Origin of the sequence: Cellulomonas endophytica, from assembly GCF_004123805.1 — a bacterium.
GTDB lineage: Bacteria > Actinomycetota > Actinomycetes > Actinomycetales > Cellulomonadaceae > Cellulomonas > Cellulomonas endophytica.
This window is the reverse complement of sequence record NZ_RWJX01000020.1, coordinates 1-57,671: the sequence shown is the minus strand read 5'-3', so window position 1 is coordinate 57,671 and position 57,671 is coordinate 1. Positions and strand designations below refer to the sequence as shown.

General features: G+C 77.4%; 45 protein-coding genes and 1 tRNA gene (1 of these 46 running past the window's edge). 20 read left to right on the top strand and 26 right to left on the bottom strand.

Going from position 1 to position 57,671, the window contains the following annotated elements:
• The 8 genes from EJA20_RS08315 to EJA20_RS08280 form a co-directional block, all read right to left on the bottom strand.
• Nucleotides 1–285, bottom strand: partial view of a dihydroxyacetone kinase family protein gene (locus EJA20_RS08315; protein WP_129337685.1) — the beginning only. It extends 1,515 nt beyond the left edge of the window; only the first 285 of its 1,800 coding nucleotides appear in the window; it begins with the start codon at nucleotides 283–285; its stop codon lies off the left edge, out of view.
• A complete protein-coding gene (locus EJA20_RS08310) occupies nucleotides 282–1,181 on the bottom strand; it encodes an NAD(P)-dependent oxidoreductase (protein WP_129337684.1) in 900 nt (299 codons plus the stop codon). The genes EJA20_RS08315 and EJA20_RS08310 overlap by 4 nt, the downstream gene beginning before the upstream one ends.
• A complete protein-coding gene (locus EJA20_RS08305) occupies nucleotides 1,178–2,191 on the bottom strand; it encodes a sugar phosphate isomerase/epimerase family protein (RefSeq protein WP_240675220.1) in 1,014 nt (337 codons plus the stop codon). Before EJA20_RS08305 ends, EJA20_RS08310 begins: the two co-directional genes overlap by 4 nt.
• 107 nt (nucleotides 2,192–2,298) lie before the next feature.
• The gene (locus tag EJA20_RS08300) at nucleotides 2,299–4,257 is read right to left on the bottom strand and encodes a DUF1565 domain-containing protein (protein WP_129337683.1); all 1,959 of its coding nucleotides are present in this window, start codon (nucleotides 4,255–4,257) and stop codon (nucleotides 2,299–2,301) included.
• On the bottom strand, nucleotides 4,254–5,765 hold the full coding sequence (gene arfA, locus EJA20_RS08295; protein WP_129337682.1) for an arabinosylfuranosidase ArfA: 1,512 nt from the start codon (nucleotides 5,763–5,765) through the stop codon (nucleotides 4,254–4,256). The genes EJA20_RS08300 and arfA overlap by 4 nt, the downstream gene beginning before the upstream one ends.
• A gap of 195 nt (nucleotides 5,766–5,960) precedes the next feature.
• The gene (locus tag EJA20_RS08290; RefSeq protein ID WP_129337681.1) at nucleotides 5,961–7,301 is read right to left on the bottom strand and encodes an ABC transporter substrate-binding protein; all 1,341 of its coding nucleotides are present in this window, start codon (nucleotides 7,299–7,301) and stop codon (nucleotides 5,961–5,963) included.
• Nucleotides 7,302–7,332: 31 nt separating this feature from the next.
• On the bottom strand, nucleotides 7,333–8,268 hold the full coding sequence (locus tag EJA20_RS08285) for a carbohydrate ABC transporter permease (RefSeq protein WP_129337680.1): 936 nt from the start codon (nucleotides 8,266–8,268) through the stop codon (nucleotides 7,333–7,335).
• Nucleotides 8,265–9,194: a carbohydrate ABC transporter permease gene (locus EJA20_RS08280; RefSeq protein WP_240675219.1), complete on the bottom strand. Its 930-nt coding sequence runs from the start codon at nucleotides 9,192–9,194 to the stop codon at nucleotides 8,265–8,267. The genes EJA20_RS08285 and EJA20_RS08280 overlap by 4 nt, the downstream gene beginning before the upstream one ends.
• A gap of 569 nt (nucleotides 9,195–9,763) precedes the next feature.
• Between EJA20_RS08280 and EJA20_RS08275 the strand changes: the two genes are divergently transcribed.
• The 3 genes from EJA20_RS08275 to EJA20_RS08265 all read left to right on the top strand — a co-directional run bounded on the left by EJA20_RS08275 (nucleotide 9,764) and on the right by EJA20_RS08265 (nucleotide 13,750).
• Nucleotides 9,764–10,783, top strand: coding sequence for a LacI family DNA-binding transcriptional regulator (locus EJA20_RS08275; RefSeq protein ID WP_240675218.1), 1,020 nt, complete (start codon nucleotides 9,764–9,766; stop codon nucleotides 10,781–10,783).
• A 249-nt stretch (nucleotides 10,784–11,032) separates the two neighbouring features.
• On the top strand, nucleotides 11,033–12,037 hold the full coding sequence (locus EJA20_RS08270) for a LacI family DNA-binding transcriptional regulator (RefSeq protein ID WP_164983891.1): 1,005 nt from the start codon (nucleotides 11,033–11,035) through the stop codon (nucleotides 12,035–12,037).
• Between the two features lie 129 nt (nucleotides 12,038–12,166).
• Nucleotides 12,167–13,750, top strand: coding sequence for a Na+/H+ antiporter (locus EJA20_RS08265; protein ID WP_129337677.1), 1,584 nt, complete (start codon nucleotides 12,167–12,169; stop codon nucleotides 13,748–13,750).
• A 222-nt stretch (nucleotides 13,751–13,972) separates the two neighbouring features.
• Here the strand turns inward: EJA20_RS08265 and EJA20_RS08260 are convergent, their stop codons facing one another.
• The 3 genes from EJA20_RS08260 to EJA20_RS08250 all read right to left on the bottom strand — a co-directional run bounded on the left by EJA20_RS08260 (nucleotide 13,973) and on the right by EJA20_RS08250 (nucleotide 17,277).
• Entirely contained in the window at nucleotides 13,973–15,037 is a 1,065-nt protein-coding gene (locus tag EJA20_RS08260) for a DUF4862 family protein (RefSeq protein ID WP_164983890.1), read from the bottom strand.
• The gene (locus EJA20_RS08255; protein WP_129337675.1) at nucleotides 15,034–15,657 is read right to left on the bottom strand and encodes a sugar O-acetyltransferase; all 624 of its coding nucleotides are present in this window, start codon (nucleotides 15,655–15,657) and stop codon (nucleotides 15,034–15,036) included. The genes EJA20_RS08260 and EJA20_RS08255 overlap by 4 nt, the downstream gene beginning before the upstream one ends.
• Before the next feature lie 195 nt (nucleotides 15,658–15,852).
• Nucleotides 15,853–17,277 (bottom strand): MFS transporter, encoded by a 1,425-nt coding sequence (locus EJA20_RS08250; RefSeq protein WP_129337674.1) that lies wholly within the window; start codon nucleotides 17,275–17,277, stop codon nucleotides 15,853–15,855.
• 125 nt (nucleotides 17,278–17,402) lie between these two features.
• Between EJA20_RS08250 and EJA20_RS08245 the strand changes: the two genes are divergently transcribed.
• The 5 genes from EJA20_RS08245 to EJA20_RS08225 all read left to right on the top strand — a co-directional run bounded on the left by EJA20_RS08245 (nucleotide 17,403) and on the right by EJA20_RS08225 (nucleotide 24,577).
• Complete coding sequence (locus tag EJA20_RS08245) at nucleotides 17,403–18,308, top strand: LysR family transcriptional regulator (RefSeq protein ID WP_129337673.1); 906 nt, start codon at nucleotides 17,403–17,405, stop codon at nucleotides 18,306–18,308.
• Nucleotides 18,309–18,474: 166 nt separating this feature from the next.
• Nucleotides 18,475–18,753 (top strand): hypothetical protein, encoded by a 279-nt coding sequence (locus EJA20_RS08240; RefSeq protein WP_129337672.1) that lies wholly within the window; start codon nucleotides 18,475–18,477, stop codon nucleotides 18,751–18,753.
• A gap of 223 nt (nucleotides 18,754–18,976) precedes the next feature.
• Nucleotides 18,977–21,010, top strand: coding sequence for a penicillin-binding transpeptidase domain-containing protein (locus tag EJA20_RS08235; RefSeq protein ID WP_240675216.1), 2,034 nt, complete (start codon nucleotides 18,977–18,979; stop codon nucleotides 21,008–21,010).
• Nucleotides 21,011–21,157: 147 nt separating this feature from the next.
• On the top strand, nucleotides 21,158–22,735 hold the full coding sequence (locus EJA20_RS08230) for an alpha-N-arabinofuranosidase (protein ID WP_129337670.1): 1,578 nt from the start codon (nucleotides 21,158–21,160) through the stop codon (nucleotides 22,733–22,735).
• A 225-nt stretch (nucleotides 22,736–22,960) separates the two neighbouring features.
• A complete protein-coding gene (locus EJA20_RS08225; protein WP_129337669.1) occupies nucleotides 22,961–24,577 on the top strand; it encodes an MDR family MFS transporter in 1,617 nt (538 codons plus the stop codon).
• A gap of 136 nt (nucleotides 24,578–24,713) precedes the next feature.
• On the opposite strand, the gene EJA20_RS08220 is transcribed toward EJA20_RS08225, so the two are convergent.
• On the bottom strand, nucleotides 24,714–24,965 hold the full coding sequence (locus tag EJA20_RS08220) for a hypothetical protein (RefSeq protein WP_129337668.1): 252 nt from the start codon (nucleotides 24,963–24,965) through the stop codon (nucleotides 24,714–24,716).
• 287 nt (nucleotides 24,966–25,252) lie between these two features.
• Entirely contained in the window at nucleotides 25,253–26,350 is a 1,098-nt protein-coding gene (locus EJA20_RS08215) for a P1 family peptidase (RefSeq protein WP_129337667.1), read from the bottom strand.
• 197 nt (nucleotides 26,351–26,547) lie between these two features.
• Here EJA20_RS08215 and EJA20_RS08210 point away from each other — a divergent pair, with 197 nt between their 5' ends.
• From EJA20_RS08210 to EJA20_RS08200, 3 genes are read left to right on the top strand one after another with little or no spacing between them, the layout of a single operon-like run.
• Complete coding sequence (locus EJA20_RS08210) at nucleotides 26,548–26,844, top strand: type II toxin-antitoxin system VapB family antitoxin (RefSeq protein ID WP_129337666.1); 297 nt, start codon at nucleotides 26,548–26,550, stop codon at nucleotides 26,842–26,844.
• A complete protein-coding gene (locus EJA20_RS08205; RefSeq protein WP_129337665.1) occupies nucleotides 26,841–27,476 on the top strand; it encodes a LytR C-terminal domain-containing protein in 636 nt (211 codons plus the stop codon). The genes EJA20_RS08210 and EJA20_RS08205 overlap by 4 nt, the downstream gene beginning before the upstream one ends.
• Before the next feature lie 9 nt (nucleotides 27,477–27,485).
• Entirely contained in the window at nucleotides 27,486–28,994 is a 1,509-nt protein-coding gene (locus tag EJA20_RS08200; protein WP_129337664.1) for a glycosyltransferase 87 family protein, read from the top strand.
• On the opposite strand, the gene EJA20_RS08195 is transcribed toward EJA20_RS08200, so the two are convergent.
• Nucleotides 28,906–29,850, bottom strand: a complete 945-nt coding sequence (locus EJA20_RS08195; RefSeq protein ID WP_129337663.1) for an LLM class F420-dependent oxidoreductase — start codon at nucleotides 29,848–29,850, stop codon at nucleotides 28,906–28,908. The genes EJA20_RS08200 and EJA20_RS08195 overlap by 89 nt on opposite strands.
• Before the next feature lie 59 nt (nucleotides 29,851–29,909).
• Nucleotides 29,910–31,931 (bottom strand): AAA family ATPase, encoded by a 2,022-nt coding sequence (locus EJA20_RS08190; RefSeq protein ID WP_240675215.1) that lies wholly within the window; start codon nucleotides 31,929–31,931, stop codon nucleotides 29,910–29,912.
• A gap of 318 nt (nucleotides 31,932–32,249) precedes the next feature.
• Here EJA20_RS08190 and EJA20_RS08185 point away from each other — a divergent pair, with 318 nt between their 5' ends.
• Both EJA20_RS08185 and EJA20_RS08180 read left to right on the top strand, forming a co-directional pair.
• Nucleotides 32,250–33,416, top strand: a complete 1,167-nt coding sequence (locus EJA20_RS08185; protein ID WP_240675214.1) for a MalY/PatB family protein — start codon at nucleotides 32,250–32,252, stop codon at nucleotides 33,414–33,416.
• A 104-nt stretch (nucleotides 33,417–33,520) separates the two neighbouring features.
• Nucleotides 33,521–34,654: a pyridoxamine 5'-phosphate oxidase family protein gene (locus EJA20_RS08180; protein ID WP_129337661.1), complete on the top strand. Its 1,134-nt coding sequence runs from the start codon at nucleotides 33,521–33,523 to the stop codon at nucleotides 34,652–34,654.
• On the opposite strand, the gene EJA20_RS08175 is transcribed toward EJA20_RS08180, so the two are convergent.
• Nucleotides 34,615–38,013 carry an ATP-binding protein gene (locus tag EJA20_RS08175; RefSeq protein WP_129337660.1) on the bottom strand — a complete coding sequence of 1,133 codons (3,399 nt, stop codon included), beginning with the start codon at nucleotides 38,011–38,013 and terminating at the stop codon, nucleotides 34,615–34,617. The two genes, EJA20_RS08180 and EJA20_RS08175, sit on opposite strands and share 40 nt — an antisense overlap.
• A gap of 223 nt (nucleotides 38,014–38,236) precedes the next feature.
• Here EJA20_RS08175 and EJA20_RS08170 point away from each other — a divergent pair, with 223 nt between their 5' ends.
• On the top strand, nucleotides 38,237–39,847 hold the full coding sequence (locus EJA20_RS08170) for an FAD-binding oxidoreductase (RefSeq protein WP_205687417.1): 1,611 nt from the start codon (nucleotides 38,237–38,239) through the stop codon (nucleotides 39,845–39,847).
• A gap of 120 nt (nucleotides 39,848–39,967) precedes the next feature.
• On the opposite strand, the gene EJA20_RS08165 is transcribed toward EJA20_RS08170, so the two are convergent.
• Both EJA20_RS08165 and EJA20_RS08160 read right to left on the bottom strand, forming a co-directional pair.
• Entirely contained in the window at nucleotides 39,968–40,651 is a 684-nt protein-coding gene (locus tag EJA20_RS08165; protein ID WP_240675212.1) for a DUF6803 family protein, read from the bottom strand.
• Between the two features lie 195 nt (nucleotides 40,652–40,846).
• Nucleotides 40,847–41,479 carry a DUF305 domain-containing protein gene (locus EJA20_RS08160; protein WP_129337659.1) on the bottom strand — a complete coding sequence of 211 codons (633 nt, stop codon included), beginning with the start codon at nucleotides 41,477–41,479 and terminating at the stop codon, nucleotides 40,847–40,849.
• A gap of 231 nt (nucleotides 41,480–41,710) precedes the next feature.
• Between EJA20_RS08160 and EJA20_RS08155 the strand changes: the two genes are divergently transcribed.
• The 3 genes from EJA20_RS08155 (at nucleotide 41,711) to EJA20_RS18655 (ending at nucleotide 44,038) form a co-directional block, all read left to right on the top strand.
• On the top strand, nucleotides 41,711–42,433 hold the full coding sequence (locus EJA20_RS08155; protein ID WP_240675210.1) for a response regulator transcription factor: 723 nt from the start codon (nucleotides 41,711–41,713) through the stop codon (nucleotides 42,431–42,433).
• Nucleotides 42,430–43,566, top strand: coding sequence for a sensor histidine kinase (locus EJA20_RS08150; RefSeq protein WP_129337657.1), 1,137 nt, complete (start codon nucleotides 42,430–42,432; stop codon nucleotides 43,564–43,566). The genes EJA20_RS08155 and EJA20_RS08150 overlap by 4 nt, the downstream gene beginning before the upstream one ends.
• A 121-nt stretch (nucleotides 43,567–43,687) precedes the next feature.
• Nucleotides 43,688–44,038 (top strand): hypothetical protein, encoded by a 351-nt coding sequence (locus EJA20_RS18655; protein WP_164983889.1) that lies wholly within the window; start codon nucleotides 43,688–43,690, stop codon nucleotides 44,036–44,038.
• 43 nt (nucleotides 44,039–44,081) lie between these two features.
• Here the strand turns inward: EJA20_RS18655 and EJA20_RS08140 are convergent, their stop codons facing one another.
• Together EJA20_RS08140 and EJA20_RS08135 are read right to left on the bottom strand one after the other, a co-directional pair.
• Nucleotides 44,082–45,566 carry a diguanylate cyclase gene (locus tag EJA20_RS08140; protein WP_164983888.1) on the bottom strand — a complete coding sequence of 495 codons (1,485 nt, stop codon included), beginning with the start codon at nucleotides 45,564–45,566 and terminating at the stop codon, nucleotides 44,082–44,084.
• A gap of 196 nt (nucleotides 45,567–45,762) precedes the next feature.
• Nucleotides 45,763–45,852: transfer RNA gene (locus EJA20_RS08135), tRNA-Ser, on the bottom strand.
• 280 nt (nucleotides 45,853–46,132) lie between these two features.
• On the opposite strand from EJA20_RS08135, the gene EJA20_RS08130 reads away from it, so the two are divergent.
• Both EJA20_RS08130 and EJA20_RS08125 read left to right on the top strand, forming a co-directional pair.
• Complete coding sequence (locus tag EJA20_RS08130) at nucleotides 46,133–47,143, top strand: carbohydrate ABC transporter permease (RefSeq protein ID WP_129337655.1); 1,011 nt, start codon at nucleotides 46,133–46,135, stop codon at nucleotides 47,141–47,143.
• The gene (locus tag EJA20_RS08125) at nucleotides 47,143–48,087 is read left to right on the top strand and encodes a carbohydrate ABC transporter permease (RefSeq protein WP_129337654.1); all 945 of its coding nucleotides are present in this window, start codon (nucleotides 47,143–47,145) and stop codon (nucleotides 48,085–48,087) included. Before EJA20_RS08130 ends, EJA20_RS08125 begins: the two co-directional genes overlap by 1 nt.
• Before the next feature lie 18 nt (nucleotides 48,088–48,105).
• On the opposite strand, the gene EJA20_RS08120 is transcribed toward EJA20_RS08125, so the two are convergent.
• Nucleotides 48,106–48,822: a response regulator gene (locus EJA20_RS08120; protein ID WP_240675208.1), complete on the bottom strand. Its 717-nt coding sequence runs from the start codon at nucleotides 48,820–48,822 to the stop codon at nucleotides 48,106–48,108.
• A complete protein-coding gene (locus EJA20_RS08115; RefSeq protein ID WP_129337653.1) occupies nucleotides 48,812–50,005 on the bottom strand; it encodes a sensor histidine kinase in 1,194 nt (397 codons plus the stop codon). Before EJA20_RS08115 ends, EJA20_RS08120 begins: the two co-directional genes overlap by 11 nt.
• A 231-nt stretch (nucleotides 50,006–50,236) precedes the next feature.
• Between EJA20_RS08115 and EJA20_RS18650 the strand changes: the two genes are divergently transcribed.
• Nucleotides 50,237–51,034, top strand: coding sequence for a D-alanyl-D-alanine carboxypeptidase family protein (locus EJA20_RS18650; RefSeq protein WP_164983887.1), 798 nt, complete (start codon nucleotides 50,237–50,239; stop codon nucleotides 51,032–51,034).
• Between the two features lie 11 nt (nucleotides 51,035–51,045).
• On the opposite strand, the gene EJA20_RS08100 is transcribed toward EJA20_RS18650, so the two are convergent.
• The 4 genes from EJA20_RS08100 to EJA20_RS08085 form a co-directional block, all read right to left on the bottom strand.
• Complete coding sequence (locus tag EJA20_RS08100) at nucleotides 51,046–52,143, bottom strand: LacI family DNA-binding transcriptional regulator (RefSeq protein WP_129337651.1); 1,098 nt, start codon at nucleotides 52,141–52,143, stop codon at nucleotides 51,046–51,048.
• 4 nt (nucleotides 52,144–52,147) lie between these two features.
• Nucleotides 52,148–54,073 (bottom strand): MBL fold metallo-hydrolase, encoded by a 1,926-nt coding sequence (locus EJA20_RS08095; protein WP_129337650.1) that lies wholly within the window; start codon nucleotides 54,071–54,073, stop codon nucleotides 52,148–52,150.
• The gene (locus EJA20_RS08090) at nucleotides 54,070–55,944 is read right to left on the bottom strand and encodes a hypothetical protein (RefSeq protein ID WP_129337649.1); all 1,875 of its coding nucleotides are present in this window, start codon (nucleotides 55,942–55,944) and stop codon (nucleotides 54,070–54,072) included. The genes EJA20_RS08095 and EJA20_RS08090 overlap by 4 nt, the downstream gene beginning before the upstream one ends.
• 159 nt (nucleotides 55,945–56,103) lie before the next feature.
• A partial coding sequence (locus EJA20_RS08085; RefSeq protein ID WP_240675207.1) for an alpha-amylase family glycosyl hydrolase occupies nucleotides 56,104–57,671 on the bottom strand: 1,568 nt, incomplete at its 5' end.

The window sequence follows — 57,671 nt, the reverse complement described above, 5'->3', positions numbered from 1 at the left end:
GTCGGAGGCGGCGTGACGGGCGACGGACGCCGCGTCCGACGCCGAGGGCGAGGTGAAGACGTTCCCGACGACGGCGCCGTCGGCGAAGCCCGGACCGACGAGCCCGGCGAACGCCGGGTAGTGCCCGGAGCCGCCGCCGACGACGACGGCCACCTTCCCGGTCGGCGTGGCCGTCGCGCGGACGACCCCGCCGGGGACGAGGCGGACGGTGCCGGCGTGGGCGTCGGCGAAGCCGCGCAGGGCCTCGTCGGCGAACTGCGCCGGGTCGTTGGCCAGGGTGGTCACGCCGCACCCCCCTCGTCGGGGAGGGCCAGGGTCGTCGCGACCACGGAGTCGTCCGCGGCCGCCAGCCCCCGGGCCTCCCCCAGCAGGTAGAGCTGCTCGGCGGCGGAGGCCACGGGCGTCGCGACGTGGGCCTCGCGGGCGAGCCGCGCGACGAGGCCCATGTCCTTGGAGATGACGTCGAGCCGGGAGCGCAGCTCCGGCGCGTCCCCCCGCAGCTGCGCGGCGATCCGCGGGCCGCGGTCGGCGAGCATGAAGGACGCCGCCGCACCCTTCCCGAGCACCTCGATGGTGGCGTCGAGGTCGAGCCCGAGCGCGTGGGCGAGCGCGAGGGCCTCGGACGCCGCCGCCGTGTGCACCCCGCACAGGAGCTGGTTGACGGTCTTGAGCACCTGGCCGTCCCCGACCCGTGGCCCGGCCACCGTCAGGGTCGAGGACAGGGCCGTCAGGACGGAGCGCGCCGCCTCGACCGCCTCCGGCGGCCCGCCGACCATGATGAGGAGGTCGCCGGTGCCGGCCCGGACGGGGCCGCCGCTGACCGGGGCGTCGACGAGGTGCACGCCCTGCGCGCCGAGGCGGTCCGCCGCCGCGCGCGCCGCGTCGACCCCGACGGTCGACGTCAGCACCACGACGGTCCCCGCCGCCAGCGTGCGGGCCGCTCCCTCGTCGCCGAACAGCGCCTGCGCGAGCTGGGCGGCGTCCCGGACCCCGACGAGCACGACGTCGGCGCCCTGGCCGGCCTCCGCGGGCGAGGCGGCGGTCGACGCGCCCGCCGCCCGCGCGAGGGCGAGGCGCTCGGGGCTGACGTCGAAGCCGACGACCGCGTGGTCCTGCACGAGGTGGGTCGCCATGGGCAGCCCCATGGCGCCGAGGCCGAGGACGGCGACGCGCGGGCTCATCGCGTGCTCCCCGCGGTGGCGGGAGCGGCCACCGCACCGTGGGCGGCGCGGGCGCGGCTGGCGCGGGTGACCTCCCCGGTCGCGACGGCGAGGAGCTTGCGCAGGTAGGTGCGGTTCTCCGCGGCGACGGACAGCCCGTCACCGCCGTAGTGCTCCACGCAGAAGGGGCCGGTGTAGCCGAGCTCGAGGGCGCGCCGGACCGCCGAGCGGTAGTCCATCGACCCGGCGTACATGGGCGCCGGGACCGCCACGACCGCGCCCGTGGTGGGGTCCGCGTCGCGGTGGTAGCTCTTCACGTGCCAGTAGTTGGACAGCGGCAGGGTCTTCTCGACCGCCGCGCCGAACGCCTCGACGTCCCGGTGCAGCCGGAAGAGGTTGCCCAGGTCGGGGTTGAGGCCGACCGCCGGGTGCCCGACGTCCTGGACGAGCCGGACCGCGGAGTCGGCGGACCCCAGCAGCGTGTCCTCGTACATCTCCAGCGACAGGACGAGGCCGGCGTCGGCGGCGTGCGCGCCGAGCTCGCGCAGCCGCGCCACCGCGAGCGCCCAGGTCTCCGCCGACTCGTCGTCCTTCGGCCCGTCGACGGTCCAGAACCACAGCACCCGGCGCTGCGCCTCGGTCAGCGGCCGGTGCAGGCCGACGCTCACCACGGAGCACCCGAGCGCCGCGGCGGCGTCGATCGTGCGGTGGGAGTAGGCGAGGTTCTCGTCCCCCGTCACGGGGTCGATGACGCTGCGCCGGATCGCCGACACGGCCTCCGGGTGCAGGCCGGTGACGCGCAGGACGTCGGCGAGCTCGTCGAGGCGCGACGGCTCGAGGTCGCCGACGCGCAGCCACCCGTCCGTGAGGTCGACCTCCGTGAAGCCCTCGAAGGCGACCTCCGCGAGCTGGTCGTGCCAGAGGTCGGGCCCGCCGTCCTGCGACGGGGGGAACGGCAGCATGGCGGCCGCGATGGGCCACGCCGCGCTGCCGGCGGGCGGCTGCGCTCGGGTGACGGGGTCGTCGCTCACAGGGGTGTCTCCGGTGGGTCGGGGCGCGGGGCCCGGGCGGGTCGGGTGTGGTCCGGGGTCGTCGGGAGCGGGGGTGACGGGAGCGGGGGTGAAGGGAGGCGGCGCGGTCACCAGGCGCGGACGGTCGTCGCGCCGTCCGGCAGCACCGCCCACGGGCCGGCGGGGTACGCGCCCCCCTCCTCCTTGCGGTGGCCGAGCACGTCGGTGCCGAGCACGACGGGGCTGCCGTCCGGCTCCTCGAAGTCGGCGCCGACGAACCGCACCGGCGGCAGGTCGGCCCCGGTGACGAGGGGCACCGCCGGCGCGGCGGCGCCGGGCGGGAGGTCGAGGCGCAGGTGGACGCCCTCCCCCTCGTCGACCACCTCGAGGGCGGCCGGGCCGTCGAGGACGACCGGCTCCGTCTCGTGGCGGTAGGGGCGGGCACCGCCCGCGTAGGTGTTGTGCCGCACGTAGGCCGGCTGGGGGTGGCCGTGGAAGCGGACGTGGTCGCCCTCGCCCAGCGTGGCCAGGTAGTCCTCCCACGTGGGCGGGCACTCGTCGTAGCCGCTCGTGCCCGCGGCGACCGGCCCGTGCCCGGCGCCGCGGGGGAGGTAGGTGCCCTCCGCGTCGCCGCCGACGAACAGGTTGCCCACCCAGCGGTCGTCGCCGCCGTAGACGACCGCGTACCCGGCCACCTGGGTGCTGTGGGGCAGGTGGTAGGGCGTCGCCCGGTCGAGGACGGGCTGGCGCCGGACCGCCCCGCCGACGAGGTTGTGCACGTACGCGCCGCCCTGGCTGAAGTTCTCGACGGCGACGGCCGAGGCCAGCACGTTGTGGTCGACGACGTACGGCCCGTGGCTCACCTCGACGAAGAGGTCGCGGGTGTTGCGGTAGAGCACGTTGCGCGTCACGCGGGTGCCCTGGGTCTGCCAGTCGAGCCAGATGCCGAGGGTCGAGTCGTGCACGCGGTTGTGCTCGATCCGCACGTCGACCGCGGCGTGGAGCTTGATGGCGCCGATCTCGTAGCCGATGAACTCGCGCCGCGTCCCGATGCGGAAGAGGTGGTTGTCCTCGATGGTCGAGAAGACCGCACCCAGGTGCCCGACGACCGCGTTCTGCCCGCAGTCGTGGACGGTGTTGCGCCGCACCACGTGGGAGCCGACGTGCTCGCGGTCCCACCCGATCCGCCGCGCCGCGAAGACGGCCTCGAGCTGGTACTGGTACCCGGGCTTGTCCCCGCGCCGGCGTGCCCAGTTGTCCCCGGTCGACGCCTCCTTGCCCAGCGAGATCGCGGAGCACTTCGCGTCGTGGATGTGGTTGTCCTCGATGACCCAGCCCCTGGCCCAGTTCGGCCCGACGAGCCCCGGCTGGTCGGCCGTCGGCGGCGCCCACGGCGTGGCGGCCTGCGCCATCTCGAAGCCGCGCACGGTGATCCAGTCGAGGTGGTGCTCCGTGGGGAAGAAGACGGAGCGGCGCACGTTGATCTCGACCAGGCGGGTGTTCGGGTCCGCGCCGCCGAAGTCCGCCCAGACCGTCGTCGCGGCCGCGCCCACCCTCGCGTGCCAGACGAGCCGGGGCCCGTCGGGGTCGGGCAGGGGCTGGTCGGTCCCCGTCCACTGGTCGACGGCGACGGTGCGCCGCGGCGGGGCGGCGACCGCCGCGACGTCGTCCACCTCGTCGAGGCTCCGCCCGTCGAGGTACACGTCCCCGAGGTGCTTCCGCGCGCCGGTCGGCGGGTGGAGCAGCCAGTCGCCGTCCACCTCCACCGCGAAGGGGTTGAACTCCCCGAACAGGGTGTTCGGCACCTCGGCGCGCCAGACCGTGCCCGTGGTCGGGACCCAGCCCGTCACGCGCTCGGACCCCTTGAGGACCACGTGCTCGCCCGGCGCCGCCCGGTAGGTGATGCGGCGACGGTCGGACAGGCCGCCGCGCGCGGGGCGCACCCACTCCCGGTACTCCCCCGCGTGCACCGTGACGGTGTCGCCCGGCTCCGCGAGGAGCGCCGCGCGGCTCACGGTCCGCAGCGGCCGGGCCGACGACCCGTCGGCGTCGTCGGACCCGGTCGTGGCGACGTGCAGCTCGGTCACCGGGCCGCCCGCAGCCGGAACATGCTCCAGGAGGCCGGGGGCAGCTCGGCCCGCAGGACGGTGCCGTCGAGGGACCCGGAGGGGTGCGCGACGGGCACGACGCGGTCGGGCGCCTCCCGGGTGTTCGTGGCCATGAGGTCGTCGCCGCCCAGGAGCGTCGCCTCGACGAGCTCGAGGTCGCCGAACGCCCGCAGCTCCGTGGCGAGGGCGACCGCGGACGCCGGGTCGCGGTTGACGACGAAGACCGTGACGAGCCCCTCCTCCGCGTCGTGGGTCGCGACCGCGTCGAGCACGGGCACCTCGCCGTGCTTGGCGGTGGCGAGCGCCGGCGCGTCGACCCGCAGGTCCAGCACCGTCCCGCGGGCGTGCCGCGCCGTGAGCGCGAACGGGTGGAAGATCGACTGGCGCCAGGCCGGCCCGTCGGGCTCGGCACGGATGGAGCTGATGGTGTTGACCAGCTGCGCCTGGCAGGCCGCGGTCACGCGGTCGGCGTGGCGCAGGAGCGTGATGAGGAGCGAGCCGACGACGACCGCGTCGAGCGCGGTGTAGGCCTCCTCGCTGAGCCGGGGCGCGACCGTCCAGTCGTCGGGCATCCCGTTGGCCTGCATCGCCTTGAGGTACCAGACGTTCCACTCGTCGAAGGAGATGGCGATCCGCTTCGTGGAGGACAGCCGGGCGCCGACGTGGTCCGCGGTGGCGACCACCTCGCGGATGAAGCGGTCCATGTCGGTCGACGAGGCGAGGAAGCTGGCGACGTCGTCGCCCTCGAGCTCGTAGTAGGCGTGGGCGGAGATGTGGTCCACGACGTCGTAGGCGTGCTCGAGGACCGTCGCCTCCCAGGCGCCGAAGGTCGGCATCTGCCGCCCGGACGAGCCGCACGCGACGAGCTCGAGCTCGGGGTCGAACTGGCGCATGGCGCGCGCCGTCTCCGCCGCGAGCCGGCCGTACTCCTCCGCCGTCTTGTGCCCGAGCTGCCACGGGCCGTCCATCTCGTTGCCCAGGCACCACATCCGGATGCCGTGGGGCTCCTTCTCGCCGTGGGCGATGCGCGCGTCGGACAGCGCGGTGCCGCCGGGGTGGTTCGCGTACTCGAGCAGGTCGATGGCCTCCTGCAGGCCCCGCGTGCCCAGGTTCATCGCCATGATCGGCTCGATCTCGGCCTTGCGGGCCCACCGCATGAACTCGTTGAGGCCGAAGGCGTTCGTCTCGATCGTGCGCCACGCCGGGTCCAGCCGGGTGGGCCGGTCCTCGACCGGCCCGACGCCGTCCTCCCAGCGGTACCCGGAGACGAAGTTGCCGCCGGGGTAGCGCACGGCCGTCACGCCGAGCTCGCGCACGAGCTCCAGGACGTCCCCGCGGAAGCCGTCGGCGTCGGCGCTGGGGTGCTCCGGCTCGTAGATGCCGCCGTAGACGCACCGGCCCATGTGCTCGACGAACGACCCGAAGACCCTGCGGTTGACGGGGGCCACGACGAACGCGGGGTCGATCGACAGCTGGGCGGTCTGCATGCGGTGCTCCTGGGGTGGGATCGGGCGCGCGGCGGCCGACGGTGGTCGGCGTGCGGGTCGGGGGGTGGTGCGGCGGCGGGACGGTGCGGGCGGTCCCGGTGCGCGACGGGCGGGCGGCCGCCCGTGCCGCCCCCCGGCCGCCGGCGGTGGCCGGCGACCGGAGGGGCGTGCAGGGGTCGTGCGGGGGTCGGTGGCTCAGCCGCCGATCTGGTTCTCCAGGTCCTGCTGCGCCTGGTCGAGGGCCTCCTGGGCCGGGACGCCGTTCTCGAAGATCTGCGTGAAGGTCGTCGTGGTGAAGACGTCGTCGACCGCCGGCAGGTTCGCGTTCGAGAAGGACTCGAAGTGGCCGATGCCGTCCTTGACCTCGTTGAGGACGTCGAAGAGGTTCGTCCGGAAGTACGCGTTGAACTTGTTCTCCGGGTCCTTCGTGACCTCCTCGTCCTCCCAGATCGCCATGTTGACGGGGTCGAAGCCGAGGACCTCCCACACGGCGACGTTCGCCTCGGGGGAGAGCTTGGCGAAGGCGACCCACTCGGCCGCCAGCTCCTTGACCGGCGAGGAGTCGGCCACGGCCGTGCCGGTGCCGCCACCGCCGATCGTCTCGACCTCGCCGCCCTCGAAGGTCGGCGCCGGCGCGATGGCGACCTTGCCCGACAGCTCGGGCATGTAGTCGACGAAGCGCGAGGTGTACCAGGCCGGGTAGACGATCGCGGCGTAGTCGCCGCGGGCGATGGCGCCGTAGGCCTCCTCGTCGTCGGGGCTGCCGCCGGGGATGGTCGCGATCGCGCCCGCCTCCTGCATCCCCTGCTCGAACTCGAGGGCCTGGACGACCTCGGGGCTGTTGACCGAGACCGCGCCGTCCTCGTCGAAGAAGGTGCCTCCCAGCTGGGCGACCATGAGCGGCTCGACCATGTCGACGCCCGTGCTCGCGACGCCGAAGTTCTTGCCGGTCGCCGCCTTGTACGCCGCACCCGCCTCCTGGAAGTCGTCCCAGGTCTCGATGGTGGTGTAGTCGATGCCGGCCGCCTCGAGGAGCTCCGCGTTGTAGAAGGACACGAAGGCGCCCACGTGGGTGGGCATCCCGTACTGCTTGCCGTCCCGGCCGTAGAGGTCGAGCCGGGCCTCCACCACGTCCTCGCGGTACGGCTCGGCGTACTCCGTGAGGTCCATGAGGGGCGTGCGGCCGTCGTCGGTGACGAACTTGGAGAACTTGCTCACCTCGATGTCGACGAGGTCCGGCATGCCCTCGCCGGAGTTCGCGGCGAGCTGCAGCTTGTTGTGCATGTCGTCGTACGGGTAGACCGTCACCTCCAGGTCCACCTGGCGGTCCGGGTTCTGCTCGTTCCACAGCTCGGCCATCTGCTCGTAGTAGGTGCCGTGCAGCTCGGCGAACACCCACATGTTGAGCGGCGTGGTGCCGTCGGCGTTCGTGGCGGCCGGCTCCTCGCCGCCCCCGCCGCCGCTGCACGCGGCGAGCATGAGCACTCCCGCGGCACCCGCGGCGGCGAGCGAGGTGAACCTGCGCGATCGGGTCATCGTGACTCCTTTGTCGGTGTGCGGTGGTCGGTCAGCCCTTGAGCGCGCCGGCGGTCATGCCGGCCACGAAGAAGCGCTGGAAGAGCAGGAACAGGACGAGGACGGGCAGGAGGGAGAAGAAGGAGCCGATGATGAGCAGCTCGTAGTTGTTGCCGTACGGCGTCAGGAGCGTGTTCAGGCCGATGGGCAGCGTGAACTTCTCGGAGGAGCGCAGCACCAGCAGCGGCCACAGGAAGTTGTTCCAGATGACCATCCCGTTGAGGATCGCCATCGCGGCGAGCGCGGGGCGGGCGATCGGCAGGACGATCCGGAAGAAGATCCCGAACTCCGTCACGCCGTCGACCCGGCCGGCCTCGAGCAGCTCCCTGGGGATGCCCAGGAAGTACTGCCGGAAGAAGAAGATCGTCACGGACGCGGCGAGGAACGGGACCACGATGACGCCGTAGGAGTCCGCCAGGCCCACGTCGTTCACGAGGACGAAGAGCGGCAGCATCATGATCTCGAACGGCACGGTCATGAGCAGCAGCACCGAGATGAACCACGCGTTCTTCCCGCGGAACTCGTACATCGCGAAGCCGTAGGCCACGAAGGAGCTCACGAGCAGCGTGAGCACCACCTGGACCGCGGTGAGGACGACGGAGTTGGCGAACCACCGGAAGTACGGCCCCGAGTCCGTGAAGAGCAGCACGTAGTTGTCGAGGGAGAGCACCGAGAAGTCCAGGTCCAGGCTCAGCCCGTTGCGGATGATCTGGCCGCCGTCCTGGAACGTGCCCAGGAAGATCGCGGCGAGCGGCACCAGCACGAGCAGCCCGATGAGGACGAGGAACGAGGTCTGGACCGCGGCGAAGAGGCCGCGCGGCAGCGGGTGCCGCGTCCGCCCGGGCCGCCGCGGGTCCTGCCGCCGCCCGCCGGCCACGGCCTCCGGCGTCGCGACCGGGATCGGCGTCGGGGACGCGGGCGCGCTCATCGCTGCCCCTCCTTCGAGAACGTGCCCGTCAGGCGGAGGTAGGTGAGGTTGATCGCCATGATGACGACGAGCAGGACGACGCCGACCGCGGAGGCGTACCCGAGGTCGTTCTCCTCGATGCCGCGGCGGTAGAGGTACCCCACGACCGTCAGGCCCTGGTTGTTCGGGGAGTTGTTGCCGGCGTAGAGCATGAAGCTCTCGAGGAACATCGCCAGGCCGCCGTAGATGCTGATCGTCGTGACGTAGACCATCGTCGGCTTGAGGTTCGGCAGCGTGATCCGGAAGAACTGCTGCACCTTGTTCGCGCCGTCGATGGAGGCGGCCTCGTAGTACTCGTCGGGGATCGACTGCAGCCCGGCGAGGAAGTACAGGATGTTGACGCCGGTGTACCGCCACATCGCCAGCGCGAGGAGGGCGACGAGCCCCCCGGTGTCCGTCCGCAGCCAGCGCACCGGGTCGGCGCCGAACAGCGCCAGCGCCTGGTTCACCAGGCCCGTGCCCGTCTCGGCGAACATGAGCCGGAAGATGATGCCCGCGACGACGACCGACGTCAGGGCCGGGACGAACAGCGACGCCTTGAAGACCGCCTTCACGCGGGCGCTGCCGATCTTGGAGTTCAGCAGGACGGCGAGCACGAGCGGGATCGGGATGAGCAGCACGAGCGTGAGGACCATGTAGCGGGCGCTGTTGAAGAGCGCCTGCCAGAAGATCCGGTCGCGCCAGAGCCGCTCGTAGTTGTCCGTGCCGACGAAGGCGGACTCGCCGAAGAGCACCTCCTGCGTGCTCATGACGAACGTGCGCACGAGCGGCACGGCCCAGAACGCGAGCAGCGTGATGACGAACGGCGCGATGAAGAAGTAGGGCGCGAGCTTCTGCGAGTACAGGACGTCCTTGAGGGAGCGCCCGCCCGGGCGCCGCCGGGTCACCCCCCGCCCGTCCAGGGGCGACGCGCCCCCTCCGCCGCCCGCGGTCGCGGTCGCGGTCCGCGCGCCGGTGGCGAGCGGGGGTCCAGCCGTAGGACCGTCGTCCATCCTGACCCTCCTCCTCGAGGCCGTGCGCCGGGGCGCACGCGTGACGGATGCGCAGCCGACGGGCGCCGGCCCACCGCTGTCCGATGCCGGGGCCGCTGTCCGTCGACTATGACGTTATAGCGCTGTGACCGGCATTTTTACCACGTCGTAAGCGCCGGGCGTCATCGTGGCCCGTCCTCGCCGGGCCTGTCAAGCATCGTTCCGGTAACGGCGGCGACGGTGCTGCCGGCCCTCGTCGGACGCGCGAGGACGTAGCGCGTCGAGGGGCGCGCCGGGGTCGGGAACGGCACGGGCGGCGACCTGCGGAGGGACCGCGGCGCTAGGCTCACGGGGACCATCCGGCGCCCCGCGCCCCCGCGGCGCAGGGTGCCGACGTGGTGCGGGAGGCCCGCGGGTCACGCACGGCGTCCAGCACGGGCGCCGACCGTCTACGAGAGCGCGGAGCGTGCTTTGTGGGTGTGACCATGCGCGACGTCGCGCTCCTCGCGCGCGTCTCCAACAAGACCGTCTCGAACGTCGTCAACGACCACCCGCACGTGCACCCCGAGACGCGGGCACGCGTGCAGCGCGCCATCGCCGAGCTCGGCTACCGCCCCAACCTGTCGGCGCGCGGCCTGCGCTCGGGGAGGACCGGGGTCATCGGGCTCGCCGTGCCGGACCTGCGCCAGACCTACTTCGCCGAGCTCGCGGACGCGGTGATCGCGGCCGCCGAGCGCCGGCACCTCAGCGTCATCGTGGGCCAGGCCGGGGCCGACCGGGACCACGAGATCGCGGTCATCGAGAACGGCCTGAAGCAGACGGACGGCCTGCTGTTCAGCCCGGAGCGGCTCGGCACGGAGGACCGGGGCCTCCTGGACCAGGTCGAGTACCCGCTCGTGCTGCTCGGCGAGCGCATCTTCGGCGGCCCGACCGACCACGTGACGATGCACAACGTCGAGGGGGCCCGGGCGGCCGTGGAGCACCTCGTGGGGCTCGGCCGGCGGCGCATCGCGGTCGTCGGCGCCCACCCCGACCGGCGCACCGGCCAGCTGCGCCCGTCCGACCTGCGCGTGCGGGGGTACCGGGAGGCGCTCGTCGTGGCGGGGCTGCCCGAGGACGAGCGGCTCGAGCGCGTCGCGGCCCCGTGGCACCCGGCGGACGGTGCGGCCGCCACCCGCGAGCTCCTCGCCTCGGGTGTGGAGTTCGACGCGGTGTTCGCCCTCAACGACGCCCTCGCCGTCGGTGTCCTGCGCGCCCTCGGCGAGGCCGGCCGCCGCGTGCCCGACGACGTCGCCGTCATCGGCTTCGACAACATCTCCACCGGGCACTTCACGCTGCCGTCGCTGTCGAGCATCGACCCGGGTCGCGACGAGATCGCCGAGGTCGCGGTGGGCATGCTCCTCGAGCGCATCGGGTGGGGCGAGGGCACCTCGCGCGGGCCGCGCCTGCACAAGGCGGCGTTCCGGGTCGTCGCCCGCGAGTCCACGGGCGGCACGGACACCTAGACCGCCCCGTGCCCAGCACGCCCTCTCCGGGGTCGCGCAGGGTCCGCGACGTCGCACCCGTGCGCGTGGACGTCGCCACGAGCCGGGCCGTCGCCCGCGCCTCGGAGGAATTTCTTCGTCGTACCTCCCTGACGCGTGGGTTTACGACGTCGTATGCTCCGGCCGGAGCGGCGATCACCCCTTCGGGTGGTCGACGCGCGGGGCGGGACCGGGCGACGACGCCCGGGGGCCGGATGGGAGGATCGCGCGATGGTGCGGATGGTCGACGTCGCGAGGGCGGCGGGCGTGTCCACCATGACGGTCTCGAACGTGGTCAACGGCCGCCCCGGCGTCGGGCCGGACACGCGCAGCCGCGTGATGCAGGCGGTCGACGAGCTGGGCTACGAGGTCAACGCCGCCGCCCGGAGCCTGCGGACCGGCCGCACCGGCGCGATCGGCCTCGTCCTGCCGGACCTCGACAGCCCGTACTACGCGCACCTGTCGAACCGGCTCTCGGCCGGCGCCCAGGAGCGGGGCCGGCACCTGCTCCTCGAGCGCACGGGCGGGACGCGCGAGCAGGAGCTCGACGCCGTCTCCTTCGCCCACCTGCGCCGCTACGACGGCGCGGTCGTCACCCTCGTCCGCCTCGACGCGGCCGACCTCGACCGGATGCGCTTCGGCACCCCGGTGGTGTTCCTCGGCGAGAGCCCCGTCCCCCGCCGCTTCGACCACGTGATGATGGACAACGTCGGCGGCAGCCGGGAGGCGACGGACCACCTGCTGCGCACGGGCTCGCGACGGGTGGCCATCGTCGGCGGCCGCCGCGACGACACGGACGACATGGGCTCCCTGCGCACCCGGGGCTACCGCCAGGCGCACGCCGACCTCGGCCGCGCCGTCGACCCGTGCCTCGTCGTCGAGACCGCCTCCTACACCTGGCGGCACGGCTACGAGGCCGTCCGCTCGCTGCACGCGGACGGCCTCGACGTGGACGGCGTCTTCGCGGTGACGGACACGCTCGCCACCGGCGCGCTGCGGGCGCTCGCCGACCTCGGGCTGCGCGTGCCGCAGGACGTGCAGGTCATCGGCTTCGACAACGGCCCCGAGACGGACTTCCTCGTCCCGCGGCTGTCCTCCGTGGAGCCCGGCAACGACGCCATCGCCGCCCTCGCCCTCGACCTGCTCGAGCGGCGCATCCGCGGCGAGGGCGCCGGCACGGCGCGCCCGACGACGACGACGCGCGCGCACCTCGTGCTGCGGGAGAGCACGCGCTGACCCGAGCCGGACGGCCACGGGCGGCGGTCGTCCGGCGCCGGGCCGCAGGGGCTCCCCGGGACGGCCCCGGCGCCCTACCCTCGCGTCCACCAGGGGCCGGCCACCGGGTCGCCCGGGACGGGAGGTGCGGTGCCCACCCTCGAGATCGTCGCCGTCGTCCTGCTCGCCGTGCTCGCCGGCTCCGTCCTCGGCCGCCGCCTGCGCGTGGCACCGCCGCTCGTCCTGCTGGTCCTCGGCACCCTGCTCGGCCTGCTGCCCGTGTTCCACCACGTGGTGGTGCCCCCCGAGCTCGTGCTGCTGCTGATCCTGCCCGCGCTCCTGTACTGGGAGAGCTTGACGACGTCGCTGCGCGAGATCCGCGCCAACCAGCGGGTCATCGCGCTCGTGAGCGTGCTGCTCGTCGGCGCGACCGCGGCGCTCGTGGCGACCGTGCTGCACGCGCTGGGGATGGACTGGGGCCCGGCCTGGGTGCTCGGGGCGGTGCTCGCCCCCACGGACGCCACCGCCGTGGCCGGCGTGGCCCGCGGCATGCCCCGGCGGATGCTCACGACCCTGCGCGCCGAGAGCCTCATCAACGACGGCACGGCCCTCGTGCTCTACGCCATCGCCGTCCACGCCGTCAGCGAGCCCGTCACCGGCGGCTACGTCGCGGGGCGCCTGGCGATCAGCTACGTCGGTGGCGCACTGGCGGGCGTCGCCGTCTGGCGGCTGGCCGTCGCGGCGCGCGAGCGCCTGCACGAGCCCGTCCAGCAGAGCGTCGTCAGCGTCGCGACGCCGTTCGTCGCCTTCCTCGTCGCCGAGCTCGTGCACGCCTCCGGCGTCGTGGCGGTCGTCGCCGCGGGCCTGCTGCTCAGCCAGAGCGGGCCGCGCCTCATCCCCGCGGCCGCCCGCGTGCAGGCCACGCAGTTCTGGACCGTCCTCACCCACGTCCTCAACGGCGCCCTCTTCGTCCTCGTCGGCATGCAGCTGTACGGCGCGGTGGACGGGCTGTCCTCGCGGGGCGTGCTCCAGGGCGTCGGCATGGCGCTCGCCGCGTACCTCGCGGTGCTCCTCGCGCGGTTCGGCTGGTTCCACACGACGCCCTACCTGATCCGCGCCCTCGACCGCCGGGCGACGCAGCGGGCGCGCCGCGTCTCCTGGCGCCACCGGACGCCGCTCGCCTGGGCCGGGTTCCGCGGCGCCGTCTCGCTCGCCGCCGCCCTCGGCGTCCCGGCGACGACCGCCGACGGCGCCCCGTTCCCCGACCGCGACCTCGTCGTCTTCGTCACCTCGGGCGTCATCCTCGCCACGCTCCTCGTGCAGGGCCTCACCCTCCCGCGCGTCGTCCGCTGGGCCCGGTTCGACCCCGACGGCTCCGTCGACGACGAGCGCCGGCTCGCCGAGCGGGCCGCGACGAGGGCGGCGCTGGAGGCCCTGCCCGTCGAGGCGGAGCGGCTCGGCACCGCCCCGCACCTCGTCGCCGCGCTCGAGGCCGAGTACCGGATGCACGCGGAGGCGCTCGGGCAGGTCGACGACGACGGCCCCGCCACCTCCGCCGGCTCCGAGGCGCAGTTCGACGCCCTGCGGCTGGCCGTCCTGGGGCACAAGCGGGCCGCGGTCGTCGCGCTGCGGGACGACCGGCGGATCGACGACATCGTGCTCCGCCAGGTCCAGGCCCAGCTCGACGCGGAGGAGGTCCGCCTCGTCCGCGGCGCCCTCACCGCCGAGGAGTGATGCTCGGCGGCGGGAGGCCGCACCGGCGGCGACGAGCGACGAGGCCGACGACGCCGTCCTCTGACGGTCCCCGGGGCCGGTCGGGCCGCGGCGCGACCCCGGGGTGAGCACGTCCTCGGACGGTCGGACGGAGCCCGCGAGCCACCGGAGGACGGGGTCGTCGGGTCCGCGGCGGCCGCGGCCGGGCCGGGGCGCGACACGAGCGGCCCGGCGGGTGGGCGGTCAGGGGGTCGTGAGGGCGGACAGGGCGTGGCGGACGTGGGCGAGGCGGTCGGCCACCGGGCGGTCCGCCGGGCGGGCGGCGATCTTCACGCCGGTGAACAGCGCCGGGGTGCCGGCGGCCAGCGTCGCCGCGACCGCGGCCTCGTCCAGCGCGGACGTCGGCTCGTCGCGGCGCAGCGGCGGGTGCAGGTCGGACCAGGCCGGGCCGAACGCGCCGTCGGCGTCCGCGGTGCCGGACAGGACCAGCCCGTCGAGCAGGCCGCGGGCGGCGAGCGCGCGGGCGTGCGCGACGGGGCCGTCGGCGCCGCGCGCCTCGAGGGCGGAGCGGCCCCAGTTCACGGCGAGGCCGAGCCGGGTGCGCGGCGCCGTCGCGCGGACGGCCTCCACGGCGGCGACCTCGACCTCCAGGGGCAGCAGCCCCTTCTGGTGGGGCTGCCCCGGCACCCGGGCGTCGCAGTGCTCGACGACGAGCGCCGTGCCGCCCCAGTCCCAGCCGGCCACCTCCGCGAGCGAGGCGACCAGCGGGTCCCGGCCGGCCGCCGCGGCCTCCGGCGCCACCGACGGCCACGACTGCAGCTCCACGGCGACGACCCGCACGCCGTCCTCCGCCAGCCGCGCGACCTCCTCGTGGGCCGCGCGGACGAGGTCGAGGGCGCCTCCGCGCCCGGCGGCGTCCGGGGACGCGAGGCCGAGGACCGGGTCCTCCGCGGCGGCGGCGGCCGACGCGCCGACGAGCGTGAGGACGTGCCGGCCGCCGCCGGGCAGGGCCGCGCGCACGAGCGACGCCGTCCCCGTGCCGGCCAGCCAGCCCAGCGGCAGCTCCAGCCCCGTCACGCCGGGCAGGCCGAGCACGCCCGCGACGAGCGCCGCCCGCCGCTGCGCGTCGGCCGGGGCCAGCGCGTAGGCCCCGACGACGCACGCACGCCCGTCCCTCGCCGCGCCCGTGCCCGTGCCCGCTCCTGCGCCCGCTCCTGCGCCCGCTCCTGCGCCCGCTCCTGCGCCCGCTCCTGCGCCCGCTCCTGCGCCCGCGGACGTGCCCCCGTCGCCGGAGGTGCCCGTGCTCACGCCAGCGTCCGCGGCGGGCGGTAGGTCCAGTCGAGGTCGGCGTCGGTGATGCGGCGGAGGATGCGGGCCGGGACGCCCCCGACGACGCACATGGGCGGCACGTCCGCGGTGACGACGCTGCCGGCCGCGACCACGGACCCCTCGCCGATCGTCACGCCCGGCAGGATGGTGACGTTCGCGCCGACCCACACGTCGGCCTCGAGCGTCACGGGCGCGGAGAACTGCTCGCCGTGCGGGCGCAGGGCCGGGTGCACGGGGTGGCCGGTGCTCGTGATGGTCACGTGCGGCGCGAGCATGACCCGGTCGCCGATGTGCACGGGCCCGTCGTCGACGAGGGTGAGCCCGAAGTTCACGTAGACGCCCTCGCCGAGCGTGGTGTGCACGCCGTACGCGACGTGGAGCGGAGGCTCCACCCAGGTCCCCGTGCCGACGGCGCCGAAGAGCTCGCGCAGGACCGCGTCCCGCCGGGCGACGTCGCGCGGCTCGAGCCCGTTGAACTCCCGCGCCAGCTCCTTGCCGCGGACCCGGCTCTCCTCGAGGCCCTCCAGCCCCGCCCCGCTGTCGGTGTACAGCTCCTGCGCCGCGATCCTGCGGCGCACCTCCGGCTCGCGCTCGTCCACGGCCGTCACGGTACGGCCCGCCGGCGCTGCGACGGCGCACGTCGTCGCCGGTCCACTCGCCCCGCGGGCGTCGGGACTGGCACCGGGCCGGCCCGTGTGAAGGGACGCTGCGGCGGACGGGCGGCACGCCGCCGGACCGGCTCGGCGGTCCGGCGGGCCGGACGGCCGGTGCAGCACCCGTCCCGCCGGTCCGCCTCAGCGGCGGGACCGACGGGCGGAGGTCAACGCGAGGGCGGCCAGGAGGAGCAGCAGGAGGGCGACGAGCCCCAGCACCGCGGCCGGCAGGGGCACCAGCGTCGCCGCGAGGCCGAGGCCGAGGGCCGGGACCGCCAGGCCGACGTACGCGACGAGGAACAGGGCCGCGAGCGCCTCGCCCCGCACCGCGGCGGGTGCCGCGGCGCCCACCGACGCCACGGCGGCGGCGAGCAGCAGGCCCGCGCCGACCCCGGCGAGCGCCGCCCCGGCGACGAAGGGCACGAGCGCCTCCCCGACGGTCCCCGCCGCGAGCGCGACGAGCCCGCTCGCCTCCGCGGCGATCCCCCACCGCGTCCGACGGGCGGCGTCGACCCCGCCCGTGAGCACCTGCGCGAGGGCGGCGCCGCCGAAGACGAGGAGGGCCAGCGCGCCGGCGAGGGCGCGGGAGGGGTGGTGCAGCGTGCCCGCCACGAACCCCGGTGCGACGGAGGTGAACAGGCCGAACACGCCGAAGGCCGCCACGGTCGTCGCGGCCGCGGTGACCGAGGTCCGGCGGTCGCCGTGCACGCGCAGCCGCTGGGGGCGCCAGGCCGGCCGGACCGCGGGGACCGCCACCGTCTCCGGCGCCAGGAGCACCCCGGCGACCGCGACCACGAGCAGGACCGCGAGGACGGCGTAGGGGACGACGAGCGGCAGGGGCGCGGCCTGAGCGAGCACGCCCGCGACGAGGGGCCCGAGGCCGAGGCCGCCCAGGTTCGCGGCGGTGGCGACGACCTGCGCGCGCCGAGGGGAGGCGTCGGGGCGGTGGGCCCGGTGCAGCTCCGCCAGGTGCGCCGTGGCGGTCGCGGTGAGGAGGCCGACGCCCAGCCCCGTGAGCAGCCGCGCGACCAGGAGCAGCGGCAACGTCGCGGGCAGCAGGAACAGCAGGGCGGCGACGAGCTCGAGGCCGAGCGCCGGGAGCAGCACCGTGCGGCGGCCCAGCACGTCGGACAGGTGGCCCGCCAGCAGCAGGCTCAGCACGACCCCCACCGCGTACACCGCGAAGACGAGCGTCACGGTCGTCGTCGTGAGTCCGATCTTCGCCTGGTACACGGGGTAGAGCGGCGTCGGCACCGTCGAGAAGGCCATGGCCACCGTGAACGCCAGGGCCACCAGCCAGAACGCGGCACCGGCCGGGACGGGGCGCGCCCCTCGCCGGACGGCGTCGGCGGCGGAGGTCGACGAGCCCGCGGGGGCGGCCTGCACCAGGACCGGTGCGGTGGCCGGCGCGGCGGTCACGGGCGCGGTCACGGGCGCGGTCACGGGCGCGGTCACCCGCGGGGCCACCCGCGCGGTCACCCGCGGGGCCACCGGGACGGCCACCGTCGTCGCCGGGGTCGGAGCGGTCGGCGGGGTGGCGGGACGGGTGCCGAGGTGCAGCGACATGGCGGGCTCCGATCGCGGTGCGACGGCCGGGGCGTCCCCGGTCGGGACCACCGTCGTCCCGTCGGAGCCATCACGTCCAACGACCGTTCGCGCTCGCCGCCATCGCGATGTGCGATGGTGCGGGCGTGGAGCTGCGTCACCTCACCTACTTCCTCGCCGTCGTCGACGAGGGCGGCTTCACGCGCGCCGCCACCCGCCTGCACGTGGTGCAGTCCGCGGTGTCCGCCGGCGTGCGCGCCCTCGAGCGCGAGCTGGGCGCCACGCTCCTGGACCGCGAGCGCCAGCCGGTCGCACCGACGGACGCCGGGGCAGCGCTCCTGCCCCACGCCCGCGCGACGCTGGACGCCGCCCGGGAGGCCCGCGACGCCGTCGGTGCCGTCCGGGGCGGCCTGCGGGGCACGGTCCGCCTGGGGACGCTGACGACCGCCGGCACGGTGGACCTGCCCGCCCTCCTCGGGGCGATGCACCGACGGCACCCCGGCGTGCTCGTGCGGCTCGTCGCCGACCCGTCGGGGTCGGCCGGGCTCGTCGCCGCGCTGCGCGAGCACCGGCTGGACGTCGCGTTCGTCTCCGTGCCCGGCCCGGCGCCGGCCGGCGTCGACCTCGTGCCCCTGGCGACCTCCCCCATGGACCTCGTCGTGCCCCGCGACCACCCCCTCGCGGCCCGGGCGGGCGTCACCGTGCCGGACCTGGCCGACCTCGACTTCGTCGACTTCCCCGAGGGCTACGGCAACCGGGCGGTGACCGACCGGGCCTTCGGGGCCGCCGGCGTGCGGCGGCGCGTGACGATCGAGATCACCGACGTCCGCGCGGGCACGGACTACATCCGCCACGGCCTCGGCGTCGGGCTGCTGCCGCGCGTGGTGCTCGGCGAGGACGCGGCGCTCGTGCAGGTGCCCGTGCGGGGCGCCGACGTGACCTGGCCGCTCCAGCTCGCCACGGCCTCCGGCCGCCGCCCCGGCGCGGCGGCCCGGGCGCTCGTCGAGCTCGTGCGGGCGCGCACCGGGGAGGCGTCGGGCCCGGCGGGCTGACCGGCGGCCGTAGGGGCCACCGGTCACGGTCCGGTGTGGCGGCGGGGCTTCCGGGCGGGCCCACCGGGCAGGTCCCACCGCGCGGGGCGAGCCCCGGCACGATCACCCGTCCGGCGGATGGACGCCGTGGCCTCAAGGTGACGCGCGGCACGCCGATACCTCTGCCATGGACGTGAACCAGCACCCGGACTTCGTGCCGACCTACGCGGACATCGAGCGTCGCTTCGGCCACGTGTGGGCCAAGCGGTTCGTGCTCACGGCGCCGCTCATCCTCGACGACCCGACGAGCCCGCTGCGCCGCGCCTTCGTGCAGGGGCTGTCCGCGCACGCCGCGGGCGACCGCCGCGCGGAGCTCCGCTGGTGGACGACGTGCGAGAAGCTGCTCGACGAGCTCGCGGGTGCCGTCGTCGCCGACGCCGAGGCGATCCTGCAGCACGCGGCCTGACCTCCGCCCCCCCCCGCTCGCCGCTCCGCCACCACCTCCAGCCGCGAGCCGCGAGCCGCGAGCCGCACGGTCGGTCCGACGCGACGACCCGGCCGCGCGGCGCGGGAGCCGGATGTCGGCGGGTCGTGGCAGGGTCGTCCCACCGGCAGCGGCCGGAGGACGGACGCGACGACAGACGCGTGACGGACGCGGTGACGGACGCCGCGTGGCAGGGGGAGGCGACGTGGGTCGGACAGGCACGCCCGTCAGGAGGTGGGCGCCGGGCGCGCTCGCGCTGGTCCTCGTGGTCGGCGGCCTCACCGCCTGCACGCCCGACCGGCCCGCCCCGGAGGACGAGGCGGCCGACCTCGCCGCCGCGCTGACCTCGGGCACCTTCGACGCGGTCGCCCTCGCCGAGGGGGCGACGCCGCAGGCCGCGGCCGACGCCCGCGCCGCCGCGTACGCCGGCCTCGGCGACCGCGCACCCGAGGTCACCGTCGCCTCGGTCACGCCGGACCCGGAGGACGAGGACCGCGCCACGGCCGCGCTCGACGTGCGCTGGGACCTCGACGCCGCCGAGCCCTGGACGTACACCGTCCGCGCGGCCCTCGTCCGCGGCGGCGACGCGGAGGACCCCGACGCCTGGCAGGTCCGGTGGAGCCCCGCGCTGCTGGCCCCGGACCTCGTCGCGGGCGAGGAGCTCGCCACCGTGCGCGAGCCCGCCGAGCGCGGGGACGTGCTGGGCGACGGGGGCGTCGTGCTCGTCGAGGACCGTCCCGTCCAGCGGATCGGCATCGACCGCACGCTCGGCGACCCGGCCACGCAGGACGCCGACGCCCGCGCGCTGGCCGCCGCGCTGGGCCTGGATCCCGACGCCTACGCCGCCCAGGTAGCGGCCTCCGGCGAGCGCGCGTTCGTGCAGGCCATCGTCGTGCGCGAGGGCGACCCGGCCTACGACGTCGGTGCCCTCACCGCCGCGACGACCGTCCGGGCCGTCGCCGACACCCTCCCGCTCGCGCCGACCCGGGGCTTCGCGCGCGCGGTGCTCGGCACGGTCGGCGAGGCGACCGCCGAGGTGGTCGAGGCGTCGGGCGGCGCCGTCGTCGCCGGCGACCTCGCGGGCCTGTCCGGCCTGCAGGAGCGGTACGACGCCGCCCTGCGCGGCACGCCGGGGCTGGCCGTCCGCGCCCTCTCCGCCGACGGCGCCGCCGTCCGCGAGCTCTTCACGGTGCCCGCCGTCCCCGGGGCCGACCTGCGCACCACCCTGAGCGCGGACCTCCAGACGGACGCGGAGGGCGTCCTCGCGGGCGTCGAGCCGGCCAGCGCGATCGTCGCCCTGCGCGCCTCCACCGGCGAGGTGCTGGCCGCCGCGTCGGGTCCGGGCAGCGCCGGCGTGAGCACCGCGATGCTGGGGCAGTACGCCCCCGGCTCGACCTTCAAGATCGCGACCGCGCTCGGCTGGCTCCGCAGCGGCGCCACGCCGACGACCACGGTCGCCTGCCCGCCGACGACGACCGTCGAGGGCCGGACCTTCGAGAACTTCCCGGGGTACCCGGCCGCGGCCCTGGGCGACGTGCCGCTGCGCACCGCCTTCGCGCACTCGTGCAACACCGCCTTCATCGGCGCGCGGGACGCCGTGCCGCAGGCCGCGCTGGCCGGGGCGGCCGCCGCCCTCGGCCTCACGGGCCAGGGCGACCTCGGCTTCAGCGCATTCCTCGGCGACGTGCCGTCCGAGGCGACGGGGACGGACCACGCCGCGTCGATGATCGGCCAGGGACGCGTGCTGGCCTCGCCGCTGGGCATGGCTACGGTCGCCGCCTCCGTCGGACGGGGTGAGCGCGTCACGCCTCGGCTGGTGCTCGACCCGCCCGCCGCGGCACCCGACGGGCCGGACGCGACCGACGGCGACGGGGGCGGGGCGGACGCGGCGGACGCGGCGACGTCCGCCCCGACGGCCACGGGGGCACCGGCCGCGCCGAGCGCACCGGCCACGCCGGCGGCCCCGCTGACGGCGGCCGAGGCCGGCACCCTCCGCGAGCTCATGCGCGCGGTCGTCACCGAGGGCGGCGGCTCGGCGCTCGCCGACGTGCCCGGCGGGGACGTGGCCGCCAAGACCGGCACCGCCCAGTTCGGGACGGGCCCGGAGCTGCAGAACCACGCCTGGCTCGTGGCGCTGCAGGGCGACCTGGCCGTGGCGGTGTTCGTGGAGGTCGGCGAGTTCGGGTCGACGACGGCCGGCCCGCTCCTCGAGGCGTTCCTGTCCGCCGCGGCCGGCTGAGACCTGCCGGCTCGCCCGCGCTGCCGCCCGGTGGCGGAGCGAGCGGGCGCACCGCCGCGGTTGCGCCCCGGCGCCCCGCTCTGTAACGCTACACACGACCGTCGGAGCCGCCGGTCGCCTTCCTCGACGTACCTGGAGCCCTCGCCGATGACCACGACCGCCACCGCGCCCGCCGACCGCACCGCCACCCCTGCCGACCCGGGCGCCGCACCGGTCGCGCTGCGGGCCGTGGTCGACCTCGACGTGGCGGGCCCGACGATCTCCCGCCACGTGTACGGCCACTTCGCCGAGCACCTCGGCCGCTGCATCTACGGCGGCTTCTGGGTGGGCGAGGACGCGGACGTCCCGCACGAGGGCGGCATCCGGACGGACGTCGTGGAGGCGCTGCGCGCGCTCGACATCCCGAACCTGCGCTGGCCGGGCGGCTGCTTCGCCGACGAGTACCACTGGGAGGACGGCATCGGGCCGCGCGAGGAGCGCCCCCGCGTCGTCAACACCCACTGGGGCGACGTCGTGGAGAACAACCACTTCGGCACCCACGAGTTCATGGCGCTGTGCGAGCTCCTGGGCGCCGAGCCCTACGTCTCCAGCAACGTCGGCTCCGGCAGCGTCCAGGAGATGAGCGAGTGGGTCGAGTACCTCACCCGCGGCGACGACTCCCCCATGGCGCGCCGGCGCCGGGAGCACGGCCGCGACGAGCCGTGGCGCGTGAAGTTCTGGGGCATCGGGAACGAGCCCTGGGGCTGCGGCGGCAACCTGCTCGCCCCGCAGTTCGCGTCCCTGGCCCGCCAGTTCTCCACGTACGCCCGCAACCACGGCGGCAACGAGCTCTACCGGATCGTCGCGGGCGCGCGGGACGACGACTTCGACTGGACCGAGACGCTCATGAAGCAGGTGAGCACGAAGCTCGGGGACCCCGCGCCGTCCGACCTGTTCCAGGCGGTGTCGTTCCACTACTACACGGTCACGGGCACCTGGTCGGAGAAGGGCTCCGCGACCGACTTCACGACCGACGAGTACTGGACGACGATGCGCCAGGCGCTCAAGGTGCGAGAGGTGCTGGCCGGCCACGCGGCCGTCATGGACGCCTGGGACCCCACGAAGAAGGTCGGCCTCGTGCTCGACGAGTGGGGCACCTGGTGGGACGTGGAGCCCGGCACGAACCCCGGCTTCCTGTTCCAGCAGAACACGCTGCGGGACGCCCTCGTCGCGGGCGTGCACTTCGACGTCTTCCACGAGTTCGCCGACCGCCTGCGCATGGCCAACATCGCCCAGACCGTCAACGTGCTCCAGGCGATGCTGCTCACGGACGGCGAGCACCTCGTCCGGACGCCGACCTACCACGTGTTCGAGATGAACAAGGGCCACCAGGACGCCACGGCGCTCGACGTGCGCGCCGTGGGCGAGCGCTCCCGGCGCGACGTCGGCGGGACGACGATCGAGACCGTCTCGGCCTCCGCCTCCGTGAAGGACGGCCGCGTCCTCGTCTCGCTCACGCACCTGGACCCGTCCGCGCCGACGCGGGTCGAGATCGCCCTGCGGGGCGCCGCGGTCGGCACGCCGACCGGCCGGGTGCTCACGGGGGACCTCGCCGCCCACAACACGGCCGAGGCGCCCGACGCGGTCGCCCCGGTCGCCCTCGAGGGCGTGTCCGTGGTGGACGGCGTGCTCGTCGTCGAGCTGCCGCCGGCCTCGTTCGCCACGGTGGAGCTCCCGCTCGTCTGAGCAGCAGGGTCGACGACGGGCGGCGGACCCTGCGGGGGACGCCGCCCGTCGGCGTCCACGTCGGTGGCGGCACGCGTCGGCGTGACGCACGACGCGGCGGGGCGGGGAAGGGACGGGGCGCGCCGGGTGTTGCGCCCACGCACCAGGCGCAGCACCGATGAGGAAACCGTTCGACGCGTGTCGGTACGGGCGACGAGACTGGGCGACAGACCCCGAGGAGAACCCATGACCGAGCACGCCCCCGCGCCCGTGGCGCGCAGCGGACCGCCCCCGACGACCCTCTCGGCACGCGACCGGCTCGCCGTCGCGCTGCTGCTCGTCTCGACCTTCGTCGTCATCCTCAACGAGACGATCATGGGCGTGGCGCTGCCGCAGCTCATGCGCGACCTCGACATCACCGCCGGCACGGCCCAGTGGCTGACCACGGCGTTCCTGCTGACGATGGCCGTCGTCATCCCGGTGACGGGCTTCGTCATCCGCCGGCTCCCGACGCGCACGGTCTTCCTCGTCGCGATGTCGCTGTTCACCGCCGGGACCGCGATCTGCGCGCTCGCGCCGGGCTTCGTCGTGCTGCTGCTCGGCCGCATCGTCCAGGCCGGCGGCACCGCGATCATGCTGCCGCTGCTCATGACGACCGTCATGACCGTGACGCCGCCGGCGGCCCGCGGCCGGACGATGGGCAACATCTCCGTCGTCATCTCCGTCGCCCCGGCGCTCGGCCCGACGATCTCCGGCCTCATCCTCTCCGTGCTCGACTGGCGCTGGATGTTCGGGCTCGTCCTGCCGATCGCGGCGGCCGCGCTCGCCCTCGGCGCCGCGCGCATGCCGAGCGTCACGGAGCCGGAGCACGCGCGCGTCGACGTGCCGTCCATCGTGCTGTCGGCGCTGGCCTTCGGGCCGCTCGTGCACTGGCTGTCGAGCCTGGGCGAGGGCGGCGGCGGCGCGGCCGGGTGGGCGTCCCTCGTGGTCGGCACCGTCGCGCTCGTGGCCTTCGTGCTGCGCCAGCGGCGGCTGCAGCGCACGGACGACGCGCTGCTCGACCTGCGCGTCTTCGAGGCCCGCACCTTCACGGTCGGGACCGTGCTGCTCGCCGTCATGATGATGTGCCTCTTCGGGGTCATCATCCTGCTGCCGATCTACGCCCAGGACGTGCTGGGTCGCGACACCCTGACCACGGGTCTGGCGCTGCTGCCGGGCGGCCTGCTCATGGGCCTGCTGGCGCCGTTCGTCGGGCGCGCCTACGACCGCGTGGGCGCCCGCGCCCTGCTCGTGCCCGGCACGCTGCTCGTGAGCGCCGGGCTGTGGGGCATGACGCTGCTGGGGACGGGCGCGCCGCTGTGGCACCTCGTCGCGGCGCACGTGGTGCTCTCGGCCGGGCTCGCGCTGGTCTTCACCCCGCTGTTCACGTCCTCGCTCGGCGACCTGCCGGCGCACCGGTACTCCTCGGGCAGCGCCGTCATCTCGACCGCCCAGCAGGTCGCGGGCGCGGCCGGGACGGCCCTGTTCGTCACGGTGCTCGGGGCGCGGTCGGCCGGGCTCGCGGCGGCCGGCGGGGACGAGGTGACCTCCCTCGCGGGCGGCGTCCACAGCGCCCTCCTCGTGGGGGCCGCGATCTCGCTGCTCGCGGTGCCGGTCGCCCTCCTCGTCCGCGGCGTGCCGGGTGCCGGTGCGCACGGCGGCGAGCACGGCGCGCCGGTCACCCTCCCCGCGGAGGCGGACGGCACGGCGGACCCGGTGGACGCGACCGAGGCCGTCGCCCGCACCTCCGCGGGCGGTGACCCCGCCGCGGCACCGGTCGCCGGGCCGGACGCGCGCACGCCGGAGGTCAGCGGCCGCCACTGAGCGCCCACGACCACCACGACGAGAGGCCGGTCCCCCGGGGGCCGGCCTCTCGTCGTGCGGCGGGGAGAACTCCTCGTCGGAGGCGCACCGGACACGGAGGGGTCACCTCGCGCGAGGCGTCCGCGCGGGTTCGTCGCTACCCGCCCGGCGTCTGCTCCAGGGTGACCCGCGTGCTGCGCACCCAGGGCGCCAGCTCCTGGGCCATGTCCCGCAGCACCTCCGCGAGCTCGACGAGCTCGTGGTCGGCCGGGTAGCCCGCGCCGGCGGGCACGTCGAGCACCACCGTCACCGCGCGGCCGGCCGCCGGGGGCGCGGCGGGGACCCGCCGCGCGGGGACGCGGCGGAGCGGGTCGCGCGGCGCGGGACGACGAGGGGCGGGGACGGTCACGGAGGGCTCCGGGGGACGGGAGGGGGCCGCGGGAGGCGGCGGGGCTGTCCGGTGGTTCGCGGTGCTTCAGCGATACCGATGACAGCGCGTCCCGGAGGCCACGGGGGCCGGCGCGACGGACGTCCAGGGCGCACGACGACCACCGAAGGCGGTGGTCGTCCCGGTGCGCACGGGGCGATCATGCCCCTCGGGCCCGGCCCTGCCAACCCGTTTCCCACCCTGCGGCCGCTCCCGGCGGCCCGGCGGTCACGCCCGCGGGGGCGCCGACCCGCGGCCGGGGGTCCGGGTCAGACGCGGTGCCCGGCGGGCGGCGCCCACACGGGCAGGTCGACGGCGGCCGTCCGGACGGCGGTCGCGCTGCGCACGCCGTCGCGCACGGCGGCCTCGAGGGCGTGGGCTGCGGCCGCCTGGAGCGCGACGAGGGCGCCCACCCGTCCCGGGCGGTCCGCCGGGAGCGGCACGGCACCGGTCGCGAGGGCGAACACGGTGTCCCCGTCGACGAGCGTGTGCACGGGGTCGAGGGCCCGGGCGAGCCCGCCGTGCGCGGCCGTCGCCGTCCGTGAGGTCTCGGCGGGGTCGAGGAGCGCGTCGGTGACGACGCACGCGATCGTCGTGCTCAGGGGCGCCCTCCCGGGGTCGGTCGCGGCCCCGCCGCCGGCGCCCGGCGCCGCGAGGGCACGGGGCGCGTCGCGGGCGCCGGACCCCTCGGGCGGCTCCGCGCCCGTGCCCGCCGGGCCGTCGGCGCCGGGCAGGAGCAGCGGCAGGGGCGCCCCCGCGGCGTTCACCACGGCGATCGCCCCGACGACGACCTCGGTGCCGGCGCCCTCGTCGGGACCCGCCCCCTCGGCGGCGGGCAGCCGCACGCGCACGGACGCGGTGCCGACGCCGCCCTTGGCCCGCTGGCCGTCGACCGCCGCCCCCGTCCCGGCGCCGACCGTGCCGCGCGCCACGGGCCCGTGCTCGGGCTGCGCGGCGGCCGCGACGGCGGCGGCGTGGCCCATCGCCTCGTCGGGGTGCGCGTCGAAGCGCCCGCCGCGGCCGAGGTCGAAGACGGCCGCCGCCGGCACGATCGGCACGACCTCGTGCTCGCCGGCGCCCACGCGGAAGCCGCGGCCGTGCGCGGCGCACCAGCGCTGCACGCCGTGGGCGGTGACGAGGCCGAAGGCGCTGCCGCCGGTGAGGACGACCGCGTCGACGGTCGCCACGAGGGTGCGCGGGTCCAGGGCGTCCGTCTCGTGCGTGCCGGGCCCGCCGCCCCGCACGTCCACGCCCCCGACCGTCCCGGGCGGCGGCAGCACGACCGTCACCCCCGTGAGCCACCCGTCGTCCGTGCGCTGCACCTGCCCGACGCGCACGCCGGCGACGTCCGTCACCGACCCCGTCACCGGACCTCCTCCGTCGTCCACCACGACCCCTCCCCTCGTCGCCCGACCGCCGTCCCACCCGCAGCACCGCCGGCAGCACCGCCGGCAGCACCGCGCGGCCGCCGCCGGGAGCACGGACGGGTGGCCGCACGTGCACGTCTCGTGCAGACGGTGCCAGGTCGGCCCGCCGGGCACGAGGCGTTCCCTACACTCGGCGCGTGATCTTCAAGGCGGTGGGCGACGGGCGCCCGTACCCGGACCACGGCCTGGAGACGGCCAAGCAGTGGGCCGCGGTCGCCCCCCGGCAGGTGCGGCTCGACGAGCTCGTCACCACCAAGCGCACCCTCGACCTCGACGCCCTGCTGTCGGAGGACTCCACGTTCTACGGCGACCTGTTCGCCCACGTCGTGCAGTACCGGGGCACGCTCTACCTCGAGGACGGCCTGCACCGCGCCGTGCGCGCCGCCCTCCAGCAGCGCCCCGTGCTCCACGCCCGGGTCCTGGTGCTGCCGTGAGCGCCCCCGCCCCGGCCCCCGACCGCGCCCGCCAGCTGCGCCGCCGGCACCGGCACGAGCGCCAGGCCGTCGTCTTCGGCGTGCTGCTCGCGGTGCTGGCCGTCGCCGGCCTCGGCTCGGCCGCGGTGTACACGGGCGCGCTGTCCATGTCGTTCCTCGACCGCCCCTTCAGCACGCCGTCGGCCGCCCCGACGGAGGCCGCCGCCGCGGTGGCGTGCCCGCCGCAGGGCGCGCTCCCGGTGCCCTACGGGCAGATCCAGGTGAACGTCTACAACGGCACCGGCCGCGCCGGCCTGGCCGCCGCCACCGCCGCGGAGCTGGCGGGCCGGGGCTTCGCCGTCGCCTCCACCGGCAACAGCGACTCCTACGCCGGCACCGCGCGCGTGACCGCCGGCGCCTCGGGCGTCGCCGCCGCGTACACGCTCGCCGCCCAGGTGCAGGACGCCGTCGTGGTCCTGGACGCCCGGGCCGACGCCACGGTCGACCTCGCCCTCGGCGGCGCCTTCGGCGCGCTGGTGGACCCGGCCGCCATCACGCTCGTCGCGGACCAGCCCCTCGTCGGGCCGGAGGGCTGCGTCCCGCTCGAGGAGGTCCTCGCGGGCGCGGCCCCCACCACGCCCCCGGCGGGCTGAGGCGTCGCCGTGGCCGGGTCGCGCCTCCGCGCGCTCGCCGTCCGGGCACGGTCGGACCGCCGGGCGCTGTGGGTCGCGTTCGCGCTGGTGCACGCCGCGCTGCTCGTCGTGGGGGTCCTCCTCGTGCCCGACCGGGCCTTCTGGGACCTCGGCCTGTACCGGTGGTGGGTGGGCCAGGGCCTGGCCGACGGGCGCTGGCCGGTGCTCGACGACCCCTGGGTGTACCCCGCGGGAGCGCTCGTCCCGATGCTGCTCGCCGCCGTGGGCGGGACGGCCGGCGGCCCCGGCTACGCCCTCGCCTGGTCCCTGCTCGTCACCGCGCTCGACGCGGCCGCGCTCGCGCTGCTGCTGCGCGACCCCGCCCGCGGGCACCCGCTGGCCGGTCACGCGGGTCCGCGGTGGCACCCGAGCCCGGCCGGCGCCTGGTGGTGGGTGGCGTTCGTCGCCGCGCTCGGGCCCGTGGCGATGGGCCGGCTCGACGCCGTGGTCGCGCCGCTGACCGTCGTCGCGCTCGTGCTGGCCGCGCGGCGCCCCGGGGTCGCGGCCGCCCTGCTCACCGCGGGCGCGTGGGTCAAGGTCACGCCCGGGGCGCTGCTGCTGCCGCTCGTGCTGGCCGTCCGCCGGCCCGGGGCGCGGGTCGTGGCGCCCGCCGCGGCGGTCTGCGCGGTCGTCGTCGGCGCCGTCGCGGTGCTCGGCGGGCCCGGCGGCCTGGGCCGGATCGCGACCTTCCTCGACGCCCAGGACGGGCGCGACCTGCAGCTCGAGGCGGTCGTCACCACGCCGTGGGTCCTGCTCGGGCTCGTGAGCCCGGCCGTGCGGCGGGTCTACGACGGCGAGATCGTCACCTGGGAGGTCGACGGGCCGGGCACGGCGGTGGCGTCCGCCGTCATGGACCTGGCGCTGGTGGCCGGCGTCGCGCTCGCCGCCGGGCTCCTGCTCCTCGCGCGACGACGGGCGGGCGCGGCGTTCCGCACGCGGGTGGTGCGCCTGGCGTTCGTCGTGCGCGGGGCGATGCTGCTGTCGCTGCTGCTCGTCGTGGCGAACAAGGTCGGCTCCCCGCAGTACGTGGGGTGGCTGGCGGCGCCGGTGGTCGTCGCGCTCACCGTCGGGCTGCCGGGATGGGGCCGGACGGCCGGCCTCGCGCTGGTCACGGCGGCGGCCACGCAGGTCGTCTTCCCGTGGACCTACGCGGCGCTCACGGAGGGGGCACCGCTGCCGACGCTGCTCCTGGCCGTGCGCAACGCGCTCCTCGTCGCGCTCCTCGTCGAGACCGTCCGCCGCCTGCTCGCCGAGGCCCGGGCCGCGGCGGCCGGCGCGTGGCCGGCCGCCGCGGCGCAGGACGAGCGGGACGGGGATCGGGACGACGAGCGGCCCGGCCCCGGGGACCCGGCCGGGGCCGACGCCGATGCCGATGCCGATGCCGATGCCGTCAGCGCAGCGCGGGCGCGACCTCCTGCGCGACGAGCTCGAGGTGGTCGAGGTCGTCCAGGTCCAGCACCTGCAGGTACGTCCGGGTGATGCCCTGGGCGGCGAGGGCGCCGAGGCGGTCGACGACCTCCTGCGGCGTGCCGGCCAGCCCGTGCTCGCGCAGCTCGGCCGGCTCCCGGCCGATGGCCGCCGCGCGCCGCGCGAACTCGGCCTCGTCGCGCCCGACGCACAGCACGAGCGCGACGGAGCTGACGAGCGTGGCCGGGTCCCGCCCGACGTCCTCGCAGGCCCGCCGCACGCCGGCGAGCTTCTCCTCGACGACCCCGAGGTCGGGGAACGACAGGTTGAACTCCGCGGCGAACCGGGCCGCGAGGGCCGGGGTCCGCCTCGGCCCGAGGCCGCCGACGATCACCGGGACGCCCGCGCGCGAGGGGTCGAGGGGCGAGGCCTGCACGGGCTTGGGCAGCGCCGGGGAGTCCTCCAGCACGTAGTGCTGCCCCGCGTAGGAGAAGCGCTCCCCGACGGGCGTGCCCCACAGCCCCGTGACGACCTCGAGCTGCTCCGTCAGCGGGCCGAACCGCTTCTCGGGGAACGGGATGCCGTAGGCGCGGTGCTCCGCCTCGAACCAGCCGGCGCCGAGGCCGAGCTCCACCCGGCCGCCCGACATCTGGTCGACCTGCGCCACCTGGACCGCGAGCACGCCGGGGTGGCGGAACGTCGCCGACGAGACGAGGGTCCCGAGCCGGATGCGGGAGGTCTCGCGGGCGAGCCCGGCGAGCGTCGTCCAGGCGTCGGTGGGGCCGGGCAGGCCGTCGCCGCCCATGGCCAGGTAGTGGTCGGAGCGGAAGAACGCGTCGAAGCCGAGGCGCTCCGTGGCCTGGGCCACGGCGAGGAGGGTGTCGTACGTCGCGCCCTGCTGGGGCTCGGTGAAGATGCGCAGCTGCATGCGACAAGCCTGGCACGCGACGGCGGGCGGTCGCGTGCCGGGCCCGCCAGGAGGAGACCTCAGAGCAGGCCGAGCGGCTCGACGGCCCCGACCCCCGCGGCGTGCGCGCGGCGCGCCTCCTCCAGCACGTCGGTGATCTCCGCCCCGACGAGCTCGTGCCGCTCCAGCAGCGCGTCGCGCAGCGCCTCGACGAGGTGCCGGTGCGAGGCCAGCAGCCGGCGGACCGCGACCCGCGCCTCCTGCAGCACCCCCTCCACCTGCGCCCGGGCCTGCGCGTCGGCGAGCACCGCCGGCACGAGGTCGCCGCCGGTCGCGAGGAACGACACGAGCGAGCCCGTCATGCCCGCGGCGCCGACCATCTCGCAGGCCGTGCGCGTGGCGGAGGCGAGGTCCCCGGCCGGGCCGGTGCTCGTCTCGCCGAAGAAGAGCTCCTCGGCGACCCAGCCGCCCAGCGCGATCTGCACGAGGGCGCGCAGGTCGCCGCTGGACCGGGTCCAGACCTCCTCGCAGTCGTCGTGGGCGAGCAGGCCGAGGGCCCGGCCGCGCTTGACGATGGTGAGCACCTCGAGGGTGCGGTGCGGGGCGGCGAGCCAGGCCGTGACGGCGTGCCCGGCCTCGTGCGTGGCGATGAGCCGCTGCTCGGCGGCCGTGTAGGTGACGGGGTGCCCCAGGCCGACGAGCTCCGTCAGCCGCGCGGCCTCCACGTCGGCGGCCGACATCCGGCGCGCCCCCCGGCGCAGCGCGTGCACGAGCGCCTCGTCGAGCAGGTGCTCGACCATGACCGGCGTCCACCCGTTCGTGGCCGCGGCGACCCGGTCGCGGGCACGGGGTGCGTCGAGCGAGGCGTCGTGCGCACGGGTCGCCAGGAAGTGGTCGACGAGGGCGCGGCGCCCCCGGGCGTCCGGCGGGTCGAAGGTGAGGCGGCGGTCGAAGCGCCCGGGCCGCAGCAGCGCGGGGTCGAGGGAGTCGGCGCGGTTCGTCGCGGCGATGAGGAGCACGGGCACCCGGACCGGCCGGCGCAGGCGCAGCTGGCGGTGGGCCGGCAGGAACCGGTTGGCGACGCCCAGGACCGCGTTGACGAGGCGGTCGGTGCGCGTCGGCTCGTCGAAGGACTGCATCTGGACGAGCAGCTCGTTCACCACGCCGCCCGTCCCCTCGCTGACGACCCGCTCCACGCGGGTGCCGCCGCCGAGCGCGGAGGCCCAGCCCCCCACGCCGCCGACCGCGGGCGCGCCGCCGGCCGCCGGTGCGCCGACGCCCACCCCGCCCCGGGCGAGGGCGATCGCGTCGATCTCCTCGATGAAGCCGATCGCCCCGCCCTCGGCGCGGGCCGCGGCCCGCAGCGCCCGGAAGTACGCGCGGATCTTCTTCGCGGTGGCGCCGTAGTACATGGACTGGAACGCGGTGGCGGAGACGTAGAGGAAGGGCACGCCGGCCTCGGCCGCCATCGCCTTCGCGGTCATGGTCTTGCCCGTGCCGGGCGGGCCCTCGAAGAGCAGGCCGCGCCGCGGCGTGCCGCCCATCTCCTGCGCGAACTGCCGGTGCGCGTGGAAGAGGTCGAGCGAGCGGCGCACGTCCTCCGTCACCGGGTCGATGCCGATGACGTCGTCGAGGCGGACGTCGACCTGCTCGGGCCGGTACGTCACGTGCGGCGAGCGCGACGAGCCCAGCTGCGTCGCGACGAGCACCCCGAGGAGGGCGACGAAGAACAGCACCGGCGTGAGCACGAGGGGGTCCACGGACGGCAGCGGCGGGAGCACGGGCTCGCCGCGCAGCTGACGGGCGAGCACCCACACCTCGGCGGCGAGGACGAGCGCCGCCAGCCGGTACACGCGACGACGGCGCAGGCGCTCGCGGTCCGCGGCCACGTCGTGCGGGCCCAGGTGCGGGTGGGCCGCCGCGAAGGTGCCCGGGCGCGCGGCGGTGGCGTCGCCGTCGGGCAGCCGGCGGTCGTCGGCGCCGGCGCCCCGGAGCACGTCGACGGGTGCGGACGGGCCGGCGGAGGGACCAGCGGCCGGCGGGGCGTCCGAGGTGGCCCCCGGGGGCCCGACGGGTCGGGGGCGGGCGGGGCTCTCCGGCACGGGCGCGTCCTCTCGTCGTCGGCCGGCGGCCCCCGCGCGGGACGGGGTGCGACGGCCGGTCGGGCCGATGCTCGACCCCGGGACGCAGACCGGGCAAGACCGGACGGACAGGATCATCCGGCCGGGTGCGCCCCCGTGCAGCAGGCGGGTGACGCGGTCACGTCTTCGACCGGCGGCTGTGACCGACGGCGCCGCGCCCGGCGGCCGGCAGGCGGGGGCGGCACCGCCGCACCTCGTCGGGACGTCGTCGGGACGTCGCCGGGACGTCGCCGGGACGTCGCCGGGACGTCGTCGGATGTCGGTGGGACCATCGACCGGGTGAGCACGGACCTCCTCGACCAGCTGACCCTGCCCGAGCTGCGCCGCCGCACGAGCGAGAAGTGGCGTCGCTTCGGCGACGACGTGCTGCCGCTCTGGGTCGCCGAGATGGACGTGCCGCTGGCCGGGCCGGTCCACCGGGCGCTCGTCGAGGCGCTCGACCGGGGGGACACGGGGTACCCCGCGGGAGAGGGGTACGCGGACGCGCTCGCCGCGTTCGCCGCGCAGCGGTGGGGGTGGGACGGCCTCGAGCCGTCGCGCACCCTCCTCGTCGCCGACGTGATGACGGGCATCACCGAGGTGCTCGCGGCCGTGACGGAGCCGGGCTCGCCGGTGGTCGTCTCGAGCCCGGTGTACCCGCCGTTCCACGCCGTCGTGGCGCACACCGGGCGGCGGGTCGTCGAGGCCCCGCTCGGGGAGGACGGCCGCCTGGACCTGCGGCGCCTCGAGGCGGTGTTCGCCGCGACCGCCGCGGAGTCCCGCCCGGCGGCGTACCTGCTCTGCAACCCGCACAACCCGACGGGCACCGTCCCGACCCCCGAGGAGCTGACCGCCCTGGCCGCGCTCGCCGCGCGGTACGGCGTCCGGGTCGTCTCCGACGAGATCCACGCGCCCCTGGTCCTGCCCGGCGCGACGTTCACGCCGTACCTGTCCGTGCCGGGGACGGGGAGCGCCTTCGCGCTCCTGTCCGCGTCGAAGGGGTGGAACCTCGCCGGCCTCAAGGCGGCGGTGCTGGTCGGGGGCCCGGAGACCGCCGGCACGCTCGCGACCTTCCCCGAGGTCGTCGCCGCGGGGGCGAGCCACCTCGGCGTCCTCGCGCACACCGCCGCGCTGCGGGAGGGCGGTGGCTGGCTCGACGAGCTGCTCGTCGCGCTCGACGCCCGCCGCACCCTGGTCGGCGAGCTGCTGGCCGCCCACCTGCCGGCCGCCGGGTACCGGGCGCCGGAGGGCACCTACCTGGCCTGGCTCGACCTGCGCGCCTACGACCTGCCCGACGACGAGGACCCCGCGGACGCCCTCCGGGGACGGACGGGTGTCGCGCTCACGAGCGGCGTCCCGTTCGGCACGGGCGGCGCCGGGCACGTGCGGCTGAACTTCGCCGCGGGGCGCGCGACGCTCGTCGACGCGGTCGAGCGGCTGGCGAAGGGCCTGCACGAGCGCGGCTGACGCCGGCCGGAAGCGGGCCGTCAGCCGGCGGCAAGCGGGAGCCGCGAGCCTCGGGGCGCCCTGCTGCCGGACCGCGCCGCGGTCCCCGCCCGAGAGGTCCCGCGATGACCGCACCCCGCCCCGCCGCCCCCGACGTCCGCCGCCCCGGGGACGCACCCGCCCCCGAGCAGGGGCCGCTGCCCGGGGGCTGGCGTCCCGACGGCCTCGTCGACGGGCGCCTCTCCCCCGTCGCGGCCGACGCGGTGCGCACCTACGCCACGACGGAGCTGGCCACCGTCGGCCGCTCGGGCGTCCCGGTGGCCTGGCCGGTGGTGACGCTGCTCGACGAGGCGGCGGGCACGCTCACCCTCACGACCTCGGTCGCGTTCCCCGTCAAGGCCCTCAACGTCCGCCGGGACCCGCGGGTGAGCCTGCTGTTCTCCGAGCCGACGGGCACGGGCGGCCCCGCCCTGCCGCACGTGCTCGTCCGCGGGCGGGCGACCTGCCCGGACGTGCTCCGCGTCGACCCCGCCGGCCTCGAGCCCTACTGGGAGCGGATCTACCGCCTGCAGCCCTCCGGCGCGTCGTACCTGCAGGGACCGCTCCTGCCACGGGTGATGGACTGGTACTGGTTCCGGCTGGTGCTCACCGTCGTCCCCGACGAGGTGCTCCTGCGCCCCGCCGACGCCGTCCCCGACCTCTCCCCCGACCCCGCCCCCGGCGTCACCGCCCCGGCGCGCGGCGGGGACCCGCTCGCGCGGTTCCGACGCGTGGCCGCGGACCTGCCCTCGGCCGTGCTCTCGTGGGTCGGCGACGACGCGGTGCCGCGGCAGGCGCGGGTGCGGCTGGCCGGCACCGCGCCCGGCACCGCGCCCGGCACCGCGCCCGGCACCGCGCCCCGCACCGCGGCCGGCACCGCCGGCGAGGGCGGGGACGTGCTGCGGGTGCTCGCGGCCCCGGGCGAGCCCCTCGTCGCCGGGCCCGCGAGCGTGCTGGTGCACACCCACGACGACCGGCTCGACGCCCAGCGGACCGCCGGCGCCGCCGGACGCCTCGTGCCGGACGCCGACGGCTGGGCCTTCACCCCGGAGCGGTCGCTCGGCGGGTTCGGCGGCGAGAGCCCGGTCGCCGCGGCGCGCACGCTGCTGGGGGCCCGCCGCGCCGCCGGGCGCTACCTCGACCGCCGCGGCTGGGCCCGTCCCGCCGTGCCCGTCGCGGCCTACCGGACGCTCGCGCGGGCCGCCGGCGCGTCCCGCTGACCGCTCCCGGCCGGGTCGATCCCAGCCGGGTCGATGCTCGCCAGGTCACCGCCGGCCAGGTCACCGCCGGCCAGGTCACCCCCGGCCAGGAGGCGCTCCTCGAGCGCGGCGGCGGTCGCGGGCACGGGCACCAGCCCGGTGCGCCGGGCCGTCGCGGTGGCCCGGGCCAGGTGGGCCCTCACCGCCGCCGCGCCGGCGCCCGTCGCGGCCGCCACCCGGGCCCGGGCGAGGTCGAGGTACGGCAGCGCGAAGCGCTCGCCCGTCGCGGCGACCCGTGCCGCGCCCTCGTCGAGCACCCGGGCGGCGTCCGCCGTCCGCCCGGCGAGGAGGAGGGCGTCGACGTGCAGCCCGACGAAGACGCCCCAGCACGTCACCGCGCCGGACGCGCGGTAGCGGCGCAGGCCGTCCTCGAGCTGCGCGAGGCCGCCGGCGACGTCGCCCCGCCGCGCCCGTCCCCACCCCTCGTAGGCCGCGCACCCGGAGGAGAAGAACTCGAACAGGCCGCGGCTGTCGGCGTCCAGGCCGCGGCGCGCCCAGGCCGTCGCGCGGTCGGGGTCGTCGGCGCAGGCCCCCGCGAAGGCGCCGAAGTTCGCCAGGACGAGCATCTCGTACCGGTCGCGCACGCGGCCGGCGAGCCGCTCGAACCGCTCGTCGCCGTCCCGCACGAGGCCCGCGAGCTCGAGCAGGTAGACGGCGAACGGCGCCACGAGCCCGCCGCCCTGGTCCGCCACGCGGTCCTCCTCGCCCGGCGCGAGGGCGTCGAGCAGCGCCTCCACCCGCACGGACGCCGCCCCGGCCTCCGTGACGCGCCCCTCGTGCCAGGCCTGCACCGCGCCCGCGCTGGTGCCGCAGACGCGCAGCACCGGGTCGCCGGAGCCGTCGCCCACCGCGCGCATCTCCGCCGCCACCGGCGCCGCCTCGCGGACGCGGCCGGCGGTGCACAGCGCGCCCCAGTGCACGTGCAGGAGGGACAGGTACAGGTCGGGCCTCCCCGACCGGCGGGCGAGGTCCTTCGCGCGCGGCAGCACGTCCCCCGCCGAGGCCGCGCCGAACCCGAAGCGGGCCGTGCGCAGGTGGAGCAGCCGGACGAGGGTGCCCAGCTCCGCCTCGTCGCCCTCGGGGCCGGCCTCGGCCGTCCGGCGCAGCGCCAGGGCCCGCTCGAGCTGGGACTGCGCCGCCTCGTAGGCCGTGCGCCGCAGCGCGACCTCCGCCGCCTCCTCCAGCGCCTGCGCCGCCCGCGCCGCGCCGACGAGGGGGGCCGCCTGCCAGAGGTGGTCGGCGACGACCTGGGCCGCGTCCTCCCACCCGACGGTGGCGCGCAGCGCGTCGGCGACCCGCACGTGCCAGCGCGCCGCCCGCACGGACGGCAGGTCGGCCAGCGCGGCCTCCCGCACGAGGGCGTGCGCGAACCGGTGCCGGCCGGGGCTCTCCACCACGGGCACGAGCACCCGGGCCGCCACCGCCGGCTCCAGCCGGTCGAGGCAGGTGTCGAGGTCGACCCCCGCCGCCCGCACGAGCAGGGCGAGGTCGACCTCGCGCCCGGCGACGGCGGCCACCTCGAGCAGCCGCCGGGTCTCCTCCGGCAGCACGGACAGCCGCGAGCGCACCACGTCCCGCACCCCGGCGGGCACCTCCGCGCGGTCGACGGCGGCGGGGTCGTCGAGCCGGCCGGTCCCCGCGAGCAGCCGGGTGAGCTCGGCGACGAAGAACGGGTTGCCCTCCGCGCGCCGGTGCACGGCGGCCGCGACCGCGGGCGGCACGGCGTCGCCCGCGGCGGCGTCCGCGAGGGTCGCGGTGGCGGTCGCGGTCATCCCCGCCAGGTGCAGCCGCAGCCCGGAGCGCCGCACGACCGCCCCGACCGCGCGCACGACGGCGTCGTCCCGGCCCAGCTCGAGCTCGCGCAGGGTGGCGACGACGAGCACGGGGGCGTCGTGCAGCCGCACCGCGAGGTGCTCGAGCAGCTCGGCCGAGGCCGGGTCGGCCCAGTGCAGGTCCTCCAGGAGCAGCACGACCGGCCGGCCGCGGGCGGCGTCGCGCAGCACGTCGACGGCGGCCTGGAGCACGCCGAAGCGCCGGTCCTCCCGCGGTGCGGCCACGCCCGGGTCGCCGGGGGCCGCGGGGCCGCCGAGCAGCGGGGCGAGCGCGGGCGGCGGGTCCGGCACGAGCCCGGCGGCCACGACCGCGCGCAGCACCTCCAGCCACGGCCAGTAGTCGGGGGCGGTCCCGGGCTCGGAGCACCGCCCCCACGCGACGGCCGCCACCGGCGCGCACGTGCGGGCCAGCTCCTCGAGCAGGCGCGTCTTGCCGATGCCGGGGTCGCCCTCGACGAGCACGAAGGTCGCGGTCCCGGCCAGGGCCGCGGCCGCCGCGCCCCGGAGCCGGCCGAGCTCCACGTCCCGCCCGACGAAGGGCACGGCACCGGAGGTGCCGGCGGCCGAGGGCCGGTCCCCCGCCCGCCGGGCCGGGTGCCCGCCCGGCTCGGTCGGCGGGACCGGCGCGACCGGCGCGGGGAGCGCGGGCGCGGTGGGCGGTGGGAACACGGCGGCGGGGGCCGGGTCGGCGGCCCTCGGCCCGCCGCCGACGGACCCGGCCGTCGGCGGCGGCTGGTGGCGCAGCAGCGCGGTCTCCAGCCCCTGCGTCTCCGGCGAGAGGTCGACGCCGAGCTCCTCGTCGAGCGCCCGCCGCAGCCGTCGCAGGGCCGCGAGGGCGTCGCCCTGCCGCCCGGCCCGGTAGAGGGCCACCGCCTGCAGCCGGGCGGGCCGCTCGCGCAAGGGGTGCGCGACGACGACCCCCTCGAGCAGCCCGAGCGCCTCCGCCGTCCGCCCGAGCGCGAGGAGGGCCTCCACGTGCGTCTCGTCGCAGGCCGTGCGCACCTCCCGCAGCCGGGCGACCTCGGCCGTGACGGGGTCGACGTCGGGGGCGCCGGCGTAGGGGTCCCCCTGCCACAGCGCCCGCGCCTCCAGGGTCGTGGCGAGGGCGGCCGCCGGGTCGTCCGTCAGCACCTCCTGCGCGCGGAGCGCCGCGGCGACGAAGCGCTCCGCGTCCACGGCGTCGGGGGTCAGCGGCAGCGCGTAGCCCGTGGCGCGGCTGACGAGCACCCGCGGCGGCTCCCCGGCGGCCCGCCCGGGCTCGAGCGCGCGGCGCAGGTGCGAGACGGCGACCTGCAGCGACCCGAGCGCCCCCGGCCCCGCGGCGCCGCCCCACAGCGCGTCGACGAGCCGGTCCGCCGGCACCACGGCCCCGTGCGCGGCGAGGAGCACGGCCAGCACGGCCCGCTCCCGGCGGCCCGCGACGGGCACGTCGACGCCCCCGACCGTGACGCCGACCCGGCCGAGGACGGTGCAGCCGACCGCGCCCACCCGCGGAGGCTAGACCCGCCCGCCGACACGCGGAAGGGCCCACGGCAAGGGGGCGGTAAGCGGACGGTCAGCGGCCCGCGGGTCGGACCCCCGGGCCGGTGGTAGGCGCACGGTCAGCGGCTCCCGCCACGGTGCTCCCACCGACCAGCCCGGTCGCCACCGGACCCCGGAGGACGCGGTCGACGACGACCGCGCACCGACCACCCCACGAGGAGCAGCACCGATGAGCAGCACCACCGTCCCGGCCACGACCGAGGCCGACGAGCCGCGCCCCACGACCGCGGGCCCCGCCGACGCCGCCGCGCTCCCGGGGGTGGCGGCCGCCGTCACCGCGACCCCCGTCACGGACCTCGCCGCCGACGCGCTCGTCGAGATCGGCGAGGACGACCCCGCCCTCGTCGACGAGGTCGAGGCCGCGCTGTCCGCCGTGCCCGCCGTCGACGACCGCCCGACCCACCCGTCCGGCTACCGCGCGCTCGGCCTGCGCGGGCTGTGCGGCGGGGCCGTCCACCTGCCCGGCGACCCCGGGTACGCGGCCGCCGCCCAGGCGTGGAACCTCGCCGTCGCCCAGCACCCCGCGGCCGTGGCCTACCCGGCCACCGTCGACGAGGTCGTCGAGGTCGTCCGCGCCGCCCGCCGGGCCGGGCTGCGGGTCGCCGCGCAGGGCACGGGCCACAACGCCGGCCCGCTCGGCGTGCTCGACGACGTCGTCCTCCTGCGCACCGGCGCGCTCGACCACGTGCACGTCGACCCCGGCGCGCAGCGCGTCCGCGTCGGCGCCGGCGTGCTCTGGGCGCCCGTCGTCGAGGCCGCCGCCGCGCACGGCCTGGCGGTCCTGCACGGCTCGTCGCCGGACGTGGGCGTCGTGGGCTACACCCTCGGCGGCGGGATGGGCTGGTTCGCCCGCGCCCTGGGCCTGGCGACGAACAGCGTCACGGGCGCGACGGTCGTCACCGCCGACGGCGACGTCCTGCGCGTCGACGCCGACCACCACGCCGACCTGTTCTGGGCGCTGCGCGGCGGCGGCGGCTCCTTCGGCGTCGTCGTCGAGCTCGAGCTCCGGGCCTACCCCGTCGCCACCGCCTTCGCCGGGATGCTCGTCTGGGACGCCGCCCGCGCGCCGGAGGTGCTGCCCGCGTGGCTGCGCTGGGCCGCCACGGCCCCCGACGCCGTCACCACGTCCTTCCGGCTGCTGCAGGTGCCGCCGGTCGAGGCGGTCCCGCCGTTCCTGCGCGGCCGGCACCTCGTCGTCGTCGACGGGGCCGTCCTCGGGGACGACGACGCCGCGGCCGCGGCGGTGGTCGCGGACCTGCGCGCGCTCGCCCCGGAGATCGACACGTTCGGCCGCGTCCCGGCGGCGGCGCTCGTCCGGCTGCACATGGACCCGGAGGAGCCGTCGGCGGCGGTGTCCGCGACCGCGGTCCTCGGCCCGCTCGACGACGAGGGGGTCGCGACGCTCCTGCGCGTCGCCGGCCCCGGCAGCGGCACCCCGCTCGCCATGGTGGAGCTGCGCCAGCTGGGCGGTGCCCTGTCCCGGCCGGCGGAGGACGGCGGCGCGATGCCCTGCCTCGAGGGCGAGGCCGTCCTGTTCGCCGGCGGCATGGCCTCTACCCCCGAGCTCGCCGCGATCAACCACGCCGCGGCGACGGCGCTCGTCGCCGGGATGGCGCCGTGGGCCACCGGCCGGCAGTACCTGAACTTCGCGGAGGGCCGCACGGACACCGCGTCGGGGTACCGCCCGCAGGACTGGGAGCGGCTCCGGCGGGTCCGTGCGGCCGTCGACCCGCGCGGGGTCCTCGTCGCCAACCACCCGGTCACGGCACCGGGCGCCTGAGGGGCGACGCGGGGGCGACCACGGGCGGGACGTCCGCAGGGGGGCCGTCCCGCCCGTCGTCGCGCGCCCGACCCGCACGGGACCCCGCCGCGGGGGTCGACGGCCGGGCCGCCGGGGAGGTCAGTGCGAGGTGCCGGGCATCGTGGCGCCGTCGGTCATGGTGTGCGTCGGAGCCCACCCGAGGACCGTCGGGTCCAGCATCCCGGCGATCATCGCGACGTGGGCGACCACGAGGAACAGCCCGACGAGCCCGGCGTGCACGGCCCGGCGGCGGTCCGCGTCCCAGGCCGGCCCGACGACACGCGTCTCGACCAGCGCCAGCCCGACGAGCGGCACGACCCCGAGCAGGTAGGCGCCCACCGCGACGACGTCCGCCGGCCCGCGCCAGTCCCCGCCGACGGTCAGCGGCACCACGGCGTGCCGCAGCAGGTACACGGTGACCCCGAGGAACCAGACGCCGCCGAGGATCCCGGCCCACCGGTTGAGGGCGCGCACGGCCGCGGGCACGCGCCGGCCGAGCAGCACGACGAGCTCGGTCACCGCGACGGTCTCGGCGAGCACGACCGGCACGGCCATGAAGACGAGCAGGTTCCAGGGCTGGTTCGCCGCCAGGAGACCCATGTAGTGCGTGGACCCCATGTCCGGCCCCGCGGGCCACGCCGGCAGGAGCACCGCCACGACGGCCACCACGCCGGCGAGGAGCGCCGCGGTGGCCGTCCTGCCCAGGCTCGCGTCGGGGGCCGCGAGCGCCCGGGGGTCGAGGGTCGGGCGGGGGGCGGGGACGGGCGTCGGGGTGGTGGTCACGGTGGTCTCCGGGGACGGTGCGCGGCGGGCTCTCCGCCGTCCCCCTCACCGTCGGCCCGCCCCGGGCGTCCCGGTGCGCAGGACGATGAAGCCTCGATGAAGGCCCGCGTCGCCGGGCCTCCGGGCGGCCCCCGTCGGGACCTCGGTCCCGACCGGCAGGCCCTCCACGGCCCGCGGGCCCGACCGGGGCCGCGGTCAGGGCAGCCGCCCGAGCAGCCCCTCCATCTCGTCGATCTCCGCCGTCTGGTCCGCGACGATCCGCCCGGCCAGCGCGACGGCCTCGGCGGCGGCCCCCTCCTCCTGCTCGCGCCCCGCCATCGCGACCGCCCCCTCGTGGTGCGCGGTCATGAGCTCGAGGAAGGCGCGGTCGTAGGCCGCACCGGACAGCCCGTCCAGGTGCTCCATCGCGTCCGCCTGCGTCATGCCGTCCATCTCCATGTCCGCCGTGCCCCCGTGGTCGCCGTGGTGCATGTCCCCGCCGGCGCCCGCGCCCCAGTCCTCGAGCCACCCCGTCATGAGCGCGATCTCGGGCCCCTGCGCCGCCGCGATGCGCTCGGCGAGCGCCCGGACCTCGGCGTCCTGCGCGCGCTCCGCGGCGTCGCCCGCCATCTCGAGCGCACCCTCGTGGTGCTCCACCATCATCTGCGCGAAGGCCACGTCCGCGTCGGAGTGCTCCGCGCCTGCTCCCGCCGTGGCGCCGTCGCCGGCGCCGGCGTCCGTGCCGCCGCCGCCGCCGGAGGCGCACCCGGCCACCCCCGTCGCGAGGCCGGCGGCCAGGAGCACGGCGGCCGCGGTCGCGAGGGGACGACGGGCGGGGATGCGGGACATGGGGGCCTCCGGTGCCTCGGGCGCCACGGGCGGGGCGCGGTGCTGCGGGTGGAGCACGCCCCCGGCGCCGGGCGGGCAGGGGACGCGCGGCCGCGCGCGGCGGGCGGCCGCACCCAGCATGCGCACGCCGCGGGGGGACCGCCGACCCCGGACGCTGAAGATCCGATGAAGTCCGCCCCGGTGGGCCCTGCGGCCCGGCCCGCGGCGCCCCGCCCGCGCGAGGATGGGGCGGTGACCCCGCCGGCCGGTCCGTCCGCCGCCCCCGCCCGTCGCGCCGTCGTCGTCGACGACGAGGCGCCGCTGGCGCGCATCGTCGCGGGCTACCTCGAGCGCGAGGGCTTCGCCGTCCGGCAGGTCCACGACGGGCCCGCGGCCGTCGAGGCGGTGCGGGAGACGGACCCCGACGTCGTCGTGCTCGACCTGGGGCTCCCGGGGCTCGACGGGCTCGAGGTGTGCCGGCGGGTGCGGGCCTTCTCGGACTGCTACGTCCTCGTGCTCACCGCCCGCGCGGAGGAGGCGGACACCCTCCTCGGGCTGGCGGCGGGGGCGGACGACTACCTGACCAAGCCCTTCAGCCCCCGCGAGCTCGTCGCCCGGGTCGGCGTGCTGATGCGCCGGCCGCGGCGCCCGCCGGGCCCGGCGACGGCACCCCGGCTGGGGGTCGGCGACCTCGTCGTCGACCCCGTCGGGCGCGAGGTGCGCCGGGACGGGGTGCTGGTCGACCTCACGCGCACGGAGTTCGACGTGCTCGCCGCGCTCGCGGCCGAGCCCGCGCGCGCCTTCTCGCGCCACGCCCTCGTGGAGGCCGTGTGGGGTCCGGGCTGGGTCGGCGACGAGCACCTCGTCGACGTCCACGTCCTCCACCTGCGCCGCAAGCTGGGCGACACGGCGGAGGAGCAGCGCTACGTGCGCACCGTCCGCGGCGTCGGCTACCGGCTGGGGCCGGGACGGTGAGCCGCGCCGTCCCGTCGGTCCGGGCGCGGCGCGGGCTGGTGGCGCGGCTCCTCGTGGCCCTGGGCGTCGTCGTGCTCACGGGCGCGGTGACCGCGTGGGTGGTGGCCTCCGCCGTCGGTCCCGCCCTCTTCCACGAGCACCTGCTGCGCGCGGGCCTGGGGGGCCACGACGCCGCCGCGGTGCACGCCGAGGAGGCCTTCGCCTCGGCCTCGACGCTCGCGCTGGCGGTGGCGCTGCTCGCGGCCGTGCTGGCGGCGCTCGTGGTGAGCGCGGTGCTCGCCCGCCGGATCGGCGGCTCCCTCGCCGCGCTGTCCGCCGCGGCGCGGGCCGTCGGGGCGGGCCGCTACGACGCACCGGTCGCCCCGCCGGGGCTCGGGAGGGAGTTCGACGAGGTGGCCACGGCCTTCTCGACGATGGCCCACCGCCTCGCCGAGGCCGACCGCCTGCGCGCCCGGCTCCTCGCCGACGTCGCCCACGAGGTCCGCACCCCGGTCGCGACGCTCGAGGCCTGCCTCGAGGCGGTGGAGGACGGCGTGCAGCCCCTCGACGCCCGCACCCGCGCCCTCCTGCGCGACCAGGGCCGGCGGCTGACGCGCCTCGCCGAGGACCTGGCCGCCGTGACCCGCGCCGAGTCCGGCGAGCTGCGTCTGGAGCGGTCCCCCGTGCCGGCGGGCGAGCTCGTGGCGGCGGCCGTCGCGGCGGGCGCCGACCGGGCGGCCGCCGCCGGCGTGGCGCTCGTCGGGGACGTGGCGCCCGACGCGCCGGTGGCCGACGTCGACCGGCTGCGCCTGGGGCAGGTGCTCGACAACCTCGTCGGGAACGCGCTGCGCCACACCCCGGCGGGCGGGCACGTGGCGGTGGCCGCGGCGAGGTCGGCGGCGGGCGAGCTCGTGCTGACGGTGGCGGACGACGGGGAGGGCGTCGCGGCCGAGCACCTGCCGCACCTGTTCGAGCGCTTCTACCGTGCCGACGGCGCGCGGGACCGCGCCCACGGCGGCTCGGGGATCGGCCTGGCGGTCTGCCGCGCCCTCGTCGCGGCGCACGGCGGCACCGTCGGGGCCGCGAGCGAGGGCCCGGGCCGCGGCGCCACCTTCACCCTCCGGCTGCCGTCGGCCGGCCGGGGGGCGCGATGACCACCTCGCGACGACGCACGGCCGCGGTGCTGCGCGCGGTCGCCGGAGGGGGACCACCCGCCACCCGGCCGACCGTCCCGGGCCTGGACGACCCCGGCCCGGCGGGCGGATGATCGAGGGCGTGGGTGGTGCGAGGGGCACGGGCCGAGGGCGGGCGCGGGGCGCGCGCGTCGGCGCGGTGCTGCTCGCCGTGGCGGCGGCCGTCGTCCTCACCGCGTCGCCGGCGCTCGCCCCGGACCCGGCGCCCGCAGGGGCTCCCGCACCCGTCGTCCGAGGCGGCCCCACCGCCACCGACGGCCTCGTCCCCGACGCCCCCGGCCCGGCCGTGCGCCCGCTGCCCCGCTACCTCGACGGCACGGCGCTGTTCCGCGCCGAGCCCTGGACGGCCGCCCGCGAGCCGCTGACCGCGCACGACCCCGGCCCGGCACCCCGGCCCGCGCCGGGGCCGCTGCTCGTCGTCGCCCGGCCGTAGCGGCGCACCGGCCGTCCGGCGACGCCGCCGGGTGTCGCCGGTCTCAGCGTCGGCGTGCGGCGTCGTCGGGCCGGTGACCCGCCGGGTGCGTCTGGGGCGGGGCCGACCGGCACAGGTTCCGGCCCGCGTCCTTCACCTCGAGCAGGGCCCGGTTCGCCCCGTGCAGCATCGCCGACGCCTGCCCCACCAGGCGGTCGGGGTCCGGGACGTCCCGGGTGCCGGCGGGGTCGCCGCCGACCGTGCAGACGCCGACCGACACGGTCACCACGCCCCAGGACGAGGCCCGGTGCTCGATCCCGTCGCCCTCCACCGCGGCGCGGACCCGCTCGGCGACGGCGAGCGCCGCCGCGACGTCGGCGCCCGGCAGCAGCAGCGCGAACTCGTCCCCGCCGTAGCGGTAGGCCCGGTCGTCGTCCCCGACCGCCTCCCGGCAGCGGTCCGCGACGGCTCGCAGGGCCGCGTTCCCCTCCTGGAGCCCGTGGGCGACGTTGTACCCGTGGAACTCGTCCACGTCGACGAGGACGAGCGACAGCGGACCCCCGCCCGCGTGGACCTCCCGGAGCAGCCGCAGGTGGTCCTCGCGGAAGACGAGGTCGCGGAGCAGCCCGGTCCGGTCGTCGCGGTCGGCCCGGCGCTGGAGGCGGGCGACCTGCTGCTCGAGCCGCCGCACGTCGACCGGGGACCCCTCGGTCGGCTCGTACACCACCGCGCGCCCCCGGCCGGTCCGCTTCGCCCGGTCGAGCGCCGCGTCGGCCTCGTCGAGCCACTGGTCGAAGTCCGTCGTCGCCGAGTGCTCGGCGATCCCCATGGACGCCGGGACCACGACCTGCGTCCCGCCGGCGACCTCCAGCCCGACGGGTGCGGCGAGGGCCGCGGCGACGTCACGGGCCACCTCCAGCGCCCGGGCCGCTCCCCCGTCCGGGACCGCGACGAGGAACTCGTCGCCCCCGGTGCGCCCGACGACCGCGTCCGGACCCGCGCAGCCCGCGAGGCGGCGCGCCACCTCACGCAGGACCGCGTCCCCGGCCGCGTGGCCGAACCGGTCGTTGACCTCCTTGAACCGGTCGAGGTCGACCAGCACGAGCGCCGGGCGGGTGCCCGTGGCCAGCGCCTGCCGCCGGTGGGTGATCGCCGCCTCGGTGACCGCCATCCGGTGCGGGAGGCCCGTGAGGCCGTCGACCGACGTCCCGGCGACGGCGGCGTGCAGCACCGAGACGTCGACGACCGCCACGACCGTCCGGCCGGCGTGCCGCGCGACGTGCACCTCGACGACCGCCCCGCCAACGGTCCGGGCGGTCCACGACGCCGCCCCGCCCCCGGGGTCCGGGTGCCCGGAGGGCCACGGGGGCGTCCGCCCGTCGACGGCGACCAGGGCGTCCGCGAGAGGCGCGCCGGGCCCGACGCCGACGAGGCTCCGGGCCGCCGCGTTGCACCAGACGACCCGGCCGGCGTCGTCGCACGCGAGCTGGGAGACCGGCGACCCCTCGGCGACGGCCGCCGCCGTCCCCCGCCGCGCGCGTCCCGCCACGACCCTGCGCATCCACCCGCCCCCGCTCCGCGCGCACGACCCCCGGGCGCCCGCGGCGAGCCTAGGACCAGGCCCCTCGTCCGGCGGCGCACCGGCCGACGGCCGTCCGGGTGGACGGCAGAACCCCCCGCCGGGGCCCGTCCGGGCCCCTGCGGGGGGTTCTGCCAGGTCGACCTGCTGCGGCGCCGACCTCTGCTGGCGGTAGCGGTGGGATTTGAACCCACGGTGGACTTTCACCCACACACGCTTTCGAGGCGTGCTCCTTAGGCCGCTCGGACACGCTACCTCGGGAGGGGACGATACCGGCTCGGCGGCGGGGCACCGAATCGACCGTCCGGCCGCGCGTCCGCCGCGACGCCGGGGCGGCACGGCCGGCGGTCCCGGCGCAGGTCGCACGCCCGTTCCATCCCGCGCCGTCCGGTCCGTCCGTTGCTACCGTCGGCGCGGGCGACCTATAGTCGCCAGACCAGCGTGGCAACGTTGCCACACACGCCAGGACGGCGGGCCCGACGCGGTGACGCGGCGGGGGGACCCGGTCGTGCGGGCGCCTGTCCGAGGAGGTCTCGATGACCGAGCTCAGAGCCGGTGGTGCCACCGCGGCACCGGCGGGAGGCTCCCCGGCGGGGACCCCGCCCGGGGGCGCGCCGGACCCGAAGCGGAGGCGACGGGGCCGGTGGGGGAAGTACGACCGCCGCGAGGCGATCGCCGGCTACCTGTTCATCTCGCCGTGGATCATCGGGTTCCTCGTCTTCACGCTCGGGGCGATGGTCTACTCGCTGGTCATCTCGTTCAGCCGCTACAACCTGGCGACGAACGAGGCGACCCCGATCGGCCTGGCGAACTACGCGGAGCTGTTCGACGACCCGCGCATCGCCACCTCCCTGGCCAACACCCTCTTCTACGCGGTGCTGGCGGTGCCGCTGGAGATCGTGTTCGCCCTCTTCCTCGCGTCGCTGCTGAACCAGGCGACGAAGGGCGCGGGGTTCTTCCGCACCCTGTACTACCTGCCGCGCATGACGCCGGCCGTGGCGACCGCCGCCATCTTCTTCCTGCTGCTCAACGGCAACAGCGGCGCGATCAACCAGGGCCTGCGGTTCCTCGGCCTCGAGGGCCCGCAGTGGCTCGTCGACCCCGACTGGGTGAAGCCCTCCATCGTCCTCATGACCCTGTGGGGCGTGTCGGGGACGATGGTGATCTTCCTCGCCGCGCTGAAGAACGTGCCGCGCGAGCTCTACGAGGTGGCCGAGCTCGACGGCGCCGGGCCGTGGCGCAAGTTCCGCTCCATCACGCTGCCCATGATCTCCAGCGCGATGTTCTTCAACGTCATCATCCTCACGATCGCCGCGTTCCAGATCTTCGACCAGGCGTACCTGCTCTTCTGGCGCGACCAGTCCAACGCCTCCCCCGAGGCGTCGCTGTTCTACGCGATCTACCTCTTCCAGCAGGCGTTCCGGCAGTTCAACTTCGGGTTCGCCGCCGCCATGGCCTGGCTGCTGTTCGTGATCATCATGTCCATCACGTTCATCCAGATGCGGTTCGGCAACCGGTTCGTCTACTACGAGGGGGACAAGGACTGATGGCCGTCCTGGGCAACACGACGCCGCTCCAGCCCGTCCCGGGGACGACCGCGGACACGCGCCGGCGCAAGGCGGACGAGGACCGCATCGGCGGGTCGGCACGGCGCCGTACCGCCGGGCGCGTCGTCGGCTACGCGCTGCTCGTCCTGTTCTCCCTGCTGTTCCTCTACCCGTTCGTCTGGCTCCTCGCGGCCAGCCTCAAGGGCCGCGGGCAGGTCTTCGACAACCGCCTGTGGCCGCGGGAGTTCCACTGGGACAACTACGTCCAGGTCTTCGACGAGCTGCCCGTCGCGGCCTGGATGGTCAACAGCGTCGTCATCGCGGTGCTCGCGGCGGTGCTCGTGGCCGTCTCCAGCTCGCTCGTCGCGTTCGGGTTCGCCTACTTCCGGTTCCCCGGGCGCGGGTTCCTCTTCGGCCTCGTGCTCGCGACGATGATGCTGCCCGGCGCCGTGACGATGATCCCGGTCTACCTCATCTGGAAGGAGCTGGGCTTCCTCGGCACGTGGGTGCCGCTGTTCGGCGCCAACCTCTTCGGGTCGGCCTTCTACATCTTCCTGCAGCGGCAGTTCTTCCTCGGCCTGCCGCGGGAGCTGTTCGAGGCCGCGCGCATCGACGGCGCCTCCTACTGGCGGCTGTTCTGGAAGATCGCGATGCCGCTGAGCGTGCCGAGCTTCATCATCGTGCTGCTGTTCGAGTTCCAGGCGTCCTGGAACAACCTGCAGGCCGCGCTCATCTACCTCAACGCCGGCCAGCCGTCGGACTTCACCGCCCCGCTCGGCATCGCCTACGCCATGACCCGCTACAGCCCGACCGCCGGCGGCCAGGGCGACTACCAGTTCGTCATGGTGGCCTCGCTCCTGGTGACCCTGCCGATGCTCGTGCTGTTCGCCTTCGGCCAGCGCTACTTCATCGAGGGCGTCGCGACCACGGGCCGCAAGGGCTGAGCCGCTCCCCGGGGGCGCTCAGCCGGCGCCCCCGGGGACCACGGCGCCCGACTCGTACGCGGCCGCGACGAGCTGCGCGCGGCTGCGGCAGCCGAGCTTGCCCAGCAGGGCGTGCACGTGGCTCTTCACCGTCGCCGCCGTCACGCCGAGCGCCGCGGCGACGTCGGCGTTGGACGCGCCGCGCGCGACGGCCCGCAGCACCTCCCGCTCCCGGGCCGTGAGGGCGGCGACCCCGGCGGCCCACCGGGCGTCCCCGGACGGGCCGCCCGCGGCCGCCGCGGCGCGCTCCGCCTCCCGCCACTGCCGCACGACGAACGGCGTCACCGCCGGGTCGAGCACGCTGCCACCGCCGTGCACCGTGCGCACGGCCGCCACGAGCGTGCCCGGGTCGGTGTCCTTGAGCAGGAACGCGTCGGCCCCGGCCCGCAGCGCGCCGGCGACGAGGTCGGGGTCGTCGAAGGTCGTCAGGACGGCCACGCGCACGCCCTCCAGCGCCGGGTCCGCCCGGATCCGGCGGGTCGCCTCCACGCCGTCGACCCCCGGCATGCGCACGTCCATGAGCACGACGTCGGGGGCGAGCCGGGTCGCGGCCGCCACCGCCGTCGCACCGTCCCCCGCCTCCCCGACGACGAGGAGGTCCGGCTCGTGGTCGACGATCATGGCCAGGCCGGTGCGGATCATCGCCTGGTCGTCGACGACGAGCACCCGCACCGGCGGCACGGCCTCAGCGCCCACGGGGCACCTCCAGCCGGACCGACCAGCCACCTGCGGCCGTCGGCCCCGCGACGAGGTCCCCGCCGCACCGCTGCGCCCGCTCGCGCATCCCGACGAGCCCGAAGCCGCCCCCGCCGGCCACGGGCCGGTCCCGCGCCGGCCCCGGGTCGTCGACCTCGAGCCGCAGCGTGCCCGGGCCGGCGAGGAGCCGCAGCCGCGCGGCCCCGGCCGCCGAGTGCGCGACGACGTTGGTCAACGCCTCCTGCGCCGTGCGGACCACCGCGAGGGCGACCTCCGGGCTCGGCGCGGACCACCGGGGCGGGACGTCGAGGTCGACGACGAGGCCCGCGCGGCGGACGCCGTCGACGAGGGCGGTGAGGGTGGTGGGGGCCGCGTCACCGGGGGCCCCGTCGTCGTCCTCGCGCAGCACCCGCACGACGGACCGCATGGCGGCCAGCGCCTCGCGCCCGGTCGGCGCGATCCACCGCACCGCGTCGCGGTAGACCTCCGGGTCGTCGCCGCCCACCCGGTCGGCGGCCTGCGCCCGGACGACCACGGCCGTGACGTGGTGCGCGACCACGTCGTGCAGGTCCCGCGCGATGCGCGCGCGCTCGGCGTGCACGGCCTCCCGCAGCTGCAGGCCGGTGAGCCGCTCGAGCTCGCGGTGGCGGGCGGCGAGCGCCGCGGACGTGCTCGCCAGCCGTCCGAAGGCGGAGCCCAGCGCGGTCGCGGCCACGACGAGACCCACGAGCAGGACGAGGTCCGAGGGGTCGACGACGAGCAGCCGCGGGTCCTGCCGCGCCCGGGCGAGCACCTCCGCCGGCGCCCCGACCGTCAGCCAGACCGTGACGGGCACGGCGCCCGCGACGACGAGCGGGGCCCGGGCGCCCGCCCGGGCGGCGAGCCCGGCCGCGAGCACGACGGGCAGCACGTGCACGACCGAGACGATCCCGGACGGCGCCAGCGCGGTGGCGGCCAGGCCGTAGCCGACGAGCGTGACCGCCAGGGCGGTCCGCGGCGCCGTGCGGCGCAGCGCGAGGGGGACGGCCAGGGCCAGACCCGCGCACCACCAGGACCCGACCCCCCGGGGGTGCCAGAGCTCGGCGGCCCGCAGCAGCTGCACGGCGAGCACCCAGGCCGCCGCCACGCCCAGGCCGAGGACGGCGTCCTCCGCCGCCGCGGGCCGGGGACGGGGCACGGTCACGCGTCCGACGCTAGGGAGGGGGTGCCGGCCCCGGCGACCACCCCCGGGCGGACCGGCGCGGTGCCGGCGTCGACCCGGGGGTGGACAGCGGCACCGGGACCGCCGCGCCGGGCGTCCGACCGCCGTCCCGCCGCACCCGCCGGAGCTCCACCGCCCGGTCGGCACGGGTGCCCGTCGGCCGGTCCCGGGGGCCGACGCGGGGTGCGGGCGCCGCCGCGCAGGGTCGTCGGCATGACCCCTCGTCGCCCCGCCGACCCGTCCCCGGTCGCGCCGCCCGTCGCCCCCGGCGCGCACCCCGGGCCCCGTCGTCCGCCCCGCCGACCCGCCCGCCGGCCCCGGTCCCTCGCGGCAGCGGCCCTGGCGGTGCTCGTCGTCCTGCTCACCGCCGCCGCCGTCCGTCTCGGGCCCGAGGTCCTCGCGGCGGCGGACGGGTTCGTCGGGACGCCCACGACCCGCTCGGCCCCGGTGCCGCCACCCGCGCCGACGACCACCGGGGCGCCCGCGCCGCCCGTCGCCGCAGGGGACGCGGGAGACGCGGAGGGCGCGGGAGCCGCGACGGTGGTCCCGACGCCGGGCGGGGGGACGGACCCGTCGGCGGGCACCACCCCCGGCACCGCACCTGGCACCACCCCCGGCACACGGGACCCCCTCCCGGACGTCACGGGGCTCGACCCCGTCCTCGCCGACCGCCTCACGGCGGCGGTCGCGCTCGCCGCCGCCGAGGGGGTCGAGCTGCGCCTGACCTCCGGGTGGCGCAGCGCGCAGGAGCAGGCGGAGCTCGTCGGGAGGGCCGTGGCCGAGCTCGGCGAGGCGGAGGCGCGGCGCCGGGTGCTGCCGCCGGAGCGGTCCGCGCACGTCGCCGGGACGGCGGTCGACGTCGGCCCGCGGGAGGGCGCCGCCTGGCTCGAGGCGCACCCGGGGACCGGGCTGTGCCGCACGTACGCGAACGAGTGGTGGCACTTCGAGCCCGCGCGGCCCGACGGGTCCTGCCCGCCGCCCCTGCCCGACTCCTCGGGCGGCTGGGACTGACGGCCGGACCCTCAGGCCGGCGGGGGCGGCGCGGTCGAGCCCCGCTCGAGGATCCGGGAGGACAGCGTGACCGTCCGCGCGGGGGCCCCGGGCTGCTCCACGCGGTCGAAGAGCGCCGCCACCGCCGCCTCCCCCAGCGCGACGGCGTCCTGGGCCACCGCCGTGACGCCGGGGCGCACCATGCTCATCCACGCGGCGTCGTCGAAGGACACCAGGCTCAGGTCCTCCGGGATGCGCAGCCCGCGCTCCTCGGCCGCCCGCCAGATGCCCTCGGCCAGCACGTTGTTCGCGGCGAAGACGGCCGTGGGGCGGTCGGGCCGGGCCAGCAGCTCCCGCGCCACCGCCCGCGCCTCCTCCACGGACCACCCGGCACCGACGACCGCGGCCTCGCGCCCCTCCGCCGCCGCGACCGCGGCCGTGAACCCGGCGGAGCGCTCCCGCCCCGTGGTCCAGTCCGTCTCGTCGAGGACGAGGGCCAGCCGGCGGTGCCCGAGCCGCAGCAGCCCCTGCGTGAGGCGCTCCGCGGACCCGCGGTTGTCGACGACGACCGCGTCGCAGGTGCCGGGGCAGAACTGCCGGTCCACCTCGACGACCGCCACCCCGTGGCGCGCGAGGTACTGCGAGACCGCCGCCGACAGGGGCGTGAGCACCACGCCCGCCACGCGCAGCGCGACGAACGCCTCGGCCGCCTCCAGCTCCCGCTCGGGGGACCCGTTGTCGTCGCTGAGCATCATGGCGTAGCCGCGGCGGCGGGACTGCTGGCCGACGCCGGCGGCGAGCTCGGCGTAGAACGAGTTGCGCAGGTCGGAGACGAGCACCCCCACGGACCGGCTCACCTGCTGGCGCAGGTTCCGCGCGCCGGCGTCCGGCACGTAGCCCAGCGCCGTCGCCGCGCGCCGCACGCGGTCGCGCACCGCGGGGGCGACGTAGCCACGGCCCGTCAGCGCGCGCGAGGCGGTGGACCGGGACACGGTCGCCGCGTCCGCGACGTCCCGGATGGTGGCCCGGCGGGCCACGCCCGCGGGCGAGGCGCCGGACGACGCCTGCGAGGCGTCGGGCGGGGCCGGGGACCCGGCGGCGGGCGCCGGACGGGCCGTGACGGTGTCCATGCCGCTACCGCTCCCCCTCCGTCCCGGGGCGGCGCCGGCCCCGGGGTGCCCTGACGTCGACGAGGGCCTCCGCGTGCTGCCCGAGGCGCAGGTCCCCGACCGTCACGTCGACGGCCAGCCGCTGCCGCGGCGCCGCGGCAGGACCCACCGTCACGTCGAACCCGGCCTCCCCCCGGCCGCCGGCCGGGAGGTCGAGCAGCACCTCGTCGGGACGTGCGTGCCAGCCTAGCGGGAGCACGACGCGCACCCGCGCGGCCACCGGGTGCGACCAGGGGTTCTGCACGGCGGCGACCCACCGCGCCGTCGCCCCGGGCGCCACGCCCGACCGGTAGGGGGCGAGGCGGGCCAGCACGCCGTCGGCCGGCAGCGCGAGCTCCTCGAGCGGCAGCAGCGCGCGGTGCAGCCGGGCCACGTCCTCCCCGGCCTGCTCGACCATCGTCAGCCAGGGCTCGTCGACCCAGCGCGGCTCCCAGTGGCCCGACACGACGACCCCGGGGGCGACCCGGCGCAGCAGCGCGGCGCTGTCCCGGTAGTCGTCCATCCGGAAGAGGTTGCGGTACTGGTAGTTGAGGACCTCGCGCCGTACCCCGGGGACGCCCATCGTGTCCTGCTGGTCCCCCGTGACGAGCACCCGCACCCCGTCGACGGCGATCTCGAAGGCGGCCTGGTAGAGCGTGTGCCCGGGCAGGGGGTGGACCGTGATGGCGTGCTCGCGCCACCGCACGGTCCCGCCCAGGGGCAGCACGCGGTCCACGGGCACGGGGTCGTACCACTGGCAGGGCAGGTCCTGCTCGTGCGGCGCCTCCAGGACGGGCGCGACGTTCTCGGGCGCCCACACCTGCGTCCCCTCGACCTCCCGCAGCAGGTTCAGGCCCGCGACGTGGTCGTCGTGGTAGTGCGTCGTCAGCGCCACCTCCACCGACGTCACCCCGAACTGCCGGCGCAGGGCGGGCAGCGACGCCAGCCAGGGCCGCCGGGCCGCCCGGTCCGTGCCCGAGGGCAGGCCCGTCGTCATGTCGTACCCGTAGTCGACGAGCAGGGCGGGCCCGTCGTCGGACAGCAGCACGTAGCTCGTCGCCAGGCTCGAGAGGTTGATGAGCAGGTGGTCCGTCACGCGGGCGTAGGGCTCGGTGAGGCGGGTGCGCAGGTCCCAGGCCTGGGGCCGGCGGGAGTCGACGTAGGCGCGCAGGTTCGTCGCGAGCAGCCCCAGGGCGTGCTGCGGGTCCTCCATGGGCTCCCCGTGCGAGGGCAGCAGGAGGTCGAGCCGCTCGTCCATGAGCAGGTAGCAGGACAGGACCGACATGGCCGGCCCCTCGTTCTCCACGTAGCTCCACTGCGTGGCCGCCAGGGACCACACCTTGCCCGGGGAGTGCACGAGGTCCCCGGTGAACCCCAGGCGGCGGCCGTCCCGCTCGACGAGGTACGTCACCGAGCCGACCGTGTGCCCGGGGGTCGGGAGCGTGCGCACCCGCACCCCGCCGAACTCCGCGGTGCGGTACTCGGGGACGACGCCGTCCACCGGCACGGGCTCGAGCAGGGAGAAGCGGTCCTGGCGCAGGTTGTAGTCGTTGGCCACGGGCCGGGTGCGCCACATCTCGTCGACCTCGTCGAAGAGCTCGCGCTCCACCGGCGGGACGTGGATGCGCACGCCCGCCGCCGCCGCGCGGGGCAGGCCCTGCGCCTGGTCGCGGTGGTGGTGGGTGAGCAGCACGTCCGTGAGCACGTCCACGCCCATCTCGGCGAGGTGGTCCAGCACGGTGCCGTCGCCGAAGTCGACGGCGACGGCCGTGCGCCGGCCCTGCGCGTCGGGGACCTCGGCGCGCACGACGTACACGTGGCACGTGTCGCGGACGCGGAAGACCCCGGGCGCCACCTCGCAGACGGCGGGGGCGCCGGCCGCGGGCCCGACGGGGGTCGTCGTGGTGCTCACGCCGCCGGCACCGCCCCGGCGGCGGCGGTGCGGGCCCGGTGCTCGGCCCAGACCCGGGCGACGAGGGCGAGGTCGTCGTCCGTGAGCGCCTCGCCCGAGCGGTCGAGCCGGTCGACGTAGTACAGCGCCGGCACCCCCGCCGCGGCCTGGGCGGCGGTGTAGGCGCGCCACTGGGCGCGGTCGAGCATCGGCCACTGGTCCGTGTCGACGAGGTGGTCGGGCAGCACGGCGGCGACGACCGCGGCCCGCGCCCGCAGCTGGTCCGCGTGCGGCGCCACCCCTCCGTCGGCGTCGCGCTCCAGGACGTCGTTGAGCCGGACCATGTCCGTGACGTCGCCGAAGCCGGGGTGCGGGGTGTGCGTCACGACGAGCGCGTCGGGGGCGGCCGCCACGGCGGCCGCGTGCAGGGTCGCCAGGAGCGCGTGCAGGGCGGCCACCCCCCACGGCGCGTCCGGCGGCGCGTCCGGCGCCCGGCGCAGGGCGGCCCCGGCCGGCGCCCGCTGCGTGAAGTCCACCTTGAAGCCGTCCGCGTCGACGCCGTCGGGGCCGAGCAGCGCCGCCACGGTCCGCCGCACCCGTGCCGCGTACGCGGGGCTCGCCGGGTCGGCGGCGACCGGGCGGCCCGCCGGGTCGGTCACGCACTCCTCGACGGGCAGCCCCTCCGGGTCCCACGCCTTCCACCACAGGAGCACCCGCTGCCCCGCCGCGTGCCGCGCCGCCACCCAGGCCCGCAGGTCGGGCCAGCGCGCGGGGTCGGGCTCCGCCGAGCCGTAGGCCGCCTGCCAGCGGTCGTCGACGACGACGGTCCCAGGGCGCAGCCCGTGGTCGTCGAGGCGCGCGAGCAGCCGGTCGTACACGTCCTGGCGCGCGAGGTCGGGCGCCACCGGCGTCCCCGGCGGCACGACGACGGGCCCGAGCTCGTCGAGCGTGGTCGGGTGGGCGGCCGGCGCCCCGGGCAGCGGCGCGAGCGCGCACTGGGCGCCCCACCCGCAGAAGAGGGGCTCGGACCACCACGGCTCGCGCGGGCGGGGGGCCGGGGCCCACCCGTGGCGGACGTGGTCGTCCCGGTGGGCGCGCAGGGCTGCCACGGGGTCCGCGGCGGGCCGCACGACGAGGGTCGGCGACGTCCACGTGCCGTCGACGCGCGTGTGCCCGTCGTGGTCGAGCACGAGGGCGAAGCCGTCGTCGAGCGGGTCGTACCGCAGCTCCGTCAGCCGCAGGTCGGCGACCGGCGCGACGAGTCCCATCGCCAGCCACTCGCCGTCGGGGACGTCCGTCGGCCCGGCGACGGCCCCGCGCCCGAGGACGACGCACAGCGGGGGCGGGGAGAACACCGCGTGCAGGCGCCCCGCGGTGGCGTCCCCGACGACGCCCAGGGCGGCGGGCTCCTGCGCGCGCCGCACCAGCCGCACGGGCTCCGTCGGCGTGGGGACGTAGACCGACCGGTGCTCCGCGGAGGACCGGAACGTGCCGCAGGCGCCGCTGCTCAGGACGGCGCGCCCGCCGAGCAGGTGCACGTCGGCCAGAGGCCCCGCGCCCGTCACCGTCACCGTGAGCTCCAGGCGGTCGGGGCGGCAGCGCAGGAGCGTGCGCCGCTCCCGCCACGCCGTGCTCGCCGTGACGAGCTCGACGTCGACGACCTCCGCGCCCGCCGCGTCGCGCCGCACCGTGACGGTGGGCAGCGGCACGTCGAGGGAGGTGTCCGCGACGTCCGTCCGGTCCGCGGAGGCCAGCAGGCTCAGCAGGGACCACAGGCGCCCGTCGGGCCCGGCCAGCGCCGCGCGCGGGGGCAGCCCCGGCGCGGCGCGCACCTCGAGGAGGTAGGCGTCGGCCGTGATGCGGTGCGTGCCGGGTCCGGCGGTGACGTGCACGGGAGCCCCTCGGGGACGGGCGGCGGCGGTGTCGGGACGGGTGAGGGTGCGGGGCCGGTAGCGGCAGGCCTGCGTCGGCCGCTCCGCCTGCTGCTGGGATCGATGCCACACCCACGCTGCCATCTTCTCCGGGGAGAGGTCCACCGCTGGGCGCGGACCTCACCCGGTCCGGCCGGGGACCGGCGCGAGGGCCGCGAGGGCCCCGACGTCGCGGGCGTCCACCGCCGGCCCCGTGGCCGCCGACGGCGTCGCCGTCACCCGGAAGGCCGGCGCCCCGGGCGTGACGTCGACCGTGCCGACGACCGACGCCTCCCCGAGCCGCCACTCCAGGACGAGGGCTGCCGGGCCCGCGACGTGCCAGCGGAAGGTGCCCCCGAACGCGGGGTGGCGGCGCAGCACCGCCAGCCCCAGCTGGGCGCGGGTCACGTCGGTGCGCAGCGCCGCGGCGACCTCGTCGGGGCGGTAGTGGTGCCGGTTGAGGTCGCGGCCGACGCCCGTGCGCGCGAGCAGCGCCGCGTCGTCCCGGCCGCCGAGCAGGCCGACGTAGTACAGCTGCGGCTCCCCCGGCACGAGGACCTGCACGCACCGGGCGAGCAGGAGGGCGGTGACGTCGCCCCCGAGCACGTCGAGGAACGTCGCGTTGACCTGGTGCGGCCTCGCGGCGAAGGCGGGCACCACGGACGCGCGCGCGGACCGGCCGTCGGTGGCCACGGCGGCGCGGGCGTGGACCGCCGCCATCTCCGCCCCGTCGAGCAGGCCCGGCCGGTCCCCCGCCGGCCCCGCGTCGACCACGCCGATGCCGTCGTGCGTGTCCAGGACCGTGACGGCGTTCGTCGGGCGGACCCCGAGCCACCGCGCCAGGCGGTCGACCGTGCCCGTGCCGAGGGCGTGCAGCAGCAGGGGCGGGAGCGCGAAGTCGTAGACGAGGTCCACCAGCGGGGCGACCGCGGCCTGCAGCTCGTGGTGGGCGTGCACCTCGACGAGCACCCGCAGCCCGAGCGCGCGGGCGTCGGCCGCGAGGGACGCCACCGCCTCGAGCGTGCGCGGCGTCATGAAGGAGTCCGAGCCGGCGGTCTTCACCGCGTACCCGACCGCGTCGAGCCGGACCGTCCGCACCCCGCCGTCGGCGAGCACCCGCAGGACGCGGCGCAGGTACGCCCGCGCGGCGGGGTGCTCGAGGTCGAGGTCGACCTGCGTGGGCGCGAAGGTGGTCCACAGCAGCCGCCGGGTGCCGTCGGCGTGGCGGTAGGGGGTGAGCGGGACGCCGGGACGGGGCCGGTGGAGCGCGACGAGGTCCGCCTCGTGCGCGCCGTCGGGGAAGACGCGGTCGAAGGTGAGGAACATGCCGTCGTGCGGGGACGCCGGGCCGCGGGCGAGCCAGTCCCGGAACTCGGCGGAGCGGGCGGACACGTGGTTCACGACGAGGTCCGCCGTCACCTCCAGCCCCGCCCCGGCGAGCGCGCGCACGTCGTCCCAGGTGCCCAGGCGCGGGTCGACGGCGGTGTGGTCCTCGGGGTCGAAGCCCGCGTCGGCCCCGTCGAAGGGCACGAAGAACGGCAGCAGGTGGACGCCGGTGAGCACGCCGAGGGGTCCGTCGACGAGGAGCCGGCGCACCCCGGCGAGGTCGCCCGCGAGCCGGTCGGCGTAGGCGAGGAGGCCGACACCCGTCACGGCGCGGGGGCCGCCGCCGGCGCCGGAGCGGGTGCCGGACCCGGTGCCGGGCCCGG

Coding starts and splice junctions, on each gene's coding strand:
- EJA20_RS08130 (WP_129337655.1), top strand. CDS start 46,133: ATGACCGAGCTCAGAGCCGGTGGTGCCACCGCGGCACCGGCGGGAGGC.
- EJA20_RS08250 (WP_129337674.1), bottom strand. CDS start 17,277: ATGTCGCTGCACCTCGGCACCCGTCCCGCCACCCCGCCGACCGCTCCG.
- EJA20_RS08100 (WP_129337651.1), bottom strand. CDS start 52,143: ATGGACACCGTCACGGCCCGTCCGGCGCCCGCCGCCGGGTCCCCGGCC.
- EJA20_RS08270 (WP_164983891.1), top strand. CDS start 11,033: ATGGTGCGGATGGTCGACGTCGCGAGGGCGGCGGGCGTGTCCACCATG.
- EJA20_RS08275 (WP_240675218.1), top strand. CDS start 9,764: ATGCGCGACGTCGCGCTCCTCGCGCGCGTCTCCAACAAGACCGTCTCG.
- EJA20_RS08290 (WP_129337681.1), bottom strand. CDS start 7,301: ATGACCCGATCGCGCAGGTTCACCTCGCTCGCCGCCGCGGGTGCCGCG.
- EJA20_RS08225 (WP_129337669.1), top strand. CDS start 22,961: ATGACCGAGCACGCCCCCGCGCCCGTGGCGCGCAGCGGACCGCCCCCG.
- EJA20_RS18650 (WP_164983887.1), top strand. CDS start 50,237: ATGACCCCTCGTCGCCCCGCCGACCCGTCCCCGGTCGCGCCGCCCGTC.
- EJA20_RS08240 (WP_129337672.1), top strand. CDS start 18,475: ATGGACGTGAACCAGCACCCGGACTTCGTGCCGACCTACGCGGACATC.
- EJA20_RS08180 (WP_129337661.1), top strand. CDS start 33,521: ATGACCGCACCCCGCCCCGCCGCCCCCGACGTCCGCCGCCCCGGGGAC.
- EJA20_RS08230 (WP_129337670.1), top strand. CDS start 21,158: ATGACCACGACCGCCACCGCGCCCGCCGACCGCACCGCCACCCCTGCC.
- EJA20_RS08310 (WP_129337684.1), bottom strand. CDS start 1,181: ATGAGCCCGCGCGTCGCCGTCCTCGGCCTCGGCGCCATGGGGCTGCCC.
- EJA20_RS08160 (WP_129337659.1), bottom strand. CDS start 41,479: ATGTCCCGCATCCCCGCCCGTCGTCCCCTCGCGACCGCGGCCGCCGTG.
- EJA20_RS08125 (WP_129337654.1), top strand. CDS start 47,143: ATGGCCGTCCTGGGCAACACGACGCCGCTCCAGCCCGTCCCGGGGACG.
- EJA20_RS08170 (WP_205687417.1), top strand. CDS start 38,237: ATGAGCAGCACCACCGTCCCGGCCACGACCGAGGCCGACGAGCCGCGC.
- EJA20_RS08285 (WP_129337680.1), bottom strand. CDS start 8,268: ATGAGCGCGCCCGCGTCCCCGACGCCGATCCCGGTCGCGACGCCGGAG.
- arfA (WP_129337682.1), bottom strand. CDS start 5,765: ATGCAGACCGCCCAGCTGTCGATCGACCCCGCGTTCGTCGTGGCCCCC.
- EJA20_RS08195 (WP_129337663.1), bottom strand. CDS start 29,850: ATGCAGCTGCGCATCTTCACCGAGCCCCAGCAGGGCGCGACGTACGAC.